The sequence below is a fragment of the Enterococcus sp. DIV2449a genome, from assembly GCF_051711225.1.
In the GTDB taxonomy this organism is placed as follows: domain Bacteria; phylum Bacillota; class Bacilli; order Lactobacillales; family Enterococcaceae; genus Enterococcus_D; species Enterococcus_D casseliflavus.
This window is the reverse complement of record NZ_JBIOME010000001.1, coordinates 1,905,001-1,962,671: the sequence shown is the minus strand read 5'-3', so window position 1 is coordinate 1,962,671 and position 57,671 is coordinate 1,905,001. Positions and strand designations below refer to the sequence as shown.

The window sequence follows — 57,671 nt, the reverse complement described above, 5'->3', positions numbered from 1 at the left end:
GGGTGGCTAGATGTTTCTCTGACCGAAAAAGGCCGACAACAAGCTTGGGCTGCGGGGGAACAGATCAAAGCATTGGGGATTTCCTTTGATTTTGCCTTTGCATCTGTGCTGCAGCGAACGATCATCACTTGCGATGCCGTTCTGGAAGCCAGCGATCAGCTTTGGGTCCCTGTGAAAAAAACATGGCGCCTAAATGAACGTCATTATGGCCAATTAGTAGGGGTCAATAAAGATGAGATGGTGGCAAAGTATGGAAAAGAACAGGTGCAAAAATGGCGACGTGGATATGATGAACCGCATTTATATGTGGAGGAAAATGATTTAGACCGCCGCTATGATTCTTTAGACCCCCGCTTGATACCTAAGGGCGAAAATCTGGGGATGGTGGTGGCGCGAGTAGTCCCATTTTGGCAAGACCAGGTGGTTCCGTTACTTAAAGATCATAAGAATATTCTCATTACTGGTCATGGGAACAGCTTGCGGGCGTTAGTCAAATATTTGGAAGACGTGCCAAAAGATGCCATGGATACGATCGATGTTCCTAACGCACAGCCGATCATTTATGAGTTTGATAGCCAAGCAAACTTGATTGAACGGGCGTAATAACGAACATTTAAAGAATAAACCGCATTTTCGTTTGATGTTACATCGAAAATGTGGTTTTGTTGTGCTATAATAAGAAAAATTTTATGAAAGGCGGGAGGATATGAAAGCCGTATTAACCGTTATTGGAAAAGACAAGGTTGGGATCATTGCTGGTGTTAGCCAGAAATTAGCAGAATTAGAAATCAATATTTTAGATGTGTCCCAAACGATCATGGAAGATTACTTCACGATGATGATGCTTTTAAACATGGATGCCAATCAGGATTTTGATGGTGTTCGTGAGGAGCTTCACCAAATTGGTCGTACATTAGGTGTAAAAATCAGCATTCAAAATCAAGAGATTTTTGATACCATGCACAAATTATAGGAGGCACTATGGAGACAAATCAAATACTTGAAACCATTCGCATGGTGGAAGAAGAAAACTTAGATATTCGTACCATCACAATGGGGATCTCATTATTGGATTGTATTGACGCCGACATTGATCGTACTTGTGAGAAAATTTTTCAAAAAATTACAACAAAAGCGAAAGATCTTGTCAAAGTCGGCGAAGAGATCGAAAGTGAATATGGCATTCCGATTATTAACAAGCGGATTTCGGTTACCCCTGTAGCGATCGTAGTGGCAGCTTGCCAGCCGACACCCGCAGACTGTATCAAAGTTGCGAAGACCTTGGATCGAGCGGCGCAAGAAGTTGGAGTCAATTTCATCGGCGGCTATAGCGCACTAGTAGAAAAAGGCTATCAAGGCGGCGACCTTGCATTGATCGAATCGATTCCAGAAGCCTTGGCTCAAACCAATTTTGTCTGTTCGTCGGTCAATATTGGATCAACGAAAGCTGGGATCAACATGGATGCAGTACGTCTGATGGGAGAAACAGTCAAGAAAACGGCTGAGGCATCAGATATGGGCTGTGCGAAGCTCGTCGTCTTTGCCAATGCAGTGGAAGACAATCCCTTTATGGCAGGGGCTTTTCATGGGGTCGGTGAAGCTGATGTGGAAATCAACGTTGGTGTCAGCGGACCTGGTGTCGTCAAACGTGCCTTGGAAAAAGTCAAAGGCGAGTCCTTTGATGTTGTGGCGGAAACAGTCAAAAAAACAGCTTTCAAGATCACGCGGATGGGGCAATTGGTCGGGCGCGTGGCTTCAGAGCGCTTGGGCGTTCCATTCGGGATCGTCGATCTTTCGCTGGCGCCAACTCCTGCAGTCGGCGATAGTGTGGCATTGATTTTAGAAGAAATGGGTCTAGAATCTGTCGGTACCCACGGAACGACAGCGGCTTTGGCCTTGTTAAATGATGCAGTAAAAAAAGGCGGCGTAATGGCATGTAACCATGTTGGAGGTCTGTCGGGTGCCTTTATCCCCGTTTCTGAAGATGCAGGGATGATCAAAGCAGTAGAAGCTGGTTTATTGAATTTAGAAAAACTTGAAGCCATGACGGCGATCTGTTCTGTCGGTTTGGATATGATTGCGATTCCAGGAGATACTTCTGCTGAGACGATCGCCGCAATGATTGCGGATGAAGCAGCGATCGGTGTCATCAACCACAAGACGACAGCTGTCCGAATCATTCCAGCGAAAGACAAAAAAATCGGCGACCGCATTGAATTTGGTGGATTATTAGGAACGGCGCCAGTGATGAAAACCAATCCTGCGCAGTCTACTGATTTCATTTTACGTGGGGGACGTATTCCTGCTCCGATCCATTCATTCAAAAATTAATTTGTACTCCTTTACTAGGAAAATATGATAAAATGACCTTTAAAAGACCGACCAAAATGCTGTCTTTTAAAGGTTTTTTAGTCATCTAACTATTTTTTTCATGCTTAAGGCGGATGTTTTATCATTTGAAATCGAATACAATGAAAGATAACACGATGAAAAGGGGTGGTAAAATGAAGAAAATCTTCCAACTTGGGATGTTGGTTTTTGTTGGTTTGATGGGATTTTTTGTCCTTCAACCATCAATTGCCTTTGGACAGACATTTGTTCGTGATGATGCCGGGGTCCTTTCACAAGAGACGATCAAACAGATCGATGCTTTGAATAAAGAGGGCTTCCAATCATTGACTGGAGCGCCAGAATATGCTGTGATCACGATCCCTTCTTTAGATGGGCAATCGATTGAAGAGCGTAATTTGGAACTGTTCAATGAGTATGGTTTAGGAAATCCAGAGGACAATAATGGACTATTGTTTCTCTTTGCCATTGACGATCGTGAATTTCGTCTAGGTTATGGCGATGGACTATCCTATGTCTTCAGTGAGCTATCGGAAGATGATTTAGTGGATGAAGATGCCAAAGACGCATTACGAGATGAAGATTATGATACAGCGATATTGGCAGCTTCTAATGAAGTCTATCAGCGAATGAAAGAAGCGGATGAAACGATTGGTTTAGGGACGATCTATCAAGATGGCAAGCAAATGTTAGCAGAAAAACAGGCACAAGAAGCAGAAGCCACTAAGCAGATGTGGTTCACTATTGGTAAAATCGTCAGTGGAGTCGTAGCGGCAGCAGCTGCAGGCCTTGTCGGGTTCATCAGTTTTCGCCATCTTAAAACCAAACGGCGTTTTGAAGAGCACCTGCCATTGCCGAAACATCTGTTAGAAGATAGTCACTTCCAACAGAAAGATTTCTTGAAATGGGCTAGCAATAGAAAGAACTATCAGCGTTACCATCAGTATCAGACAGCAAAAGATTGTCAACAAGCATTTACGCAGTATGTGACGAGTACTTACGTGCCAGCGAAATTGAGCTCGATCACCGGATTGTCGACTGCGGATAAACGAGTTTTCCAACATGCCTTGACGAATCCAGCAATTGGATCTTATTTTTCAAACTTGCTGATGAAGAAACAAACCACGGTCAAACATTTCGGTCAGGTGATCCTTACACAACATGACACCTTAAAAACCTATGAAGCCCAATTAGGCAGGGAAGTGACTGAACGGATGGCAGACTACGATTTGACTGATGCGGTGTTACCCGAAAATCTGCCTTTAGCAGATGCTTATCGAGCAGAAATAGCCAAGCAAGCCAAAGAAGAGATCAGAAGACGCAATGAGCAAGGGCGATACTTAGCTCAACTTGTGACGGAAAAAGCGACCTATCCTGAGATGGTACAAGCCATTCCAAAAGAAGTTTCTGATGTTCTAGCGGAAGTGAAAACAGATGCCTTGTTCCAAGTTGACTTGAAACAGGTTTATCAAAATCACCCAGATTTAGCGAACAAATTATCCTCATTTGATGCTTCTGATCGAGCAGCCGTTTTGAATAATGCTCGCCAAGAGTATGACCCCCATGGTATGAATATGGCGTTGTTCTTTGTGATGATGAATAATCATGTGACCCATCAAGAACAAGTCATTGCCGATACGCAAAGTTCTTCGAATGATTTTGGCGGCTTTAGCGGAGGAAGCAGCAGCGGTGGCGGTGTTTCTGGTAGCTGGTAATTTTTCGTAGTGAGGAACGTTCATTGTTCTGCAATGCATTCGCTTGCATGTTGGTTTGTGCAAGCGGAAGGATTGTATGGTCAATGGCGTTTTTTCTTGTAGAGGAAATCCCTTGATAAATAAGACAAACCAAACAAAGTGTGGTAAACTTTTTAGAGTTACTGAAAATGAATGGAACTTTCATTCATTTGAAAAAGGGAGAAAACGAGGGATATCATGTACCAATCTTACATATGGGATTTTGACGGAACACTTTACGACAGCTACCCAATCATGTTAAAAGCTTTTATCAAGACATTGAAGGAGTATGGCTTTGATCCAGATCCAGCGGAGATTTATTATATACTGAAAGATTCATCTTCCAAAAAAGTTGCTGAAAAATACAACTTAGATTTTCAAGAGTTCACTAAAGCATTCAAAGCAAATGAAGCGCTGGATGATCGTTTGCCGCTTTCCTTTGCAGGAACCAAAGAAACATTAGAAGCCGTGGTTGCTGCTGGTGGCAAGAACTACATTTTGACCCACCGCGATGTCGTCTCAACGAAAGAGTTGTTAGAAAAAGAACAGATGGCAGACCTGATCGTTGAGATCGTTGGCCCAGAAAACAACTTCCCCCGCAAACCGGATCCAACTTCCCTGATTTATCTTGTTGAAAAGTATCAACTAGACAAAGATCAGACTGTCATGATCGGTGATCGCACGATGGATGTTTTTGCAGGACAAGGAGCAGGTGTCAAGACGATATTTTATGATATAGAAGGTCTCTTAAAAGATGTATCTGCCGACCATACCGTCCAATCAATGGCTGAAATACAAGAAATCATTAAGTCTTGAGAAATCAAGGCTTTTTTTGTGGTGAAAATGTTCTTTCCTGTCCATTGATAACGATCATGAAATTACTTGTCACAAAAGGTATGAGAACGTCGACTTTTTTAAAATCGCTGGGTGAAATACCATAATAGGCTTTAAAGACTTGAAAGAATTGACTGCGATCAGAGTAACCTAACAAGATAGCAATTTGATCGATCGAATGATCGGTATGCAACAAGTATTCCTTAGCTTTTTCCATTTTTTGCATCTTGACATAATCAGAAAATTTCATGGATGTATTCTTTTTGAAAAAAGTGGATAGATAAGTGGGATTGTAATGAAAATGACGTGCCAATTTTTTTAGTGTGATCGAATTTAAGTGCAGTTCAATATAATCAATGATTCCTTGAATATCCACCGATTCTTTTTTGAAAAGATTGCAGGAGGTAATCATCTCGTAGGACTGGCTGATGTCTTCAATCATGATTGCCAAAAACAAAGTAATGATTCGAGGGTTTTTGTCTTTTTTTTGCCACTCGTAGTAAAAATTGTTGAAAGAGTTTAACGGTGAGGTGTCTCGGCTTTTAAAATATATGTAAGGTGTTTTCATTGGTGTCTCGTAAACGAATGGAAAGAAAAAAGGACTTACTTGTTCGTTATTTTTTAAGGCTGGAAAAAGATCTTTTTTAATAAATTTAGGTGGTGCTTGAATAATCATGATCACATCATTGTCTGACTGATCGATATGAAAAGGAACGGAAGGCGAGATCATTACGAAGTCATACCGATTGATTTTAATACAAGTATTTTCAATAAATAACGAACCCTGACCACTTCTTACATAAATAAAAATGGCCTCCTCGTAGTATTTTCTTTGAATCACTGTAGGGGAACCCTTCAATTTAGTCATTTTAAAGGACTGTTCGCCTTTAAGGGTTTGTGGCTGATTTTTTTTCTCCTCGTTCATTATATGCACCCCTTTGCTAATCTCTCCCACTCAGTACAGGTGAAATTATAGCAAATTTTAGAAAGGATAATTTTTGTTGAAATCGCTTTGACAATATTGGAACATATGATGCCAAGAAAGTGTCATTTATGCTGATTTTTCGAAAAAAAACACTCACTGAACCAAAGAATTCCCCTCGTTTCCTCACCATATACGGGCTATACTTTTCGTTATAGAAAACGATTTCAAAGGAGGTCATGAAAGAAGATGTCAGAAACGGTTTTAGAGCTTAAAGGTATCACTAAGACATTCCCTGGGGTCAAGGCACTTGATAATGTCCATTTCAAATTAGGCAAAGGCGAGATTCATGCACTGATGGGAGAAAATGGTGCAGGAAAATCAACCTTTATCAAAGTAATTACTGGCGTCCACCAGCCGGATGAAGGTGATATCTATCTTAAAGGCAAGAAAGTATGTTTTAAAAATACCACCGAGTCAAGAGAAGCGGGAATTGCTGCCATTTACCAACACATCGTCGCATATCCTGATTTGACTGCTGCAGAAAATATTTTCTTGGGGCATGAGGTGACGAACGGTTTACTAAAAACACTTAACTGGAAGGCAATGAATGAGCAGGCGGACCGTCTTCTCAAAAGACTGAAAGCTAATTTTTCTGCAAAAGATCGGATGGGAGAGCTCTCAATCGCCCAGCAGCAGATCGTTGAAATAGCAAAAGCGCTCTCGCAGAAGGCCAATATCATTATCATGGATGAGCCTACTGCAGCTTTGACTGCTTCTGAAAGTGAAGAGCTTTATCAATTGGCGGAACGCTTGCGAGATGAAGGTAAGTCGATCATTTTTATCTCTCATCGTTTTGAAGACATGTATCGCCTTGCTTCAAAAGTCACCGTTTTTCGGGATTCACAATATATTGGATGTTGGGATGTGAACGGAATCGCCAACCATGATTTAATCGTGGCGATGGTTGGCAGAGAAATCAACCAACTCTTTCCAAAACAAACGCTGACTCCCAAAGAAGAAGTACTTCGTGTGGAGCAACTGTCGAAGATAGGCTATTACAAAAATATTAATCTCAGTGTTCGAGCAGGAGAAATCGTAGCTCTGACCGGTTTAGTAGGAGCTGGAAGAACTGAAGTAGTGGAATCGATTGTTGGAATCAGCCAAGCGGATCAGGGAACGATTTATCTGGATGGGGAAAAATTCGTTCCGAAAAACCCAAACCATGCGCTCTCTCATGGAATCGGTCTGCTACCGGAAGACCGTCAAAAAGAAGGGCTGATTTTAGATTTTTCGATCGGTGATAATATTACTCTTTCCAACATGCGAAAAATTAGCAATTCAATTTGGCTAGCGCCCAAAAAAGAAAATCAGTTGGCTCAGGAGTTATCGAATAAGCTGGGAATTAAGTGTCGAAGTATCTCAGATAAAGCTTCCACGTTGTCAGGAGGGAATCAGCAGAAAATCGTTGTTGCAAAAATGCTTACCTCTTCTTTGAAGCTGATCATTCTCGATGAACCGACGAAAGGAGTAGATGTCGGAGCTAAAGCGGCTATCTATGAAATTGTCAGCGATCTTGCTTCTAAAGGTTATGCAGTTCTAATGATCTCTTCGGAGATGCCTGAAGTTTTGGGCATGGCTGATCGTATCTATGTCATGAAGGAAGGGAAAATCACTGGCGAGATGTCAGTGGAAGAAGCCACACAGGAACGTATTCTGGCCCTTGCGATGATCGCCCAGGATGTTGAGAAGGTATCCAGCAACTCTGAAAAAGTAAAGGAGGTTTTGTAATGGAACTTAATGAGTTGCAAAAGCAAAACGGATTTGGTATCAAGCGTTTAAAAGATAAACTTCCTAATTCACGGGAACTTGGATTGATCTTATTTATTTTAGTAGCATCAGTATTTATCCAAACTCAAAACAGCAGTTTTCTGACAATGGTCAATTTGACCGATATGTTGACCAACACTTCTATTTTAGCTATTTTGGCTGTGGGAATGATGATGGTTTTGATCACAGGCGGAATCGATCTTTCTGTGGGGGCAGTTGTTGCTTTATCTGGGATGTCCTCAGCGGTTTTTATCCGAGATTTTCCGAACATCCCGGTTATAGTTGCCGTGCTCGTGGGGCTTTTCGTGGGGCTTTTCTCAGGACTGGTCTTAGGCCTTTTGATTGCCAAAGGAAGGATCCTGCCGATTATTGCCTCACTGGGGATGATGAATGTCTATCGCGGTTTAACCTACATCGTTGGTGATAATCAATGGGTCAGTGCTTTTCAAATGACTGATGCTTTTAAAGAGATCGCAACAGGTTCATTTTTAGGTATAAATCATTTGATTTGGGCAGCTTTCATCGTTCTGGCAGTCTTCTATTGTATTTTGAATTTTACTAGAAGTGGTCGTCGCATGTATGCTGTGGGATCCAATGAAGAGGCTACGGCGATCACAGGGATCAGTAAAGAAAGAACGTTGATTCTTGTATACATGCTCAATGGTTTGCTTGCTGGCTTAGCGGGTGTTTTATGGGTCAGTAAGTTTGCTTCTGCACAAGGAGATACTGCTTCTGGGTATGAATTAAACGTGATTGCAGCTTGCGTATTAGGGGGTGTTAGTGTTAATGGAGGCGTAGGGAAAATTTCTGGCTTGATTACGGGGGCATTACTTTTCGGTATCTTGAATAATGCTTTGCCGTTGTTAAATGCGTCAACCTTTTGGGAGGATGCGATTCAAGGGGTGGTCATCGTTGCTGCTATTGTAATGAATGTATTAATGAAACGTCGGTCGGATGCTGCCGCACTGAAAAGGAGAGAATAGTAATGGCTAAAAGAAAAGAGACCGTTCCAGATTATGAAAAATCCCCATGGATGAGATTTCTTTTTTCTTGGGAATTTATTCTGCTTTTGATACTGGTGGGAATCCAGATAATGAACAGTATGATTTCACCAAATTATTTAAACGCAGGTTCCATAAGTACAGCGATGATGAATTTCCTTGATAAATCTTTTATGATTTTTCCTATGACGATGATTTTACTTCTGGGGGAGATCGATATCTCTATCGGTTCAACCGTTGCTTTATCAGCGGTCGGCATGGGACTCGTTTATCAGCAGACCGGATCTATGGTAATAGCCATCGTTGCCTGTCTTATACTGGCATCTGTCTGTGGTTTGCTTAACGGGATCCTCGTCAATTTATTTCCTGAGTTGCCAACGATGATCATCACTTTGGCAACGCTAACGATTTACCGAGGGCTTGCTTATATATTATTGGAGAATCAGTCGATCTCAGGCTTTCCGGATTGGTTCCAACAATTGGGATGGGGAAAATTAGGGGAGATACCGCTGATTGCTCTTGCCTTTGGTTTTACAGCAATTGTTTTTTGTTTGATTATGACGAAGACAGCTTTTGGAAGAGAACTATATGCGATGGGAAGCAACAAAAAAGCAAGTTTGTTTTCAGGAATCAAAACGAAAAAGAATTTTTTAATCGTCTATACACTAATGGGGGCTATGGCTGGAATCACCGCTTTGTTTTTGTCTTCAAGAATGTCTAGCGTTCGGGCAGATATTGCCTCTGGTTACGAGTTGGAAGTGATTTCCATGTGTGTCCTTGGCGGAATCAGTACTAGTGGAGGCAAAGGAAAAGTTTTTGGTCCGATTTTAGGAACCTTTATCATTGGTTTCTTAAGGTATGGTTTGGGAATCATCAATCTGCGAGCGCAGACGATTACGATGATTTTAGGTGTATTGCTGATTATCAGCGTTTTAATTACTAGATTTGATCTATCAAAAATCTCAACTAAATGGATGAAAAGAGGGACAATCAATGAAACTAAGTAAATGGATCGGTTTATCAATCGCCACAGCTGTCATGTTTTTAGCTGCTTGCGGCGATGGGCAGGAAAGTGCTGGAAATGTAGAGAATTCATCAGGAACTTACGCAATCGTGGCTAAAAGTGCTGGCAACCCGTTTAATGAGAAACAGATTGAGGGCTTCAAGAAGGCGATTGAAGAGCAAGGGTATCAAGTCATTGAAAAAACACCAGATCAGCCCACGGCAGAGCAGCAGATCAATATAATTCAAGAGTTGATCACACAAGGCGTGGATGGAATCGCCATCGCAGCAAACGATGAGAACGCATTGCAGCCTGCATTAAAGCAAGCAATGGATCAAGGCATTGCTGTCACGAGCTTTGACTCTGCAGTCAACCAAGAATCAAGACAGGCTCATGTAAATCAAGCCGACCCGAAAGCGATTGCTGTTGCAATGATGGATGCTGTCTTAGATCTGGCAGGAGGAGAGGGACAATTTGCAATTCTTTCCGCCACCAGTACTGCCACGAATCAAAATACTTGGATTGCTGGGATGGAAGAACTGATGGCAGAAGATGAAAAATATGCCGGACTTGAGCTTGTAAAAATTGCTTATGGAGATGACCTGAGAGATAAATCTACTTCTGAAACAGAGGCATTATTGCAATCTTTTCCTGATTTAAGGGTGATCATGTCACCTTCTACCGTCGGTATCGCAGCTGCCGCTAAAGTTGTTCAAGACAAAGGCGTTTCGGACAATATTAAAGTCACAGGACTGGGGCTTCCTTCTGAAATGGCAGCATACATTGACAATGATGTCTGCCCATATATGTATCTTTGGAATCCTATCGATATTGGCTATATGACCGGTTATTTGTTGACCGCATTGGCACAAGAAGACATTAGCGGTTCCGTAGGGGAAACATTTGAAGCAGGAGATTTAGGAACGAAAGAAATCACCGAAGCACCTGATGGCGGCACAGAGTCCTTCCTAGGAGAGCCGTTCCGATTTGATAGCAGCAACATCGACGAATGGAAAGAAGTCTATTAAAAAAAATGGCAAAAAGAGTGCTTGAGGGAAACAAGCACCTTTTTGCATCTTAATCTGATTTACGGTAGTTTAATGGAGTCATACCAGTTCTTTTTTTGAAGAGACGACTGAAGTAAGATGAGTTTTTGATGCCGATTACCTCACTGATTTCTTTCATACTGAGTGAGGTAAATCGCAGCAGTTCTTTTGCATAAGATATTTTAGCTAAGAGATGGTATTCGATTGGCGGTACTCCTTGAAATTTCGTAAATTCTTTGCTGAGATGGAATTTATCACGATTGAAAGCTGTGGCTAGTTCGTCAAGGGTAACGGTTCTAGTGAGATTTGCTTCTAAATATGCACGAATCTCTTTTATATGGTAGGGAATGTCATCCTCAAAATCATTGGAATAATACTTGTTGAGGATAACCTCATTTAAGAGTTCGTGGATCAACAAAGATACTTTGAATTCGCTCTTACCACTTTTTTGTAAGAGCTGGTTTTGTATTTTTTGGATGATGGCTGGAATTTTTGAATTTGCAGACTGACATTTATTTGATCCTGATCGAAGAAAATAGTTGTAAAAAGTTTCTGTACCAAGACCATAAAAGTGAATCCAATCCATCTCCCATGGCTCATTACTGGAGGTGAAATAATGCTGGTATCCTTTGCAATCGATCAAAAAGAAACTATTTTTTTCAAGAGTATAGGTACTTCCTTCATAAAAAAGCGTTCCTTGCCCACTATGGGTAAATTTCAATAGGTAGGAAGGGTAATTTTCTCTTTCAGTAAAATAAGGTTTAGACGCCTTGAAATGACCAGTTTCTTGAACGTAGAAAAGCAGTTCTTTACACATCTGGCTAGGTGTTTCTATTAAATAAAGCGAATCTGGTGACCAATTTCGGTGATCATTTTGCCAGTAGGACATAAGTTTCCTCCTAATTTTTTCTATTTTAAGAGTAAACGGATAATGTAAGGGTTGTCAAGAGACTAAAATCCCCCCAAAAGAAGTATGGTCGAAAAGAATATGAGAATCATATATTATAAAATTGACAGGTAATAGTGAAGGAGTGAAGATGTGATGATCAAAAAAGCGATCCGAATGAAATTGCTTGATGGGTATCAAGAACTTTATAAAAAACGTCATGACGAGTTATGGCCTGAAATGGTAGATATGCTTTCCCAGCATGGTGTTCAAAGCTATGAAATCTACTTAGATCCTAAGACAAATGATTTGTTTGGTATTTTAGAAATAACTGATGAGAAGCTTTGGGCACAAGCATCAAGGACGAAGGTCAATCAAAAATGGTGGGCATTTATGGAGGATATCATGGAAACAAATCCTGATTCTTCTCCCGTTTCTGTGTCATTGTTGAATGTCTTTCGTCTGGAAGAACATAGAAAAAATAAGTAATCAAAAAATCTGTTTAAAAAATTCCAAGAGTTCTGGGAAGCGTTGGATGTCTTTTAATTCTTAACTCTGACCTCTTATTCATGGTTAGGTCCTTGAAACTCAGTGAAAATCAGCGAATCATAAAAACCTCTTACAGGAAATGAGTTGTAAGAGGTTTTTAGATGTGCCTGAAAATATAAGAGCTACATTTATTAAAGAACTGCATGATCTTCTAGTCTCGGCACAACAAACCAAAAACAAGTCACGCCATTTTTCGACTCAGCGCCATATTCGAAGGCATGAGAAGTCAAAATGGTTTTTACGATCGCTAAGCCGATGCCGGTTCCTTCTTTATGTCCTGCTTGATGTTGGACGCGTTGGTATCTTTCCCAAATAAGTTCGAGTTGTTCTGGAGGGATATCTTTTCCAGGATTGATGACAGCAACTTTTGTTCCTGCAGATGTATTCGTTAATTTGATTAAGAGTCGTTCATTTTTAGGTGTATGGTTGATGCCATTGTTTATTAAATTACGCAAAACCTGTTCCATTTTGATGCGATCAAAAACAGCATTTCCATCCGTACGATCTGCTTCAAAATCGACAGTGATGTCATATTGATTGGCGATCCCTCTTGCGTAAGCAACGACGGAGGAAACCACCTCGTATGTATTCCAGATTTCATTTTTAAGTTGTGTGTAGCCAGCTTGCATGATAGAGAAATCCATGATGTCATCGACCATAGCACTCATGCGGTGGGCTTCGCTGATAATTAGGTCCATATGTTCTTTTCGAAGGCGTTCGTCGTTTCCAGATACATCACGTACCATCTCCCCATAGCCAGTGATCAACGCGAGGGGGGAGCGTAGTTCATGAGAAACATTGGCAATGACTTCTTTTCGCAAGACGTCTACTCGCTGAAGTTCTGTGCTTAAGTCCGCAACCGATTCAGAAAGTGTACCTAATTCATCACTACGCTTAAGTTTGGGTACGGAATAAAGCTCGCCGTTGGTTAAGCGGATGATGGCTTCTTTGATGGTTTTGATCGGGCGAATAAAATGCTGTGCTAAAAAAAAGGAGATCGTTGACGCAAAAATAGTTAATATGATGGTGAATAGAAAGAGTTGCTGTCGATTCAAGCTTTGAAGCGCTTCGATTTGAGTGATCGTATTGGAGAGCAAAAGGGCAGCTGGGCGTTGGAAAAGAGTGGTAGGAACGCCAATAAGAATGGCAGAAGACTTTTCAAAGTCTTCTACAGCACTCAGGCTCTCACCATCAAGGACAGTTGGTGCGTGAGATAACAACCAGTTGTATTCGTTGCTCAACCCATCTATGTTTAATTGCTGTCCATTGTTAAATGCCGCCAGAATTTCGCCATCCGCGTCGACTAAGAAAAGAGTCCCAACGATCGTTTTACTGAGGAAAAGTAATGGCTCTTCTGTTAAGTCATCTGGATCTACTGCCATTTCTTCAATAGCGGCAGCTGTTTCCTGAACTGTTTCTAAAAGTGATTCTTTCGTTACATTGATATAATTTGGTTCAAATAGCAAAATTTGAACAGTCCACAAAAAAGCGATGCCAATGATGACCAGCAGCATATTGGCGGACCAAAGCCGCACGAGTAATTTACTTTTGATGTAAGTAAAACCTAACCGACTAGTCTTCATAATCAAATTTATACCCAACTCCCCAAACCGTTTGGATCAACTCTCGGTAATCCCCTAGACGCTCTCGCAAGGACTTGATGTGTGTATCCACTGTTCTGGTATCTCCGAAATAATCAAAGCCCCAGACACCTTCTAAAATTGATTCTCGGCTCAAAGCGATATGATTATTTTTCGTCAAATAGACCAGCAGATCGAATTCTTTTGGTGTAAGCGGCAGAGGTTTCCCTTTGATCGTTACAGTATGAGAAAAAACATTGACTTCGAGATCACCAAAAACGATCTTTTCGAACTGAAACTGACTGCTTCGTTTCAACACAGCTTTGATGCGAGCCATCAGCTCTTTAGGGCTAAATGGCTTGGCAATATAATCATCGGCACCGAGATTGAAGCCAAAGAGTTTGTCATACTCTTCCTTTCGAGCGGTAATCATAATGACTGGCGTGTTACAGCTGCCTCTGATTTCCGAAAGCGTCTGAAAGCCATCTTTTCCCGGCATCATGACATCTAGGAGGATCAAATCGAATGAATGATTGGTTAATTTTTCCAAAGTTTCTTTTCCATCCGCTGCCTCAAAACATAGATACCCTTCGATCTCCGCATAAGTTTTCACTAAGGCACGCATATGAGTATCATCATCAACGATCAATATTTTTTGCAAATTTATTCACATCCTTAAAAATAATTTATATTTTTTAAAGTATATCACAGCATAATCGCTGATTTAATAGGAAAATGACTCTTTGAAAAATAATTGTTCTTTCCCTCACAAGATCATCACAAATACCCAATACTATAGAGGTATATTCAATCGAAAGGAGCGCTTTGGCAATGTATGACTATCATATGGTCAGAAAGAAAAAAGCAAAGAAAAATCGTAAGCTAGTCGGTCATTGGTTATACATAATCAGTCTTGCGCTTTTTATGGGGTTTTCTGCACGTTTGATTTACATTGTTCAAGTCGGCGTGATTGCTGGCGTCTCTTTGTCTGAAAGAATAGAAAATTTGTATTATAGTTCAAGATCGATCGAAACAAGTCGAGGGGCGATTTTTGATCGGCAGGGGACAGTGATCGCACAAGATATTCTTTCCTATACTGTTCGAGCGGTTCTTTCTGAAGATTACATTGATAATGGACGACCCATGTATCTAGACAGAGCGCGCTTTGAAGAGACCGCAGCGATTCTTTCGGAGTATTTACCTATTTCTAACGAGCAAGTTTTGTCAATCTTGTCAGATGGTGCGAATCAAACAGATCCGCCTGTCTTTCAAGTGGAATTTGGCAATGTTGGCAGTGGTCTAAGTGTGACTACTCGAAATCAAATCGAAGCGGCGTTTGATGCAGCTGGAATCAATGGTATCTATTTCGATGCTCGTTCAAGTCGCAGTTATCCGAATGGTATCTTTTCTTCACATTTGATAGGGACAACGTCAGATGATGAAGAGATCCGAGTCGGAGTTTCTGGATTAGAATATGTACTCAACGACTTTTTGAAGAATCAAAATGGGCGAGAGTCCTTTCAAGTCAATGCTTCAGGGAATCCTGTTCCCGCAACCAATCAAACCGTAGAAGAAGGAGTAGATGGGAATGATGTTTGGACGACATTAGATGCTCATCTGCAGTTATTCACTGAATCAGTGATGGATGAAGTTATGGAACAAACACGACCAGAAAATCTAACGGCTTTATTGATGGATGCGAAAACTGGGGAGATTTTAACGATGGCTCAAAGACCTAGTTTTCATCCAGAGACCCAAGAAGGAATTGCGGATGAACACTTTATTTGGCGTAATCTTTTTACGGAAGAGATGTATGAGCCTGGTTCGACCTTGAAGCTGGCAACCGTTGCGGCAGCTATTGATGAAGGTGTTTTTGATCCGACGGAACGCTACAATCCTGTGAGTATGCAGATTGAAGATCGAGTCATTAATGACCACGACTCAGGAGCAAATGGTGAGTTGACGATGCGGCAAGCGTTAGCTTGGTCAAGCAACACTGGGATGGTTCGACTTCAGCAACGGATCGGTTTTGATAATTGGACACAGTATTTAACTGATTTTGGACTAGGGAAAGTTACAGGAAGTGAGCTTCCTGGGGAAGTGCCTGGGATCTTACCTTCAAGAAATCGGGTGGATTATGCCATGAGTTCCTATGGCCATGCGATCGGCGTCAATCAGATGCAGATGATGCAGCTATTTAGTGCATTTGCCAATGGTGGCGAGATGATACGTCCGCAGTTGATTCGGCGAGTAGGGGAAGAGACCCAAGTTTTTCCAGAAGTCGTTTCCCAGCCTATTTCACAAGCAGCAGCTGATGCTGTATTGGAATACATGACCGATGTAGTGACGGATGAACGTTATGGCACCGCTTATGATGTATACCAACTGACGAACCATGAGATTTCTGTCAAAACTGGGACTGCTCAGATCGCCAATGAGAATGGTCAAGGCTACATGACGGGAGAGTTTGATTATATTTATTCGGCGGTCTCCATCTACCCAACGGATGATCCACAGTTTATTCTTTACCTCACTATCAAGCGACCAGAAGAATACGATCGACATACATTAGCTAAAATCGCCAATCCCTTGATGGAGCGTTCGATGGCGCTGCAAAGTTTTCGTGAGTAAAAAAAGTTTCTTAACAGGAGCTTAAAAAGACCTAGATCATCTAAGAAATTTCATGATGCAGCTGGTCAACTTCCCACAGGAATGATAGTCTTTAGAAAAGACAGGAAGGGTGCATCAGCGATCCAATCTAGGGATGAATGAATGGATAAACGATCGCGCTAAAGCTAACACATAAAGATTCATTGACGGAGGTGTCATATGAAAAAAATAAAATTCTTGATCAAAAGCATTTTTCTCATCGGGCTTCTTTATTTTGCAAGCCAGATGATCACATGGCAAGACGGGCGCTTGGCATTTCGTGATGCCCGACTCAACGAGATCACTCAATCTCTCTCGTCCCAATTTTCTCTTTCACAAGACACTTCAGCAAGGCCAGCGGCAGAAACGCCTGCCCAGACATATTTATATAATGAATCACGACAAGTGATCGAAGAAACCTTTGGGGAAGCGATCAATGAATCAGCGAATCGGTATGGACTGAACTGGACTTCCTATCACGATGATTTTCGTAACTTCATGATGGTGATGTACGATGAACATGATATTGCGCAAGGGATCTATACGAATCAAGATACGATTCTTATCGATGACACGCTAGGTATCGGATCTTCAAAAGCAAGCGTTCGTAATCAGATGGGGACGCGTCAAGAAAGTCTACAACGAGGATCACGACGGTATCGCATCGATTCGGATGCCGACTATGATCTGTTCTTGCAAGACGATCAATTGATTACTTTTTTCTATGATGTTCATGCCGAAGATACAGTGACTGCGATCCAAATCATCAATCGCTCCCTAGAAACACGCCATGCGAATGATTTTCGCCAAAATCAAGCCGCCATTTTAAGCGGTTTACGAACACAGTTATTTGAATTAACGAATGCCACCCGAGTGAAATTTGGTTTGTCACCCCTTGGTTTCAGCGAAGCAACCAGTGAGACTGCCGTGAAGCATAGCCAAGATATGGCAGAACATCGATACTTTGACCATATCGGATTAGATGGATCAACTCCATTTGATCGGATGCAAGAAGACGGGATCAGCTTCACTTCTGCAGGGGAAAATTTGGCATTTGGCCAAGCCAGCAGTATTTACGCCCATCAAGGTTTAATGAATTCAGAGGGACATCGGGCAACGATTCTAAATGATGAGTATCAATTTCTCGGGATCGGTATTGCGATCGATACCAGCGAACAGCCATATTATACAACGTTGTATCACCGAGGATCGGCGTCGTAAATTCCTGAATTGCTTGAAACTGATTAGTTAAAAAACACTGCTCATTTGAGATTGCTGCGTTAGCAGCATCAAGTGAGCAGTGTTTTTTTGTCGATAAAATGGTGTGCAGCAGTATTGTTTAGTTTTGACGGTAGGCATGAGGAGAGCACTGATACTTCTTTTGAAACAGCTTATAGAAGAATGAGACATTTTTATAGCCGACTTGGTGTGCGATTTGTTCCACAGGTAGGGAAGAGTTTCTCAACAATAAACTGGCTTGATTGAGTTTTAATTCTTGAAGGATCGTCACAAAGGATCCACCAAGCTGCTGACTGATACGGCGACTCAAATAGCTCGGGTTGTATCCAAATGCCTCCGCAACCGAAGCTAGTGTGCAAGTAGCGAAATGTTTCTCCAGATAGTCCAACACTTCTCCGAGGTACAGTTGGTCACTTTTTTGCGACTCGATCCGTTGTTTTTCTTGGAAATTACGAACGAGTTCGGAAAAAATAATGATCATATAGGAATGGATGACCTCATGAGAACCAAAGGAGGGGTTGAAGAACTGGGCCAAGACCCCGAAAATCGCATCAATCAAATAGTCGTTGTTACTCGTTTCAAACACTAGATATTGATTGTGCTTTTGGCTTTCAGATAACGCATTGATGGCAAAATCGGCGATCATGCTATTGGAGGCCAACCGACTGAGCATCTGCGTGGAAAAGTACTCTTTGCTGATCAAAAAGTTAATAACAATGTCGTCTTGATTTGTTTCGATAATTTGGTGGATCACCCCAGTATCTAGTAAGCAAAAGTCACCTGCCTTTAGGATCACTTTTTTCTCATTGATCATGATCGTGACTGTTCCAGAAAAAACATAATTCATTTCGATAAAATCATGCTGATGTAGTGGTGTAGAAGAAAAGCGTGCATGTTTTAAAATCAAGAGCTGGCTTGTCTTAAGAAATCCGCTATCCTGCGGTCGTTTCCGTATGAGACGAGAAAGGTGTTTTTCGAAGGTATATTGGTAAATTGGCTCATTTTTCTCAGTGTAGACTTTCTTGAAATCCTCATAATTGTATGGAAGGGTTTGCGTCTTTTTAAGGGCTATTTCTTCAGTAGTCGTCAATTGTTGTAACTGCTGCAGAATGTTTTGTTTATCCATCGCTTTCTCCTTAGGTAAAAAATAGTCAATGAAATAGTAGAGTATCGTCATTGAAGACAGGTAGAGATAGTATATAATACTTGTATGGTAGCGTTATCAATTATCATAATCCGGATGATAATAATAGTCAATAGTACCAGCAAATTCGAAAGAAATGGGGAATCACCATGAACCACGACAAACCATCATTAGGGGATAAGATCCAAAGTACCCTTGGTCCATTTGCAAGTAAAGTCAATGGGAATATTTATATTACTTCAGTTAGGGATGCAATGTTAGCTTACATGCCATTCACCTTTATTGCGTCGATTTTTTTAATTATTGCTTTTTTTCCGATCCAACAAGTGACCGATTTTATTACTATGGTGTTGCGAACAGAAGATGCTAGTGTCTGGCAAGAGAAATTGCTCTATGTCAACAATGCCACACTCGCAATCGGTGGTTTGCTAGTTGTTATTTCCCTCGCAAAATCACTGGCAGAAAAACTTGAAACAAATGTTTTGCAATGTGTCTTAACTGCTTTTGTTTCCTTTTTACTATTAACACCGTTGGATGCAATGGAAGCAGGGACTTTTTTAGATATCACCCGCGTTAGCGCGCAATCGATGTTTTTAGCGATTATTGTCGGTATTTTTAGTACAGTTCTTTATAAAAAAATTGAGGGCAAAGGAATCAAAATCAAAATGCCAGCAGCGGTACCACCAGCTGTTTCTGGTCCATTCGAATCGGTGATTCCATCTTTTCTTGTGATCATGACGATTTGGGTCATCCGAATCATCATCGAAGCCTTATTTAACAGTGATGCCATGACGTTGATCAATGGGACCCTTGGGATTCCATTAACTATGTTAGGTGGCTCCCTAGTTGGAATGGTCGTTGTGAAAATTTTCGAGCAATTCTTGTGGTTTTTTGGCCTTCATGGAACTTCGATCATTCAAGCAGTGATGGACCCAATCCATCAAGTCCTTGAAGATCAAAATCGTGTGGCATCAGTGGCGGGAGAGATTCCAACGAATATTATCAGTATGAGCTTTCGGAATCATTTTGCCTCGATTGGGGTCGTCGGTGCGATCATTGCTATTTTGATCGTAGCAAAAAGCAAACAGTACAAAGAGGTTGGAAAAATTGCTAGTGTTCCTTATATTTTCAATATCGGTGAACCAGCGTTGTTCGGGATACCGTTAATGTTGAATTTCAGTTTTCTCATTCCCTTTGTTTTTGCGAATGCCGTCACAACGATCGTCGCTTACTTTGCCTTTTATTTCGGGTTAGTCCCGATCCCAACAGGGCTTGCACAAATTCCTTGGACGACTCCGCCGATCATTAGCGGCTATTTTGTCACTGGTAGTATCATGGGCGCATTGCTACAAATCGTCTTGATCGTGATCGCAACGCTGATTTGGTTGCCATTTATCAAAGTTGCTGATAAGCAGATCTGTATTGAAGAAGCACAATAACCCACGAAAGGAGCAGCTTATGAAAGAAACGATAACCATCAACGGGAAGACAAAGCCATTAACAGTGGATTTAAATGATCCGATCCTTATTGAATGGTCAATGACCAATCACCAAGGCTATCGATTGCAACTCTTCAATGAACAGCAGCAAGCAGTGTATGACGTTTCCAACATAGCCGCTTCTGAGAATAAAATGGCGGTCCATTTACCACAGCATCCACAGCGAAAAAAATATCAAGTCAAATTGACAGCAGGAGCAGGCAACGATGTCACCATTTACAGCAGTGTGTTTTTCACGATAGAAAAGCGTGAGCAACCTAAAGAAACCATGGGCAAGTGGATCACTCGCTTAGATGATCCAATTAAAAAAGAACGGTTTTATTTTTCAGAAGAGAAAAATAGCTGCTTGTCCCGCTCCTTCACACTGGAAAAGTGTCCTTCCTATGCAGTGATCGATTGCTGCGGGCTTGGTTTTTATCGCTTGTCTGTTAATGGAAAAACGGTATCAGATGTTTATTTAAACAGTGATGTAACGAACTATGATCGAGTCGTCTACTATGATACTTATGAGTTAACTGATTTTTTACAGGAGGGAGACAATCGGATCGAAGTTGAACTTGCGAATGGCTGGTACAACCCTGCTCCGATTGAGATTTTAGGTCGGTATAACATCCGCAAACAACTAGCGATCGGTAAACCCTGTTTCTGGGGGGAGCTTCAGTTAAATGACGGAGGAAAGAATCGCTACATTTACTCAGACAATCAGTGGCAAAGTAGTTTTGGGCCTTATTTGCAAAACAATCTTTATATAGGAGAAATCGTTACCGATGTACCTGATCCTCGTCCAGAAGGAAAAACGGTACAAATTGCTGGTCCCGCGGGACGTTTTAAGCCAAGCTTTATTCCTAAAATCAAGCGCACACAATCGATCGTTCCCCAAAAAATGACCGAAACTGCAGCGGGACTGCTTATTGACTTCGGTCAAATCATCAGCGGTCAATTTGCTTGTACACTTGAGAAAGATTTCATTGGTCAGATCAGAATCAGCTATGCAGAAACATTAGATGAGCAAGGCAACCCAGATTATACGTCTACGATCAGTGGAACTTATGGCATATACGATCCCTTTGAAGGGAAGCAGCCAGATGATCCCATCGTTCAACGAGACATCATTGAGAAAACGGCAGCGAGGACGTTCGTTTTTGAAAACCGCTACACGTATCATTCCTTTCGCTATGCGTTGATCGAGACGAAACCTGCTAACAACCTTCAAGCGAATGTAGGCGCAATCAAAGCCTATCGCCTGCATACGGATGTGAAATCGTTGGTAACCCTTGAAACCTCCGATCCCTTCTTAAATGAGTTATGGGCGGTTGGCCAAGCCACGCGGTTGAACAACATCCACTCGTATTTTGAGGACTGCACCCGTGAGCGGTTCGGATATGGCGGAGACATCGTCGCTTTATTGCCAACACAGATGGCAGATCTGGCGATTGAGCCGTTGTTGGAAAAAGTGTTGTGGGATTTTGCCAACGACCAACGACCGGATGGTGCAATGACTGCAACTGCGCCATTTGTAGGAATCATGACAAATGGTCCATCAAATGGTGGTGGTGCGTTAGGGTGGCAATTGGTAGTTCCAGAGCTTGCTTTGGCATTGGTCAAGACCTATGGGAAACAAGCAGCGGTTGCCAAGCTGCGTCCACAGTTGGAACGGCATCTCAACTATTTACTCGCTTTTGATTTTGATTATATCGCCCAGTGCTGCCTCGGTGATTGGGGAGCAATTGATGAAACTCAGCAAAACGGGGTCATTACTTCGCCAGATCAGTCCTTTTGCTCTGCCTGCATGTATCTGCATTTACTACAGCGTTACCAAGAATTGATCGACTTGAGGATCATTGGTAACGAGGACTATTGTCAGCGAGTGACAGCAGCGATCCAGTACACGACACAGCAAATCAAACAGCAGTTTTCTAAAGGAAATGAGCAATACGGTGCGGGCACCTTGTCTAGCATGATCTTTGCAATGAAAACAGGACTCAGTGAAAAAAAACAAATCTTGCCAAAATTAGTACAACGGATCAAGCAGCAAGAGGGGATTTTCTCTTTCGGCATCTTCGGGATGGCATGGAGTTATCAGTTGCTGGCTGAAGCTGGCTATAATGATATTATTTTTAATTGGTTAACGAGGAAATCTGCACCTAGTTATGCAGCAATGCTGGCAAGCGGAAACGGCACTTTGATGGAACATTTTCCAACGCCGCAACATTCAGCCACTTACGAGGGTTCGTTGAATCATGCCATGTTTGCTTCTTATGGGTATTGGTTTGTCCGTCATTTATTAGGCATTCAGATGACAAGCGCTGGGATACTGATACAACCAGCCTTCGATGTACCTGTAGCCCATGTCAAAGGCTCCTTACAAAGTACGTTTGGATTAGTAACTTTAAGCTGGGAAAAGACTGATCGTACCGTTCGCTTAACGGTGGAGTTGCCACGAACATGTGGCTATGAAATCAGTCAGATGAAAGGTTTTAGAATAGTCAGTGAGAAAATAGAGGATGAGGGGGGGCATCAGCGGATCTGCTGTTTGTTTGAAAAAGAATAGACAACTAAAAGCAACCAGACAATCTTTATGAAAGTTTGTCTGGTTGCTTTATACACTTTTTTTAATCAAAAGTGACGTTGATTGTGACGATCTCACTGGTTGTACCTAGTCTTAGAAGCGGTCCCTAGGTACCAACACCAGAAGAGACGATGATTTGTTCACCGGATGCTGCTTGTAAGTGACCATAATCGATCTCGTAAAAAGCCTTGGTCACTAAATTAAAAGGGAATAGCTGTCCATGATGTGTATGTCTAGATAAGATGAGATCCACATCTTGATAGTCAGACAGAGGCGAAGGTTGATGATCCGTGAGGATCCCAGGATAGGAAGTCATCTCTGGTGCGACTAAAGCTGACAAGTCTGCTCTTAGCATCGTTCCTTGATAACCAATAGGTGAAAGATCTTTGCGACCAATAAGATAGAAGGCTTCGTCGAGCAAAATTGCTTCATCAGAGAGTATTTCGATTCCTGCTTCCTGGATAAACGATAGCATTTGCAAGAAAGTGGCTCCAGCATCATGATTCCCCAAAATCAAGCAATTGCCATAAGTTGATCATAATTGTTGAAGTGATTCGATGAGTTGATTTGGGTTTGAAATTGCCTGAAGATTGCCATCGGAAAAGTCACCAACAACTAATACGATATCGGGATGAAGCTGGTTGATTCGAGCAACTCTTTCTTGACCATTCACATATCCTAAGTGTAAATCGCTAAACATCACGATCTTTAGTGATTCTAAAGGACTTTTTTGTCAATCTTTACTTTATACGTCGTATGGACAATACGATTTGTCGACGCAATCCCATAAATCAAGCAGCTTATGATTAAAACGATCGACCCTATACCAATCAGCAGCTTTCCTTTTTCAGAAATGTTGATCGTTCCTATATTCCCAGATATCCGAATGAGACTGTCAATGACGAAAAAAATTAGTGATGAGTCACAAATTAGTCCGAGCCTGTACATACCGAAAGTACCAAAGAGACCCCAATTCACTTTTTCGATTAAAAAAGCAGCAATCGTGGTCAATGAACAGAGAAGAAAAAAGAGATGCAGAAAACTGAAGTGCTATAAATACCGATACCTCCAAAAAAAAGTTTAAATAGGTTAGAAAGACGGTGTAATCGTAGAAACCAATCATAGATGTGCCTCCTTTTGCAGAGAATCAATCAACATTTTTCAATGCAGAAACCAAGTCTAGTTTTTTAAGCCGTTGGCTGACAAGAAATGTTGTACTTAACGAACTAAGCCAAACAATCATAGAGGCGATTGCGACATTAATCCAGGTGAAGTGGGCGGTGTATTCAATCGTAATGGTTGAAAAGGTGCTTACATACTGTGAAAGGAACCAACTTCCTGCAGGAATTCCAATCAGCCAGCCAACCATCGTTGTTGCAGCATTTTCAATCATGGTGATTCGGCGAAGTTCTTTTTTTCTAAAGCCAAGGACGCTTAATGTCGTATAGTCACGAGTTCGTTCAACAAAATTTAGCGTCCCTAAATTGTATAGGACAACGATGACTAACAAAACTGCAAAAGCAATGATCATTGTAAAGATCCCTCCTAGACTATCAACAAATTCATACGCATTGTCCATTTGATCTTGTCGCGCAATCGTTGATGTGATTGCAGGATTGCCGGACAATGCTTCAGCAGTTTCCTCGTCTACTAAAAGCGTCTGAGGCAGAAAAGTCCCACCAGCTTCCAGCCAAGTTTTTTTTAACAAATAAGCACCTTGGTTCGTTTCACTAGTTATGATCCCAGATACTTCAAAGCGAAATGAGCTTTCATGAAATGCAGGAAAGACTTCTATTTGATCGCCTTTTTGAATGCCCGCTCTGTTAGCAAAACCTTCTGTTAGATAAATACCGCCAGGAGTGATCAACTCATTGTCAGTTGTTTTCATATGAACAAAATCCCCTTGATCAATGATCATCAGTAAGCGATTGTAGCCGTCATCAGGTGCAAAACGGGTAGGCAAAATTTGCACCTCTTGTCCAAAGGATTCTTCCAAAAATGCTGAATCACTAGTATTTATTCGTTGATGATAAGTAAAATCCTCTGTATAAGCTTTGTTAACTAAGTGGTTGATGGATTGGGGCATGCCTAGTCCGGCTGTGATCAGCATCATACCACCAGCAACTCCGATGATCCCCATTAAAACTCTCATTTTGTTAGAAGCAGCATCGCGAAACCCCCATTTGGCTTCATAACTTAACGGGTTCCAGAAGAACGAAAGCTTTTCTAGTAACAAATGGGCACTCTTGCCTTTTGTATTCCCTCTAAGGAAGTCCGCTGGCAGGCCAGTACATGCTTGATCAGAAGCAAAATAAGCAGAAGCCATACAAATGATTAACACGAGCAGACAAATGATTAATGAAAGGGAATTGTAAGAAACTGTCCTGTGTGGGAGAGATAGAATATTCTTTTGCGTTTCTAAAACAAAATGCGAAAGCAAGGGCGCTGCTGCCAAGCCAGCGGCGATGCCAAAGCTGCCGATGATCAAGCCGAAGCTAGTGAAATGAAACCCGATTGTTCTATTTGAAAACCCCAATGCTTGAAGGACTGCGATTTCTTTTGTTTGGGTATCAATCAACCGTTTGATCGTTGTATACATTGCAAGAATTGCTAGTAAGATAAACAAGAACGAAAACATAAAGGATAGATTTCGAATTTGAGTGACGCGGCCCAAGGCTTCAGAAACTTCCGTCAAGGTTACTTGATCATAGTACGCAATATGGCGTTCCCCCATAATCGATTCAATTTCGGTTCTTAAGCGAGAGTTAGTCCCAGAGACTTCGACGACGTTAGGTAAAACGGATGTCTCCAGCATCATTTCTAAAGTCGCTTCTGATAAAATCCCGTACCATAGCGTTTCGGGTCGGGGGCAATATACTCTTGTGTACCAGTGAAGAAAAGCTTGTCAGTTGTTAAAATCATCCCTGCTATGGTCAATTCAATTTCGCGACCGTCAACCATAATCCTCAGTGATTGATTTAAGGTAAGATCATTCGCCTGTGCGTAGTCGTGATTGATCCAAACAAAGCCAGGGGATTCATGGAATGTAGTACCTTGAACGAAATAAGGCTCTGCGATAGGTTTTCCAAGTGGTGCACTAAGAGTCAAAGTGCGTTCTGATGATGAGGAAGGCGCTTGATTAGTCAAATCAGAAACTGTAAATTCGTACTGAGAGAATGTCTTTTCTATCCCATCTAGTGCTTGGATTGATTGGATATCGTTTTCAGTAAAGCCAGTACCATAAACCCAAGCATCTGCCAGACCATTTGCATCAATAAAGTTGTCCAGGCTTTTTTTCAAACCGCCCCAAACACCTTGTAACCCAACAAATACAAGGACACTTAGAAACGCCATTAAGAAGACGGAGAAGAATTGCGTCCAATTTCTTCTAAGATCTCTAACCAGTTTTATAGACAGAAATTTCATATCAAGACTCCTTTGTTTTTGCCTTCAGAGGCTTATTTTGTTCAATCGACTTGATTTTTCCGTCATGCAAATGAATAATTTTATCCGCATATTGAGCGAACTCTGCATTATGTGTGACCATCACCACAGCAGTATCCACATTCACCGCAGCTTTTTTTAATAAAAATAATATTTTTTTCCCTGTATGTGAATCTAAAGCGCCAGTTGGTTCGTCGCAAAGTAAGAGTTTTGGGGCTTTTGCCAAAGCACGTGCAATCGATACTCGCTGCATTTCTCCGCCAGATAATTGGTTAGGGAAGTTATTTTTTCTATGGGATAACCCTACAGATTCAAGGTAGTGAGAGGCTGGTTCATTATTTGTACTCAGTTGTTGTGCAATGCCGACATTTTCTAAAGCGGTTAAGCTAGGAATTAAGTTGTAGAACTGGAAGACAAAACCGACGACGTCACGCCGATAATCTGAAAGCTGTTCATCAGAAAGATGAGAGATTTCTTTTTCTCCCATGCGAAACTCTCCTTGGCTTGGACGATCCATACCGCCTAATAGGTTTAAAAGAGTGCTTTTTCCTGAGCCTGATGGCCCTAAAATGATGGTGAATTCACCCTTATTGATCGTGAGGCTCACATCATTTAATGCAATGATTTTACGATTATTTTCACCATAAAATTTATTGATATGTTTCAATTCGATCATTTTGATCCTCCTAAAGTTTTCTTGTATGTACTGTTATCTTAATAAAGCAAAAACAAAAAAACATCCGTATTATCCGAATGTTTTTTTGCGGAGTTCATCATTTGATTAAATTCAGTTTGATTCCTTCTCGAACAGCACCGATCCTTGTTTGTACGTTCAACTTATTGCAGATAGATGAAACGTGGTTTTCGACGGTTCTGCGACTGATAAATAGTTTTTTTGCGATTTTTTCATTGGTTTGTTCCTGCGAAATCAATTCTAATACTTGCCGTTCTATCTCACTTAAGAGACGCATGTCTTTTTCAAGAAAAAGGTGTTCAGGGGAAACTTTATTGCCATGGTAGACCGTTTTTATCGTTGTGATCAATTCATCATACGAAGCTTCTTTTCTCAAAAAAGCCCATATACCAAGTTCAAAGGCACGCTTATGAAGAAGTGGTTCATAAAAACCCGACAGCATAATTATTTTTGGCAAAGTATCATCAGTTAAGGTATGAATACGAGGAATCAGCTCAAAGGCATGCGTGCCCTTTAGCATCATATCGAGGAGGACAATATCAATTGACTGGTTTGCCATAGCTTGAAAAAAATCTGTTGGTTTTGTAAATGCGCCTATAATCGAAAATGAGGGCTCTTTTTGCAGCGTATTTTTGATTCCTTCAAGGACGAGTTCGTGGTCGTCTAACAATGCAAGTTTAATCGGCATAGTTTGCTCCTTCGAAAATATTTTTTGGAATTCTAAGCTGAATGGTTGTAGGTGAGTAGTGAATGACAAATCTACCCGACAATAACGAAAGCTTTTCTTTAATTACATTTAATCCGAAATGAGGACCTTTACTAAGAGAGTCTTGTCCAAAAGTTCCGTTATCACTAATTTCGAATACTACTGTATCATCCTCAACTGCATTTGTGATTATCAGTTCTGTTGCATGTCCATGCAAAATACTGTTATTGAGCAATTCTTTGACTGAGCGCAAGATGAAGTTGTTGATTTCAGGTGAATCTGAATGGATGGTTCGGTCATAGGCAAAATGTATGAGCACAGGGTGGTTTTGCTGTATTTGAACGAAAAGAGAAGCCAATGTTTTTTCTAATCCTATTTCTTGCAGAAGCAGAGGATATATATCTGAGCAAAGTTCTCTTAAATCATAAATCAATTCATCAAGCTGCTGGATGATTTTTTCTTTTGGCACTGTTTGTCTATCATTTTCAATTTGACGTAACAAGTGGATGATCTCTTGAATGATCCCATCGTGAATATAGCTTGAAATTGTCTCTCGTTCTTTTTCAACTGCTAAAAATACATCTAGTGAATTCATTGGTTCATTATGGCGACTTGCTAAATAGAATAATTCTTGTAGAAGCGGCAAAAGAGTATATATTAAAAGGAAGAGATAAAGAATAATTAGTAGATTAGGAACGTAAGCGTTAAGTTGGCTGATAAAAATGACGATTACCGTTAAAAATAGTGAGAGTATCAGATAGATCGATCTGGTTGTGATACGGTACCGAAATTTCAAGACGCGATCAATTGCTAAGCGATGGAAAATTCCTATAAAAGGCAGAAAGATAAAAAATACCAGCATATAGTAAGGTGCACTCCATCCAATAGGGAATGCATATAAATAAAGAAAAGGGGCAATACTTACAAATAGAATTACTGGAAGGTTGACTTTGGTAGCTGTTCTATGTTTTTTGTGACTTTTATTAAAAAAAGAGAAGCAATATTCGCCAAGCATCAGTAGCATCAAGCTGTAAACAAAACCGACTGCTAAATATTCAGCGAGTACATAGCCAATCTGAAAAAAAGCGGCATAACAGGTTGCTGCTAGATTTAATAGGAGGAGCAGTGCTGGAAAGATTCCTATATTGCTTATTTTATATGAGCTGTTGATCTTCAAAAATGAATTCAAGAAAAATGGAAAAGTGGATAAGGAGATAATCAAAATCACTCTACCTAACGTATTCCCAATACTTGAAGGAAACGCCGCTAAAAAAATAAACGCAAATACAAAGAGCCATAAATGAAAAAGCCGTGATCTTTTTGAAAGAAGCTGTTTTCGATAAAAAAAGAGCAAGAATAAAACTAACGATCCACTAAAAGTTAAAAGTGTAAAAAATATCGGCAGAAATGTTTTGGGCGAATCAAAGCGATAAGTGATTCGTTGCTGCTCTCTTTGGATCGTGAGTGAATTGATTTGCTCGACAACTAGCCAATTTGTTAATTGTTTATTCTCTTTTGGCAAATTTCCATCGAGCTCTACTAGCTGATCATTGATTTGCAGCGAAGTATCCGCTCCCAGACCACCATCATAAATACGTTTTATAAACCATTCGTCATTTATTTGGTAAGCCCGAATGCCTAAATATGTAGTTTGATAAATAGTGTGAGTGAAATAAATCATCAAGATTAGGTAGAAACTCCCCAGTAAGATATGCATCATTTGCCATCTATACGATTTAATCAAGTCGGCCTCCTTTTTTTTGTGAAAAATTTCAAATGAAATGTTCAATTTATCACAAGGGTGATTATCATTGGCAGCATTCTTATCCATGGACTTTGAGACGCTGGGTTACTTTAGACATCCAACATTTCCCTGTGATTTTTTATCAAATAGTGTATCAATAGTTTCAATCTGATTCAAGCGCTTTTTGAAGATTTTCCTTAACAGCACCCTAATTCTGCAATACATTGTCATTTTGTCTAAGAATTTGCATTCTATTAAAATGGCACTATGATTGGTTCCGTCATTTTTTTGCTGCAAAAAGATCGTCTTTATTTTTCCGTTTTCCAAATAATACTGAATTATCTGCGTATTTCATCTATGAGGTGGTGAAAATGGATCGATGGAAGCTGTTCAAAGACTATTGGCGATTTGCAGTTGGTGGTGCTGTTTTGATGGTGTTGCTGATCATCTGGTTTGTACCGTTCTCGCAAAAAAAAGAAACAAACTGGCATTCAATGGCAGATGCAGCAGGTCAATCGTCTGAAATGGGGAAAGGTGGAGCCCTTCAAGAAGATAGTCTTCACGATGAAGAGTATGAGATCGTTATAGATGTCAAAGGGGAAGTGCACCAACCGGGAATTTATCGCTTGAAATCAGGTGCGCGGATGTATGAATTGATCGAACAAGCAGGTGGTCTGACAGAAGAGGCGTTAGAAACAGCCATAAACTTAGCACAAGTGCTGCAAGATCAACAGATGGTGATCGTCCCTCATAAAGAGGATCAAGCGTTTATGGAGATGAATGCTTCAGGAGTAGGTGGCAGCCAAACAGCAGTGACACAAATCAATCTGAATCAAGCCAATGCGCAGCAACTGCAAGAACTGCCAGGTGTGGGTGCCAAAAAAGCAGAAGCAATCATCGCTTACCGAGAAGAATATGGCTTTTTTAAACAGATTGATGACCTAAAAAAGATCACAGGCATCGGAGAGAAGACCTTTGAGTCCTTGAAAGAGATGATTACAGTGGCGGACTGAACCAAATAAATGTAAGAAATACTAAGAAATGACGGTTGAAAATTCAAGAAATTCGATTAGAATAGAACTAATCAATGACAAAGGAGCAAACGAATGAGCAATACGAGAATTCCATGGGACCAGTATTTTATGGCACAAGCTGTATTACTGTCTTTACGCAGTACGTGTTCCCGACTTGAAGTCGGCGCTACATTAGTCAAAGATCGCCGAATCATCGCTGGAGGCTACAACGGGTCCGTCAGTGGCGATGTACACTGCATTGACGATGGCTGTTATGTTGTCGATGACCATTGTATTCGGACGATTCATGCAGAAATGAATGCCTTATTGCAATGTGCAAAATTAGGGGTGTCAACAGACAATGCGGAAATCTATGTGACGCATTTTCCCTGTCTTCCCTGTACGAAAGCAATTTTGCAAGCAGGGGTCAAAAAGATCCATTATTTGAATGACTATCGCAACAATCAGTATGCAATGGAACTGATTCAACAAGTAGGTGCTTCCGTCCACCAAGTTGAACTCGATCCGGTGTATTTTGAAAAACTTTCGTTTGGTGTGCTGAATGATGCACAACCAACAAAAAAGAACTGATTCATTTTTATTTCTTAGTATTATTTTTGCTTGTTCGGTGACTGCTTACTATCGGCAGTCCATCTTACTGGGACTCATTGCACTTTATTATTTCGGGATGCTTGTCTTAAAACGACAAGCATTTTTGTGCATGATTTGTTTTGTCGGACTGTTGCTGTTAAGTGTCCGCGTTTCTCTTTCTCGGACTGGGAACATACAAGAAGGTGAGTATCAAGGGGTAGTCAATGTGCTGCCAGACACGATCAAAATCAATGGCGATCTACTTACATTTGAAGCAAAATCCTCTGCAGGTAAAGTGATTGGCCGTTACACAATTTCTTCAGAGACTGAAAAACAGCAATGGCAGGATCGATCCGATTGGGGGAGAAAGCTGCTGGTGAAAGGATTTTTTTCTCTTCCTGAAAAACCACGAAACCGCCATGGATTTGACTATTCTGCCTATCTGGCTAGTCGATCAATTATTGGCACAGTCCATATCGAGCAAATGGTAGGTATGGAAGAAGCAGATGCAGGCTTTTCACTTGCAAAAGTTCGAGCAGATGTTATTTCTTCTGTTCAACGAATCTTTCCTGAACGCTCAGCTGCCTATATCAATGCATTGCTCTTTGGTTTTAAAGACCATGGCTTTCAAGAAGTACGTCAAATGTATCATGCTAGTGGCTTATTGCATTTCTTTACGATCTCAGGAATGCATGTCGTCTTATTTTTCAAATGGTTTCGCGGATGCTTCTGCCGATTGGGGTTTACGCAAAAAGAGATGCTGTTGCCAATGGGGGTCTTTTTCTTAGCCGTAATTGGTCTTTGTGGCGGCGGCACTAGTGTCTGGCGTGCTGTCTTGGCATTATCGGTTACTCAAGTAACAACTCTTTATCAACAACGGCTATCGGCAAGTGATCATTTTGGGATCGTCTTAACGACTCTTTTATTCGTTGATCCCAAAGTATTGCTTCAAACATCGGGGCAACTAAGTCTTTTGATGACCTTCCTGATAGTAATGCAGCAACCGATCAAATTGACGTGGTTTTGGCGTAGTCAGTTCCTCACGGTGCTGGCTGCGCCTGTCATTGCCTCGATCTTTTATGAATTCCCATTATTTGGGGGCTTTTTGACGTTTGTCTTTTTACCATTTTTTCAAATGGTTTTGCTGCCAGCCTGTTTCGTAATTTTCATTGCTGGGACACTTTTCCCAACCATCAGTGGGCTGATTGCCCTTTTTGAAGGGCTTTTGCTGCTTATGGAAGTTGTCGTGGGCGCTGTAGGAGGCGTGTCGATAACGGTGGGTGCCGTTCCTGCAGGATTGGCTGCTAGTTGTTGTTTGCTCAGCTTGCTCTGTTACCAAAAGAAACGGTGGCTGCTGGTGATCTGTTTTTCGCTTGTTGTACCAATCGTCTTTCAGAAGAATCGCGTTTTACCCACCATTAGTTATGTCGACGTTGGTCAAGGCGATAGTATCGTTTTACAGGCAGAAAAAAATCGCGAAGTTTATGTGATCGATACTGGAGGTTCTCTGTCTTTTCCGAAAGAAAACTGGCAAGAGCGCAAACGACAAGCTGCCGCGGAATCTACATTGATTCCTTTTTTGAAAGGGGAGGGAGTCAGGAAGATTACTGGTTTGTTTCTAACTCATGGGGACACGGACCATATGGGGGACGCACTAGCCTTGATGAAGGTGATCCCCGTTGAAACGTTATATCTCGTACCAGGAAGTGAACAAGATCACCGCATCGCCAAGCTATTAAACGAACTGCCTAAGCAGACAAACGTTGTTTGGACGACGATTGACCAAGTGGTGGGGGATTCCCTTCAGTTGCAAGTATTGGCACCAGAATCAGGTGCAGGACAAAACGAAGATTCGATGGTGATTAAAACCAAGGTAGGGGATAAAACATTTTTGTTTACTGGCGATCTCGAACAAGCAGGGGAAAAAAAGTTGATTCATGATTATCCGAATCTTAAAGTTGATGTATTGAAACTAGGGCATCATGGCAGTCGAACCTCGACGGCACCTGAGTTTGTTGCGGCAATCGATCCCCAATTCGGGATCGTTTCAAGTGGACGGAACAATCGGTACGGGCATCCTCATGAAGAGGTGCTTGAAACGTTGGTAAATCAGACCGTTTTGCGAACGGATCAGCAGGGCATGATCCAATTTATTTGGTCTGAAAAACAACAAACATTTTTGATAAAAACGCTGCTAGACTATCCGATAGACTAATGGTAGGATAAGAATGAAAGCGGGGGGGACGATGGAATTACAAAAAGCGTTGCAATCAATTCGAACCAAGGAGCTGCAATCGATTTATCTAGTCATCGGTAGTGAAATGTTTTTACAAGAGCAAGTTCGTGCGGCCTTTTTAGAACGGTTTTCTGTTGGGAAAGATGACCTGAATTTTGCTTCCTTTGATATGGAGAAAGATCCCCTTGATATGGTGATCCAAGAAGCCCAATCGTTGCCTTTTTTTGGCGATCAGCGATTACTTTTCGTTGAGCGGCCATTTTTCTTAACGGCTGAAAAAAAGAGCAATGTACCTGAGCATGACCTAGATGATTTTTTGACTTATATTAAAGACCCATTGGAATCATCGGTAATGGTGATTTTTGCAGATGTCGATAAATTAGATGAACGGAAAAAAATTACTAAGCAGCTGAAGAAAGCCGCAGTTGTGATTGATGTCGCACCTATGAAAGAAGCCGACGTGCGTCAGTATCTCCAACAGTCGTTGGCAAATGATGGCATCGAAATGAGCCGAGAGGCGTTTGATTTGTTTTTACGGTTAACGGATCTGCAACTATCAAAAGCGATGCAGGAGTTACAGAAACTACGGCTGTATGCAGGAAATGGCAATAAAATTACGAAAGAGATCGTCTTGCAGTTGATCCCTAAGACGTTGGAACACAATGTCTTTGAATTAACCAGCGATGTCTTAAAGGGGAACGTATCGGATGCGTTGCGCTTGTATGACGATCTATTATTGCAAGGGGAAGAGACGATCAAGATCAATGCTATCTTGATCAGCCAAGTCCGTCTGCTGTTACAGGCGGCGATTTTGATGAAAATTGGCTACCAGCAAGCCAATATCGCAGAAACGTTGGGGATTCATCCGTACCGAGTGAAGTTAGCGATGCAGCAAGCTCGGGGGTTTGGAGAAAAGCAATTAGCGGCACTATATAGTGAATTGATCGAAAATGATTACTTAGTGAAAAGTGGTCAGATGGACAAAGAGTATTTGTTCCAGCTATTTGTTTTAAAACATGGCAAACAGTAAGTCAAAAAGAAAGGCGCAGCAATCATCGATTGCTGCGCCTTTCTTAATTTGCTTATTTTGCAATTTTTTTACTTAAACGAGATTTGTCGCGACTAGCTTTGTTCTTGTGGATCAATCCTTTAGTCTCAGCCATATCGATTGCTTTAACAGCATCTTTATATAACGCATCTACGTTATCAGCACCAGCTTCAACAGCTTGATCAAATTTTTTGATTGCTGTACGCATTGTGCTTACTTGAGATGAATTCTTAGCATTAGCCGCTTCGCTTGTGCGAACACGTTTGATTGCAGATTCAATGTTTGGCATGTATTTCACCTCCGAAAAAAAAGTTCAATTACGTTTAGAAAACGTATAAATCAACACTAGTCATTATACCTAATGCCAAGAGTGATTGCAATAAAAGTTGTAAAGAAATTTTACTTAACACAAAAATTTGTTTTTTGACCGTGCTATTTTTTGCTTTATGGTTTTGAAAAATGCTTCTTTACACATTTTTTACTGAATAGTTATAAAAAGTTTACACAGAAAGAGCTTTCTATGCTATGATTACTTCGGAATTTTTAAATGGGGGAATCTATGTGAATATCGCTTTGTTTCTAACGATTGTCTTGTCATTAGGGGTGATTTTCGTCAACGGGTGGACGGATGCGCCGAATGCTATTGCAACCGCTGTCTCCACGAGAGTCTTACGCCCGAATATCGCCATTGGCATGGCAGTCGTCATGAATTTCTTAGGTGTGCTGGTGATGACGTATTTTAATGCGCAAGTTGCAGAAACCATCAGTAATATTGTGACTTTTGACTCAGGCGGGAGTTTTCGGGTCTCACAGATCGCATTAGCCGCTGCCTTGTTTTCAATTGTTGTTTGGACGGTCGCAGCTTGGTATTTTGGGATCCCAACCAGTGAATCTCACGCATTGATTGCGGGATTGACAGGGGCTGCCATGGCTCTGGGTGGTTTACATGCAGTCAACGGTGAAGAATGGATGAAAGTCTTAATCGGTCTCGTTGTGTCTACGTTAATGGGGTTTATTGGTGGATTTTTGATCACGAAACTGATCGTATGGCTCTTTCGCGATACCCAACGGCGAAAAGCCAACAAAATTTTTACGGTTGGTCAAGCCATCGCGGCTGGTGCCAATGCCTTCTTGCATGGTGCCCAAGATGGACAAAAATTCATGGGTGTGTTCATGTTAGGCCTTTTTTACAACAATCTTGCTGAAAAGACCGGCAATGGCTTTGCCATCCCACTGTGGGTGATGGTTCTTTGTTCCTTGACCATGGGGATCGGTACATCGGTCGGTGGGATGAAGATCATTAAATCAGTGGGGATGGATATGGTAAAACTGGAAAAATACCAAGGCTTTTCTGCAGATGTTACTGCAGCAATCTGTTTGTTCTTGTCTTCCGTATTTGGTATCCCAGTTTCAACAACGCACACGAAAACGACCGCTATCATGGGCGTTGGAGCGTCTCGGCGTTTTTCTAGCGTTGATTGGCGCATTGTAAAAGAAATGATCTATGCTTGGATTTTAACCTTTCCTGGCTGTGGATTGATTGCGTTTCTAATGGTCAAATTTTTATTGCTAATTTTGTGAGGAGAGAAAGTAATGGCACGAAAAAAAGGATTCGATTATTTTGCAGCAATGGAGCAGTTGGCGACGAACGGCCATTTAGCTGCCAAACGTTTTTCGCTTTTGATCAACGATTATTCTGAACGAGCATTGACCGAAGCAGCAGCTGAGATTCATGCTTTGGAAAAAGAAGGTGATAAAGTGATCGCTGAGCTAACCAATGAGTTATATGATTCATTTATCACCCCTATCGATCGCGAGGACATCCTAGTCATTTCAGAGCGTCTAGATGATATTTTGGATGGCATTATGGGACTGACTTATTTATTTGAGAATTTGGTCATTACGAAGATCCGCCCTGAAACCAACTTATTTGCTGGAATGATCGTTCAAGCGACACAAGGCGTTGAAACGGCCTTAAAAGAATTTCCTAAGTTCAAAAATTCAAAAACATTGCGTCAAATGATTAATGATGTGAATACGATTGAATCAGAAGCAGACCGTTTGTATTCAAAAATGAAAAAAGCGTTATTCACAGACGAAACGGACGTTCTTGAAATCATTAAATGGAAAGATGTTTATGATCGTTTTGAATCAATTATCAACGACACCGAAAGTGCGGTGGATATTATTGACGGTATGGTAATCAAAAACACGTGAGGAACTAGAGAGCATTCAAACGAAAAAAAAGAGCAACTATTGCGGCAGTTACCTGCCCAAGAGTTGCTCTTTTTGCTTATAATTGGATCAGCCAATAGCCGATCAAAATGATTCCTAAAACGATACGATACCATCCAAATACGGTAAAATCGTTACGCTTGATGTAGTTCATCAAGAAACGGATCGCGATGATCGAAACGATGAATGAGACGATGGTTCCTGTTAATAAGATGACGGTTCCTTGGAAATCAAAGGCATTGCCATCTTTCAAAAACTTGAAGATTTTCAAGGCACTGGCACCAAACATGGTGGGAATACCTAAGAAAAATGAAAATTCAGCAGCAACATAACGAGAAGCGCCGATCATGATAGCACCTAAGATAGTAGCACCAGAACGAGAAGTTCCTGGGATCAATGCCAATACCTGGAACATGCCGACAATCAAGGCCGCTTTGTAGGTGAATTTGTTCAAATCGGTACATTTCGGTGCTTTATTCTTGTTTCGTTTTTCAACTACGATAAAGCCGATCCCATAAACGATCAAGACGATCGAAACGGAGAAAAAGTTGTAGAAGTGCGCATCTAACCAATCATCTAACGGTAATCCGATAATAACCGATGGCAAGACCGCCACGACGACTTTAAACCATAACGTCCATGTATCTTTTTTCTCTAACTCATTTTTCTGCGGTGAAAAAGGGTTTAGTTTATGGAAATATAAGTAGACGACTGCTAAAATCGCACCCAGTTGTATGACAACATTGAACATCGTCATAAACTCGGGAGTTACATTCAATCCGATAAATTCGTCGGCTAGAATCAAGTGACCCGTGCTGCTGATTGGCAGCCATTCCGTGATCCCTTCAATGATCCCAAATAAAATCGCTTTTATGAAATTTGTAAAAAACATTGGTTCAGTCCTTTCTATGACAAAATACAACTCTTAGTATACCGTTTCCTGATTCGAATACCAATCTTTTTCCTAAAAAAAGGGGGCAGTTTTTAAAACAAAAACTGCTCCTTTCTTAAAGAAATTGATCAACTGCCAAAGGTTTCTCTTAGGATAAAAGTTCTTGAGAGAGTGCTAAGCCTTTTTTGATGTAATCGGTATTGCCCACTTCAGCAATCGTAAAGCTGCCATCTTCGTAGATCAGTCGAGTGACCGAGCCATTTTCAATATCCATGCGAACATTGTTCTCATCATTGATCAGATGCAAAAGAAAAGCGATCGTTAAGCCGTGAGACACAACTAGCGCATTGCCGCCGCCTTTTTTCTCAACGCGGTAGGCGATATCTTCAAACCCTGTTTTGACACGTTCGGTCAAAACATCAAAGGTTTCCGCCCAATTGGCTGTATCTGCGTGGTAGATCGCATTGGCGATCGCCTCAAACGAGACATGATTGGCAATCATATCATCGTAATCAGGAAAGTCAAGAATCCGTGGCAGAACGCCCCACATTTCTGCATCATAGGCACCTTCAAGTGAGCCAAAGCACCATTCACGAATCCGTTTGTCGATATGATAAGGGATCTCTGGTCCTCTGACATGTTCACCCAGTATCAGACGCATCGTTTCGATCGCGCGGCCGCTGTCACTGGATACTGCTTCCACAAAATCCACATCTCGTAACCCGAGTCCTAAATAATGGATGCCTTGTTCACCAGTACGAGTCAATGGGGTGTCGCACCAGCCTTGCACACGCTGCAATGTGTTGAACATGGTTTTCCCGTGACGCACGACATACAATTCCGTTTTTGCCATAAGTAGTAATTCCTCCTTTGGTTCGTAATTCGTTTATGCGTTAAAAAACGGATTGGTCCGTTTCTCAATCTCGATTGTTGTTGGTTCCCCGTGGCCAGGATAAACGGCCATCTGATTCGGTAAAACAAAAAGTTGCGTTTGGATGCTGGTCAGCAATTGCTCAAGGTTGCCAGTTGGTAGATCGGTCCGACCGATGCTGCCTTTAAATAAGGCGTCTCCAGAAACGACAAACTTGTCAAAAATAAAACTGACGCTGCCGATGGAATGACCTGGGGTTGCAACAACCTTAAAGGACATGCCAGCTATCTCGTACTCTTTCAATTCTAGCTCGAATTCTGCTGGACGTGCGGTGATGGTTCCTAATTCAGGATGACGACCAGAAAGGTTTTTCATAGGATCACTTAGCCATTCTTGCTCAAGTGGACTAACGTAAACGGGGATCTGATAATAATCCCGCAAATGGTCAACTGCGCCGATATGGTCATAATGAGTGTGGGTCAATAAAATCGCTGCTGGTTTTGCGCCTGTTTTTTCGATCTCAGCGATCAATCTCGCTGCTTCTGCTCCAGGATCAATAATCAACAAAAAATCTTCTTTCCAAATAAGGTAACAATTTTCTTGAACGGGTCCTGTCACTAAACCAATGATTTTCATGCTAAAACCTCCTAGGATCACAAATACTTGTGTCTGACTATAAGTATAGCTTAAAGTATAAGAGGAAACAAAGAAAGGTTTTTAGGAGTGAAAAATTAATGATAAAAACGATGAACACAGAAGACAATCGTCAGGCGATCTGTCAATGGCTCAATTATTCAACGAAAAAAACAGAGGCAGTGAGTGCCTTTTCCGATCAAGAGCAGCTTTCATTTGCATTTTTTGACAATCACGATCAACTTGGTGGGTTGATTGGGAAACGGACAGGTAATACGATTCATATTCAATTGTTTGCAGTTGATCCAAACCATCAGAATCAAGGGGTGGGGAAACAATTGATGGAAGCACTTTTCGATCACGGTAAAAAAGCGGGGTGTCGTTCCGTGACAGTTACCACCCAAGACTACCAAGCGCCACAGTTCTATCAAGCAGTCGGCTTCGAACAATTTGCTGTGCTTTATGACACACCTGTACTTGGCACGGATAGGCTTTATTTCGTGAAGATGCTGTGACCACCCTATGGCAGGCAGGTGATAAGGCTAACCAATAGTTTGATGAGAGAAAAGCTCAGAATTATTGTGGGAATTCGAAAATTTTTCTAAGAAACCGCATTAGCAAAAAACTGCTGTTATACTAATTAAAATAAGAAAGCGCGTGTTTCGTTTGAAACTGGTCTAATTTTTTCCTGCAGCAGAAACATTCGTCGTGACTAAGTTCGGGGAAAGTAAGTGTTCAGGACCTTGTGTTCGTTTTGATTGGTATACATCAACTTTTTGTAAGAAGGTGTTTTTTATGAAAAAATCGCTCCAATTCTTTTTCACTGTATGCTTTGCTGTGCTTCTTTTAGCGAGCTGTGGTGAGGAAGAGCTATCCATCGATGATTCGAAAGAAGTTTCTGAAACCGTTACTTCCGCCTCCAAAGCAGTTGAAAATGGCGACCTTGATTTGATGTTGATCCAAGATGAGAGTGTCATCTTTCCGCAAAGCCAAGGGGTTTATGATTTCCATGAGAATGAGTTGACGATCGTTAAGCAGTATTTGCCGATGGCAGACTTAGAAGATAGTTCAGCCAGCTCTAGTGATGTTGCCTTGTATAAAGGACAAATCGAAAGTGATTTTCAGCGTCATTTTTCCCATTCAGAGGTACAGTTGTCCAACGATCCTTATCAAATTTATGAGATCACCTATCAAGATGCCTCATACATCGTCGAAGGAAAACGTTTGACGATCATGGCAGATGGGCGAACCTTTGAGTTCACCTTAGATCCCAATAATCAGAAGGCCTATGATCAAAATGGCGTTAGCTATGACATTCAGGTCGATCAATAAATTTTCTTAAAAAAATATTCCTGCTTTACTTGCTTAGGTGAGTAGAGTAGGTTTTTTTGGTGACCTTTCGTCAAACCCATTTTCTGGAAGTGGAAATGGCGTTGATTACCTGATGAGAAGGCATTTTGCCGCAAGTGATTTTTTTAGAGATCAAACCTGTTTGGATAGGATACTCTCCGCAGAGGATGAAAAGCTGTTTCTGTTCGCTTTTCCAAAAGTGATCTATCCGCTATAATGGCAAACGAGAAGGTGAACACGTGTATAAAGGAAAAGTTGCGGTTAGAAAAATCGTAGAATTTATTTTGCGCAGAGGCGATATTGATAGCCGCAAAGTCAGTAATCATACCGCACAAGAAGGCGCCCGTATCCATCGCCAACTACAAAAAGAGGCTGGGGATGCGTATCAAAAAGAAGTCTTTTTCAAACGAGAAAGCCAAATTGAGAAAGATTCGATCACTGTCGAAGGACGTGCCGATGGTCTCTTTTTTGATGCAGCTGTTAATTCTTGGGTGATCGATGAGATCAAAACTTCAGAACCAGCTTTCGAAGATATCCCTGAAGATCAAATCGATTTGTTTTTTGCCCAGGGAATGGTTTATGCTTATTTGTTTTTACTACAAGAAAATGAACAAGCAGCGCTTAATGACAGTGAAAAACAAGAGAAACCAGAAGCAGAAGCTACTGCTGATGGAGAAAATGATCCGAGGAGACCCATCGATCGGATCGCCGTACAATTGACTTATTATCAAACCACTGAAAAGCTGACCACCCGTACGAGAAGAACATTTCAGTTCTCAGAATTAGCTGTTTTTTATGAAGAATTACTTCAGGAATATCATAAATGGTTAGTTTTTCAAGAGAATTGGCGCCGTGTCCGCAATACGTCTTTGCAGCTGCTGTCTTTTCCCTTTGAAACCTTTCGCAAAGGGCAGCGAGAGTTAGCAGCAGCGGCGTATAAAACACTAAAAAATGACAAGCGACTTTTTGCGGAAGCGCCAACGGGAACTGGAAAAACCATGTCAACGCTGTTTCCCGCATTAAAAGTTCTCGGGGAAGAAGGGGCAGATCGGGTCTTTTATCTGACGGCGAAGACGATCACCAGACAAGTGGCTGAAGATGCGTTGAGCAAGTTAGCAGACAACGGTAGTGAAACCAAGAGTGTCACGATCACTGCCAAAGATAAAATTTGCTTTCTGGATGAACGAAATTGTACGCCAGAGCATTGTCCTTATGCACAAGGTTATTACAATCGAATCAACGAAGCATTGTGGGATCTGTTGCATCACGAAAACCAAATAACCCGAGAAGTGATCGAGACTTATGGAATGAAGCATACGGTTTGTCCCTTTGAGCTTTCACTGGATGTCAGTGTCTTTTGCGATGTCATTATTGGTGATTATAATTATTTGTTTGATCCAACCGTTTATTTACGGAGATTTTTTGAAGAGCCAGACGAAGAGTATTTCTTTTTAGTGGATGAAGCCCATAACTTAGTTAATCGTTCGAAAGAAATGTATTCCGCAACGATCTTACGACAGCCATTTAAGGAATTAAAGAAGAAGCTGCCGAAGGATCAACAGAAATTAAAACGCGCACTAAACAGAGTTGATAAAGAATTTGCGGCTTTAGCCCAATTAGCAAAAGAGGAAGGATGGTCATACCACCATCAAGCAGCTCCCCATGAAACAATGGTCAATCAGCTATACAAATTAGCTGAATTGATGAAGGAATGGTTGCCGGCAAATCCTGAGCATGAATTGCAAGAAGAAGTGCTGCAAGTGTATTTTGAAGCTAACCATTATTTGAAGATCAGTGAATTTTATGATGATCACTACGAAACGACGGTGGAGATCGACCGCTATGATATCAAACTACGGCAATTTTGCATCGAACCAGCGCCGTTTTTGGAATCTGTGTTAGATAAGGGCAAGGCCAGCCTGTTGTTTTCTGCGAGCTTTACCCCTTTGTCGTATTATCAAGAAGTATTAGGTGGCGGCGATGAAGCTTTGCGCTATCGCTTGCCAAGTCCTTTTGATCCGAAAAATCAGGGGATTTTTATTGCGGACTATATCCAAACGACATATCGCCAACGTGAAGCCAGCATTCCTGCGATCGTTGATGCGATCCAGCAAATGACGGCAGCGAAAGCGGGAAACTATATGGTCTTTTTCCCATCTTATCGTTATTTGGATGAGGTGGCGGCAGCATTTTCTCAACAGGCGCCAGAGGTGGAGGTCTTGATTCAGGGGACTGCTATGAACGAAGCAGAGCGCGAGGCGTTTCTTGCGCAGTTTCAATCTTTTGACTCGCAACAATCATCCTTGCTGGATAAAAGTCAAGACGAACCAAAGAGTCAACCAAAAACTTTGGTGGCATTTTGTGTCCTTGGAGGAATTTTTTCTGAAGGGATCGACCTAAAAGGCGATCGCTTGATCGGTGCCGCAGTGGTAGGAGTCGGACTGCCGCAAATCAATCACGAGCAAGAATTGATTCGGGAATATTACGATGAGAAAAAGGCAGCTGGCTTTGCGTATGCCTATCAGCTGCCAGGGATGAATAAAGTCCTGCAAGCAGCCGGTCGAGTGATTCGGGATGTCAGCGATCGTGGCGTGGTGTTATTGCTGGATCAGCGCTTTCGGACACCGCGTTACCAAGAACTTTTCCCACTGCATTGGCAGCATGCCTTGCAGATTCGTCGGCCGCAAGAGTTATCAAAGGCATTGACTCATTTTTGGCAAGAAAAAAACTAGAAGCAGAGCTTTCAAGAGCGGTTGCGCAAAATCAGTAGATAAAGCTGATTTTGCCTAACCATCACGTTAGGCTCTGTTCTAGTTTTTTTGATTAGCGATAATTTGTAAATTGTAAATCGATCGTCAGGGGCAGTTTACGCAACAATTGGATCACCTCTTGCAGATCGTCACGACTTTTGCCTGTTACCCGAATTTGATTGTCTTGAATTTGGGTTTTAACTTTTAGCTTGGCGTTTTTGATCGCTGTCGTTATTTTTTTGGCGTTTTCTTTATCGATGCCATTGATCAATTCTGCCGTTTGACGAGCTTTTGCCCCCAAGGCATGCTCCGTTTCGCCAAATTGAATATTTTTCGTTGGTACATTCCGTTTGATCAGCTTCGCAAAGAGCACATCTTTGATTTGCTCCAACTTAAATTCGTCATCTCCAACGATCGTCAGTTTGCCCTCAGTCATCTTGATTTCTACCGTGGAGCCTTTAAAATCAAATCGGTTTTTCAATTCTTTTTCCGCCTGTTGAATGGCGTTTTTCACTTCTTCTGTTTTGATCTCAGATACGACATCAAAACTTGCTTCTTTTGCCAAAATCAATCACTCCTCTCATCTCTTACCTATGATTTTAACATGGAGGCGAACGATGCGGGAATGAAAAGTAAATTTTTGCAAATAATTGTTTCATTTTTTCACACAAACTGCTATTCTTTGGAAGGAGATTTTTAGTGAAGGAGCTAGATCATTGTGAGTAAGTTATTAACGAAGCACGAACAATCAGAACGATTGAAAAAAATAGGGGTTATTTTGCTGTCAGGTATCACTGCAGCCATTGCTTTAAATTTCTTTTTGATTCCCGCAAACGTTCTTTCTGCTGGGATGAACGGGGTCGCCCAATTGATCGTGGCACTTGCCTTGGAACATTTTGGCGTTCACCTTAGTACAGGGCTGTTTATTTTCCTCTTAAACTTGCCTATCTTTGTTCTCGGGTTCATCAAACTCGGGAAATCATCGACACTATTGAGCTTTATCAATGTCGTTGTCGTTTCCGTCTTAACGATGATCCTTCCGCAAGGAGCGATCACTGACAATATTTTGGTTAACGCTTTGCTAGGTGGCGTACTGTTGGGCGTCGGCGTTGCGTTTTCACTGAAAATGGGTTTTACCACCGGCGGAATGGATATCCTTTCGTTGATATTATCAAAAACGACTGGAAAAACAGTCGGTAAATATATGTTTATTTTAAACGGCATCATTGTCATGGTCTCAGGTTTCGTCTTTTCTTGGGAAAGTGCGCTGTACACGATCATTTCGATTTTCGCAATGAGCTACGTTGTGGACATGCTGCACACAAGTCATCAAAAGGTAACGGCAATGATTATTACGACCAATGCGGAAGCTGTTGGGAAAAATATTTCTAAGCATGTGTTTCGCGGCATGACTTTGTTCCCCTCAGTCGGAGGGTATTCAGGCGTACCTGGTAATATGATCATGATGGTCGTGACCCGCTACGAGATCTACGATTTAGAACAAGCCGTTTTAGAAGCTGACGGCAATGCGTTTATTAATTTTGTGCCGACCCAATCGATTACAGGCCGTTTTGCGACAGATGATGAACAACGGACCTTTAAAACGACAGGGGTCTTCCCAGAACTGAAAATACACAAGAAAAGCCGGCCATAATCAAGGATCGTCCATTTACAAATCTTGCAAAAGAAGGTATTATTTGAAACAAGAATTAAAGGAGGTCTTCAACCGTGGCATATACTGAAGTAGAAGCAGAAGCAATCAAAGAGCGTGTCTTGGCTGCCTTGGAAACCGTGATTGACCCTGAGTTGGGGATTGATATAGTGAATCTAGGCTTAGTTTATGAAGTCGAATTTGATGCAGAAACAGGCAATACCGTAATCAAAATGACCTTAACAACAATGGGCTGTCCCTTAGCCGACGTATTGACTGAATCGATACACGAAGCACTAAGCGATATTCCAGAAGTCAAAAATCCAGAGGTGAAATTAGTCTGGTATCCCGCTTGGACGACCGATAAAATGAGTCGTTATGCAAGGATTGCTTTGGGGATTCGTTAAGGATTTTCAATCATAGAAAGTTGTTTCATATTTGTTAACTAGATGGAACAAGCTGTTTTCTTAGGTGTCGGACAGTTGGCAAAATGAGGATATAAACACAGAACTCTTTTATTAACTTTGAAAAAGTTGGTAGAAGAGTTTTTTTATAGAATACTTTCTTAAATAAACAGTTACTTGGTGAAAAAGTTATGCTTTTTTACTAAAAGCATTAAAGAAAATCATATATTTTAAAACTTGAAAGCTCAACGTATTTTCCATTCATATAACAACTCAAAGTGAGTTAGTATTTAACTTTGCCGAAATAGTAATACTTTCTATAAACCTTCGATCACTTTGACAAAAAGAGAGCATAGATTAAATTCTTATTCATCCACATTGATAACCTTAAGGTGCATCCCAGAAAACATGTCTAAATAAAAGTTACTGAATTTAGTCAGAGATTTTGGGATACGATGAATTTTCCTTAAGGAGTCAATGTAGAATGAAGAAGGATGATTCTAGGAATGCTTTTTCAAAGGTCATGTGATTTCATCCTATCAACTGACTCTTGGTTAACAAATATACAAATGTGTTCTATGCAACCATACATATAGGAAAACGATAGCCAAACTACAGTTTCGGTCAATCATTTAGCGAGTTACATATTTTTATTAGAGATTCGAGATTAATTAATTGTATTAATGTATAATTATAGTTAAGTTGTAAAAATGATTTGGTTGATTCCCTTGATCATAAAAACAAAAAGGAGTGTGTTTTGTGGATTTTCTATTTACTTTATTTGCTTTTATTTTCGTCGCAGTTATCTTATATCATATTGTCGAATTCTTAAAGGATCAATCTACGCCAGAAGTGGCAGTACTTGCCACGCTAGTAGACAAACGAATGACTAGTAGCACGAATATTGCTGCAAACGGCTTTACGAATCAATCCATTACCTATTATCTTTTATTTGAAATCGCAAGTGGCGAAAGATTAGAATTTAAAGTAGGGTATGGAAAATACAAATTATACGTCATCGGAGATAATGGAGTGTTGAGGTATCAAAGAAAAAGGTTTAATTCACTTGATAGGTAAAAAATTTGTATGTATATAGTATGTGTTTATTCGTTTTCAATTTAAAAAAAAGTTGAACAGTCAATTAAAAAACTCCTATTCAAGTGTCTTATCATTTGAAATGATTTGAATTGTACGCTTTCGATGGAAAACGCAAGTATTATCGAGTAACACTTGAGAATTTCTACTTATGAGGTCGCATAAATAAAACCAAAACCGAAGGAAATTTCCTGCGACGAATGGCTTAATTTAGTTTACCCATCCGTTTTATTGGCGGAAGTGATGAGCTACAGATAGTTTTTAAATACTCATAAATAGAATAGATTGCTTCACCAAAACCTCGTGACTCATTGTTACGAGGTTTTTTGTTTTTTACGTGACTTCAGAAATAATTGCAAAAAGGAAAAATCGTTCTTGGTTTTTCACAAACATTTTCTCTTTCAAGTAACAAATATGGAACTTGAAATACTAAAAGTGTTACTTGTGAGGTACATCCGACGCACCTTACAATGAACATGTAAAATAAGAAAGAATGAATGGAGTTGAACGTTTGTGAAAAAAATGAAGGCTGCGTTGATGTATGGACCAGGAGATATTCGCTATGAACAAGTAGAGCGACCCTGCTGTCCAGAAGGAGGTTTTCTATTGAAGGTTAAGGCAGTTGGTCTGTGCGGATCTGATATTCGCAATTTGCTGACTGATTCAAAAGCGGGGCGCTACCCTCATATTTATGGACACGAAATCGTTGGTGAGATCGTCGAAATTGATGAAAATGTGACGAAGTATCAAAGAGGGCAGATGGTTTATGTATACCCTATGGCTCATTGCCTACGTTGCGAAAATTGTCGTAATGGGAAGCACGAATGTTGTACGGAAGCTGAAAGTTACACCGATCTTCAAGGCGGTTTTGCAGAGTATATAGCATATAGTGCTACAAGAGTAGAACGAGGAGCGATTTTTGAAGTGCCAGAAGGACGAGAGCCTATCGCGGCAACATTAGCTGAACCCTTATCCTCCACTTATGCATGCATGGAGAATATTCAGGTTTCGTTAGGTGATTCGGTCGTCATTATTGGTGCAGGTCCAATTGGGGTCTTTTTAGCGATTCTAGCAAGGATTCGTGGAGCAAGAAAGGTGATCGTGATTGATAAAAATGCTGACAGACTAGCTCTTATGGAAGCGTTTGATGTAGATCATAGGATCGATTCTTCAAAAGAAAATCCTGTTGAAAAGGTGAAAGAGTATACGAATGGACATGGCGCACATAAAGTGATTTCAGCCAATCCATCAATAGAAGCACAGCAACAAAGTATTTTTATGGCTAGAAAATGTGGGACTGTCGTCTTTTTTGGTGGTGTAGCAAAGAATCAACTAACGCCTATAGATACGAATGCAGTTCATTATAACAATCTCTGGATTTATGGTCATTATGGTGCAAATAGTATTCAAGTCGAAAAAGCTTTCCATTTATCCTTATCAGATCAGTTGCCTGCTGAAAAAATTATCTCTCATGTGTTGCCTTTAACTGACATCAATCAGGCCATCGAATTGACAAGAGAAGGGAAGGCGTTAAAAGTCGTTTTACTACCAGAAGAAGAGTATAAAATTCATTCTATATTGAAATCTCAAAAATAGAGTAAGGAAAGGAGGAGAAAGAAAATGAATAAAAAAATTGAGATCTATATTGCCTGTGGTAGTGGGATCGCCACGTCCACAGTTGTTCAAGAGAAAGTCAAACAAATCTTGGCTCAGAGCAACATTCAGGCTTCCATCACCAAAGGGAATATTAGTCAAATTCCCTCAAAAGCAGAAACGGTGGATTTAATCTTGGTGACTACTCGATATGTCAAGCCAGTAAAAGTACCGATTCTTCCTGTTTTCAGTTTGATCTCTGGAATCAACGAAGAGCAGACCGCGCAGAAAATCGTTGAAGAGTGCCATCGAATTATTAAAGGGGGATAAAAATGGAAGCTGTATTATCAGTTATTCAGAACATCATGGATATGGGGGCATCGGTTATGCTACCCGTTGTCATTTTTATTTTGAGCTGTGTCTTTAGGATGAAAATTGGCAAAGCGCTAAAAACAGGGCTTTTAGTCGGCATCGGCTTTCAAGGGTTGGGACTTGTTGTAGGACTCCTTGGTACTTCCTTGCAACCAGCCATCGATTATTATCAGGAAATGGGATCAGGATATACCACGATGGATGTTGGCTGGGCTGCTGTTGGAGCGGCTTCGTGGTCAGTACCTTTTGCAGCGATTGCTATTTTGATGATCGTGGGGTTGAATGTATTGTTTATTCTTTTGAAATGGACAACGGTCATGAATGTCGACATTTGGAACTATATTCATTTTTTGATTCCTGGAGCATTAGCGTATGCCTTGTTTGATAGTTTTTGGCTAGGTTTGACTGTTACGGTTGGCTTATCAATTGTCACTTTATTCGTGGCTCAGTGGTTTGCTCCTAGATGGGAGGCGTATTACGGACTGGAAGGCACGACTTGTACGACATTTTCATTTATTACATTCGCTTATCCTTTTGGACTATTAGTAAATAAACTGATCGATCTGATTCCTGGTCTTAACAAAATCGATATCAGTTTGGAAAAAGTGGAAAGTAAAATTGGTTTTTTTGGAGATCCAGCAGTTATCGGTTTGTTGGTGGGAACTTTTCTAGGCGTATTGACACGCCAAGAATTTACGGTAGCGATTTCTATGGGGGTTGGAGTTTCGGCGGTGCTAGTACTGATACCCAAAATGGTCTCTGTTATGATGGAAGGCTTGACTGCGATCGGAGAAGCTGCCAAAGAATTTATGAAGAAACATATTGGCGAAGGGAAAAAATTATATATCGGAATGGACATTGCTCTTGGTCTTGGAGATCCGACAGCGATCACAACGACAGTGATTCTGATTCCGATAGCAATATTCTTAGCATTTATTATCCCTGGTATGCATTATTTTCCAGTAGGTGTTTTAACAGTAATCGTATATATGATTCCACTGCTAGCATTAGCATCAAATGGCAATCTTTTTCGAACACTCGTCACTGGCTTTTTCTTCTTAGTCATCGTTCTAATTGGAACAAACACCTTTGCACCTGAAGCAACCGAAATGATGAATGCGACCGGTGTGCCTGTGGAAGGTGTTGTGACAGATAGTTTCTGGGGCTACAATTTAGCAAATATTATAATCAGCTTATTTCATCGAATCGTTGGGTAATTGACCGAATGAATAAACGAATTATTGACAAAATAAATGGCTTAGTGGGAGAGAAATAGTGTATGAAATTTAAAGCAATCGAATTGAATGAGCGCTCAAATATAGAAGTGATTAAACAATGCGGACTTGAGCTGCTTAACGAAGGGATCGTCGGGAATAGTTTTATTGAGTCTTGTATCGAACGCGAACATCATTTTCCTACTGGTTTGCCAGTTGACCCGCCAGTTGCGATTCCGCATACCTTTGATCCCTCTGTGAAAGAATCTTCTGTTTGTTATGCAAGACTAAAAAAGCCTGTGACTTTTAAACAGATGGATACTCAAGTAGACGACTTAGCAGTCGAACATGTATTTTGCATGGCACTAAAAGATGAGCATACCTATATTGATTTTCTTCAAAAATTGATTTTAAGCATCCAGTCTCAAAATTTTATTGTTCAATTAAGCAAGTGTGAACCTGAAAACCTTGTTGATTTTTTAAGAGAGAATTTGTCTATTCATTAAGGAGGAGTGCTGTGAGGAAAATTACTGCTGAAATCATCTATCTCCTACTATATAACAAAATAACGAAAATTAGATTGGAGCAACTTTATAAAAACTTGAATCTCTCGCCAAAGAAATTCACGAGTGAAATCAAAGTCATGAACTCGTTTCTAAATACTCACGATATGCCGCAAGTGAAAATTGAAAGCGGATACTTACGGGTTCCTGATGAACTAGATTTGTCAGAAGCTTATCAGCTTGTTTTAGAATTGTCCCCTTACGACTATTCCTTGAATCCTGATGAAAGACGCACATTACTTCTGATCAATTTATTGATAACAGAAGATGTTCTTACGATGGATCATTTTGCTGATTTGTTTTACGTCAGTCGATTAACAATCATCCGCGATATCAATACGTTGAAAAAACAAGAAGTGATCATGAGTAAATATATCGAAACGCTTAGGGGTGAAGGGGTTATCCTTAAGATGAATCAATCGGAGAAAAGAGAGTATTTGTTTACATTGTTTTTAGAAAATATAGACGCAAAAGGATACATCAATTATGTCGGAATGCAAATCCTTCGGGCATTTGACGGGTCAATGGAGTATTTAGACTTTTTGGGATTCATTTTTAACGAGTTAAAGTATGCAGAAAAGTATCAGCAGTTTGATCTTTTCGTCTATATTTTTATCGTTATCAATATGCCTCGCAAAGAACAAGGTGAATCTCCCAAATTTGTCGTTATGTCGGAAAACCTGAGCATACTCATCGATCAAATTGAAAAAAGATTTGATCGAACGATCTCTTTCGAAGACAAACAGGCAATAGCAGAATTTTGTCATTTGAAAAAGCGAAAAAATGCGAAGGATGCTGAATTGTATAATTTGGTCATCTATTTTCTGAATAAAATTGATGAAGATTTAAGGACGACTCTAAAGTACGAATTTGACTTAATTTCTGATCTATACAATCACTTACAAATTATTGAAGAAGAGAACATTATTTTGGATATTGAAAATATCGGTCTTTTGCGGCATCAGTTTATGGATATTATCGTAGCTGTAAGGGCTAATAGTGGTGTCAGTGAAAACTACCTGTCCCGATCCTTCAATGAATCATTTATTACTACGATCGCTATTCATATCGCAACTGCCTTAACCCGACAAGAATATAAGATGAGCAAAATCGATATCTGGATCGTGTGTGAAAATTTATCGATAGCGAAAATGATTGCTATGAAAATTAGTCGATACAAGCAGTTCAAAATTATGGATGTGCTAACATTTGGTACTTATCGTAAGATGTGCTTCCGTCAAAAAGCCAATCGTTTAATCTTAACTGCTGATTCTTTGCCTTTTTTGGAAGAGGATGTTTTAAGAATAACACCTTTTGTGACCCAAGAAGATATCCAAAAAATAGTAAAGATGGTTGACCGTTTGTTTACGATTAATGAAGAAGAGACTGAAGAAAAATTTGTTCAATTTGTCCAACAACCACAAAGGAGATTGCATGATTACTTGTTAAATTCGCATGTTATCAGAATCGACCAAAAATGTTCTTGGGAGCGTTCTTTACGCTTAGCAGGGGAAGTATTGACACAAAATGAGTGTATCGAGCAGAGCTATGTAGAAGAAGTCGTTGAAAACGTGAAACAAAATGGACCTTATATCGTAATAAGTGAAGGTGTTGCTTTAGCTCATGCGAACAATCGGGGAAATGTCCACCGTAGCACGATTAGCCTTTTGACGAATAAACAAAAAATCTCTTACGGATCTGAGGATTATTTTCAAGTGACTTATGTTTTCTTCGTCGCTCTTGTAAGAAGTGAAGAATACTTAGAAATTGTTGAAGATATAATGTTTCTTGGGAAATATGGATTAATTGAAAAATATTTACGTTTTAGACAGGAGGAAGCCGATGGATTATTTAGAAGAACGGAAATTCATATGTAAGATCGCCAAATCTTTATTTGACAGGAAGCTAACGGATGCTGCTGGTGGCAATATCTCTATAAAAGTTTCAGAAGATCATTTCTTGATGACGCCTACTTTGGCATCTGTTCAGTATCTTTGGGAATTAGAGGCAGCGCAAATTATTTTGGTAGATAAGAAACTATCCCTCATCGAAGGTACTGGTCGCTTGACCAGGGAAATCAATATGCATATGAGTTTTTATCACTCAGATCCACGGATAAAAGCAGTGATTCATGCTCATCCATTAAATTTGATGGTTTACAGTTGTATAGGGACTGATATGCCCATCGTCTGTGAAAACCTTCGTTTCGGACCGGATGCGATCCGTTGTTTGGATTATGCACCTGCAACAACTGAAAAGTTAGCAAACTTTGTTGGTGACTACTCTCAAAACATGGTGACAAATAAAGAAAGACTACCATATGGAATGTTACTGCGAGAACATGGGGTAATTGTTGGAGCCACTAATTTGGCTTTTGCAAATGATTATCTGTAGAGACTAGAAACAAATGCTTATGTGCATTTACATTCGCAAGCGCTTCTCCAGCAGGGCTATGAATATTATACTGATAAAACAAACGTTACCTATGAATCCCATGAATGAAGATTGGAGGAGAGTAGATGAGGGCTGGTTTCTTAATTGGACTGAATGAATTTGAGATTCGAGAAATGGATGTTCCACAATGCCATCAGAATGAAGTGATTGTAAAAGTTGAAGCTTCAGGAATCTGTGGGTCAGATATCCACAAAATGAGTAAAGGTTGGAAATACCAGTTACCTATGATCATGGGGCACGAGATGGCTGGGACTATTGTAAAAGTTGGTCGTTCTGTTCATCATTTAAAAAAAGACGATCGAGTTGCTGTTGTCCCATTTATTCCTTGTCATAACTGTGCATATTGTGCTATCGGGAAGTATCAATTATGCACGGACTATATCATGATGGGCTCGCAACGGTTTGGAGGATTTGCTGAATACGTCTCCGTGCCAGCGAGCAATATCGTGAAAATAGGAACTAAGTTGACGTTTGAAGAAGCGTCCATGATTGAGCCTCTTGCTGTCTCAGCGCATGGTGTTTATGGAATCGAACCTAGAGTGGGCGATGTCGTTGCCGTTTTTGGGTTAGGAACGATTGGGTTGCTGACGATCCAATGGTTAAAAATTGCGGGTGTGAAAACGATCATTGGCATTGATATTCAATCAGAGAAACTGGAACAAGCATTAGATTTAGGTGTCACCGATACGATCGATCCTAGTGTTCAAGACCTTGAAAAAGAGATTTCTCGGATAACGGATGGTTTAGGCGTAGATATTGCAATGGAATGTGCAGGTACTAAAATAACTGAAGAACAATGTCTCTTAGTGACAAAAAAAGGCGGGAAAATTGGATTTCAAGGGATCGCTTATTCTGATGTTTTGATTAAGCAACGGGCATTTGAAAAAATCTTTCGCAGTGAATTAACCATTAAGGGTTTTTGGAATAGCTATTCTGCACCTTTCCCAGGTAAAGAATGGTTTGATTCGATCACCTTTTTAGAAAGCGGACGCTTAAGTGTCAGTCATATGATTTCCCATCGCTTTCCGTTAGAGGATCTTCAAAGAGCATTTGATTTAGCGGTAAATAGAAGTGAAAGCTTTAATAAAATCATGATCATGCTCTAAAAAACCAACATATGATTACAGAACAAACAGATTGTTTTCAAAAACCATATTTATTCAGCAAGCTTTAATAAGCTGTATGGATATGGTTTTTTTATTTGCTACAGTGATTAAAGAGGTTGCTCCTTCTAAAACCTGTCCCACTCAAAGACACCGTTGCATTTTCAGAAATGAAACGGTAAACTAGTTGAAAAGATTGGAGGAATGAATCAATGTTAGCTACGAATTTTGGGAAATATACATACGAAAATCCGTTTATGAACGCCTCAGGAGTCCATTGTATGACGATCGAGGAATTAGATGAATTAGCGGTATCAGCAGCTGGATCATTTGTCACAAAGAGTGCAACGCTAGAAGCACGTGCCGGAAATCCAGAACCACGTTATACCGATTTACCGTTAGGAAGCATCAATTCGATGGGATTACCAAATCTAGGGGTGGACTACTACTTAGATTATGCCATCAAAAAACAGCAGGAAATGAATCAGCAAGCGCCTTTCTTTTTCTCTGTCGCTGGTATGAGCATGGCTGAAAACATTGAGTTATTGAAGAAGATCCAAGAAAGTGATTTTGAAGGAATCACTGAGTTGAATCTTTCTTGTCCAAACGTGCCAGGAAAACCACAAGTTGCCTATGATTTTCCTTTGACCGATCAAATTCTTGAAACAGTCTTTGGTTTTTTCACAAAACCTTTAGGTGTCAAATTGCCGCCATACTTTGATTTGGCTCACTTTGATGAGATGGCTAAGATATTAAACAAGTATCCGTTAACCTACATCAATTCAATCAATAGTATTGGGAATGCTTTATTCATCGATCCTGCTACTGACTCGGTAGTCATCAAACCAAAAGGTGGTTTTGGTGGTCTCGGAGGCGAATATGTGAAACCAACGGCATTAGCCAATGTGCGGGCTTTCTATACACGTCTCAAGCCAGAAATCAAAATTATTGGTACAGGTGGGATTCGTAATGGTCAAGACGCGTATGAGCATTTGTTGTGTGGTGCCTCTATGTTGCAGATCGGCACAGAGTTGCAAAAAGAAGGGCCGGCGATCTTTGAACGATTGACAAAAGAATTAGAAACGATCATGAAAGAAAAAGGATATCAATCAATCAGTGAATTTCAAGGCAAACTAAAAACGATTGATTAAAACGACTTTCTATCATCCTCTGTTTCTTTTTATAGAAGAAAGTCATAGAAGAAAGGTGGGGTTAAATGGAGAAATTTCGTAAAACAACTGAGGGCGATTTAACGGAGTTAATGGCGCTGATTGAGGAAGGAATTGCTTTTTTAAAAGCTCAAGGATCACCACAATGGCAAAATGGCTATGGCCCAAAAGAAACTCAAATCAAAGAAGATATTGCAAAAGGCGAAAGCTATGTGTTAGTGAAAGATGGGAAAATCTCAGCGTCTGCGGCACTGGTTTCTGGTGATGATCCTGTCTACAACGCAATTACCGGCGCAGGGTGGGATGGGAACGGTCCGTATCTATCCATTCATCGCGTCGTTGTCAGTTCTCATTTTAAAGGGCAAAAGTTAAGTGCCAAATTGCTGCAAGCTCTTGAAGTGGTTGCATTAGAGCAAGGAATCGTTGATATGCGTATCGATACGTATAAAGCCAATATTGGGATGCAAAAGAATATCCAAGCAGCTGGCTATCAATATAAAGGAGAGGTAACATTTCCTTTTCCGAATGGAGAGCGATTGGCTTTTCAAAAACGTTTGATCACAAACTAAACATTCTTTTTCCATTCTTGTCACTTGGCTGAAAGAATGGAAAAGTTGTGTCAAAGTGAATTTTTGGTATGAAAATGCGGATAATGGTTGTCAGAATCCTTTCGGCTTGCTAAGATAAGCACGTAAAGGACGGTGCCAAATGAAGAAAAGAATCAAAAAGAAAAAAGCTTATAAAAAATACATCCATGATATTTTTGCAGGGTATGAAGAAATGCTTGAAAATCCAGCGATCGATGAGAAGAAGTTCTCTTATTTGAAAGAAGAAACAACCTTAAAACGAGACGATCAAAATCAAATCCGTTTCCGTACGATCGATATTGATTAAACTACCTTTTGGTAGTTTTTTTCTTTATTTTTGTTAATTGGAAAAATTTCAGAAAAAAAGCTTGCTCTTTCATTCATAGAATGATAAAGTATTCAACGTTGGCAATTGAGCCAGCGGGTCAAAACAACAGTTGAAAAAACTTCAAAAAAAGACTTGACCAAAAATAAAACAGATGATATTATAACGAAGTCGCAATAATAAAACAGTTAATCAATGTTGATACATCAACAAAATTAATTGAAAAAAGTTGTTGACAAATAACAAATCATTTGTTATTCTAATTAAGTCGCTGAGACAGCCGCTACGAAGTTGAAAAACAACGAGCGAAAAAAACTTTTAAAAAAGAGTTGACAATCGAATGTCGCTCTGATATGATATAAAAGTTGCTAACACAGCATGGTAGACCTTTGAAAACTGAACAAAGCAAGCAAACGAACCAATGTGTAGGACGTTTCAATTTATTGAAACAAATACATGCAAGCAATAGCTAGCAAAGTTAATTTTTATGAGCTTAATGACCGTATGGTCATTCAAACAAATCATTATGAGAGTTTGATCCTGGCTCAGGACGAACGCTGGCGGCGTGCCTAATACATGCAAGTCGAACGCTTTTTCTTTCACCGGAGCTTGCTCCACCGAAAGAAAAAGAGTGGCGAACGGGTGAGTAACACGTGGGTAACCTGCCCATCAGAAGGGGATAACACTTGGAAACAGGTGCTAATACCGTATAACACTATTTTCCGCATGGAAGAAAGTTGAAAGGCGCTTTTGCGTCACTGATGGATGGACCCGCGGTGCATTAGCTAGTTGGTGAGGTAACGGCTCACCAAGGCAACGATGCATAGCCGACCTGAGAGGGTGATCGGCCACACTGGGACTGAGACACGGCCCAGACTCCTACGGGAGGCAGCAGTAGGGAATCTTCGGCAATGGACGAAAGTCTGACCGAGCAACGCCGCGTGAGTGAAGAAGGTTTTCGGATCGTAAAACTCTGTTGTTAGAGAAGAACAAGGATGAGAGTAAAATGTTCATCCCTTGACGGTATCTAACCAGAAAGCCACGGCTAACTACGTGCCAGCAGCCGCGGTAATACGTAGGTGGCAAGCGTTGTCCGGATTTATTGGGCGTAAAGCGAGCGCAGGCGGTTTCTTAAGTCTGATGTGAAAGCCCCCGGCTCAACCGGGGAGGGTCATTGGAAACTGGGAGACTTGAGTGCAGAAGAGGAGAGTGGAATTCCATGTGTAGCGGTGAAATGCGTAGATATATGGAGGAACACCAGTGGCGAAGGCGGCTCTCTGGTCTGTAACTGACGCTGAGGCTCGAAAGCGTGGGGAGCGAACAGGATTAGATACCCTGGTAGTCCACGCCGTAAACGATGAGTGCTAAGTGTTGGAGGGTTTCCGCCCTTCAGTGCTGCAGCAAACGCATTAAGCACTCCGCCTGGGGAGTACGACCGCAAGGTTGAAACTCAAAGGAATTGACGGGGGCCCGCACAAGCGGTGGAGCATGTGGTTTAATTCGAAGCAACGCGAAGAACCTTACCAGGTCTTGACATCCTTTGACCACTCTAGAGATAGAGCTTCCCCTTCGGGGGCAAAGTGACAGGTGGTGCATGGTTGTCGTCAGCTCGTGTCGTGAGATGTTGGGTTAAGTCCCGCAACGAGCGCAACCCTTATTGTTAGTTGCCATCATTTAGTTGGGCACTCTAGCGAGACTGCCGGTGACAAACCGGAGGAAGGTGGGGATGACGTCAAATCATCATGCCCCTTATGACCTGGGCTACACACGTGCTACAATGGGAAGTACAACGAGTTGCGAAGTCGCGAGGCTAAGCTAATCTCTTAAAGCTTCTCTCAGTTCGGATTGTAGGCTGCAACTCGCCTACATGAAGCCGGAATCGCTAGTAATCGCGGATCAGCACGCCGCGGTGAATACGTTCCCGGGCCTTGTACACACCGCCCGTCACACCACGAGAGTTTGTAACACCCGAAGTCGGTGAGGTAACCTTTTTGGAGCCAGCCGCCTAAGGTGGGATAGATGATTGGGGTGAAGTCGTAACAAGGTAGCCGTATCGGAAGGTGCGGCTGGATCACCTCCTTTCTAAGGAATATTTCGGAAG

At 40.9% G+C, this 57,671-nt stretch carries 53 protein-coding genes and 1 rRNA gene (1 of these 54 running past the window's edge); 37 read left to right on the top strand and 17 right to left on the bottom strand.

All coding sequences use genetic code 11. The features are described 5' to 3' along the window. The 5 genes from IGI76_RS09255 to IGI76_RS09235 all read left to right on the top strand — a co-directional run. Positions 1 to 603: the 3' portion of a 2,3-bisphosphoglycerate-dependent phosphoglycerate mutase gene (locus IGI76_RS09255; RefSeq protein ID WP_438781429.1), read on the top strand. 60 nt of this gene lie to the left of the window's left edge; the window shows 603 of its 663 coding nt (coding positions 61–663); the start codon falls outside the window, past its left edge; the stop codon is at positions 601 to 603. A gap of 103 nt (positions 604 to 706) precedes the next feature. After that, positions 707 to 973 carry an ACT domain-containing protein gene (locus IGI76_RS09250; RefSeq protein WP_005230142.1) on the top strand — a complete coding sequence of 89 codons (267 nt, stop codon included), beginning with the start codon at positions 707 to 709 and terminating at the stop codon, positions 971 to 973. Between the two features lie 8 nt (positions 974 to 981). Then, a complete protein-coding gene (locus IGI76_RS09245; protein ID WP_005230144.1) occupies positions 982 to 2,331 on the top strand; it encodes a PFL family protein in 1,350 nt (449 codons plus the stop codon). 140 nt (positions 2,332 to 2,471) lie between these two features. Then, positions 2,472 to 4,064, top strand: coding sequence for a TPM domain-containing protein (locus tag IGI76_RS09240; RefSeq protein ID WP_333719321.1), 1,593 nt, complete (start codon positions 2,472 to 2,474; stop codon positions 4,062 to 4,064). 216 nt (positions 4,065 to 4,280) lie between these two features. Further along, positions 4,281 to 4,898: an HAD-IA family hydrolase gene (locus IGI76_RS09235; RefSeq protein ID WP_005230151.1), complete on the top strand. Its 618-nt coding sequence runs from the start codon at positions 4,281 to 4,283 to the stop codon at positions 4,896 to 4,898. Positions 4,899 to 4,902: 4 nt separating this feature from the next. Here IGI76_RS09235 and IGI76_RS09230 read toward each other — a convergent pair whose 3' ends face one another. Next, on the bottom strand, positions 4,903 to 5,841 hold the full coding sequence (locus IGI76_RS09230; protein ID WP_438781426.1) for a helix-turn-helix transcriptional regulator: 939 nt from the start codon (positions 5,839 to 5,841) through the stop codon (positions 4,903 to 4,905). Positions 5,842 to 6,087: 246 nt separating this feature from the next. Here IGI76_RS09230 and IGI76_RS09225 point away from each other — a divergent pair, with 246 nt between their 5' ends. Genes IGI76_RS09225 through IGI76_RS09210 form a run of 4 tightly spaced genes read left to right on the top strand, consistent with a single transcriptional unit; the run spans position 6,088 to position 10,700 of the window. Then, positions 6,088 to 7,629 (top strand): sugar ABC transporter ATP-binding protein, encoded by a 1,542-nt coding sequence (locus IGI76_RS09225; protein ID WP_142973290.1) that lies wholly within the window; start codon positions 6,088 to 6,090, stop codon positions 7,627 to 7,629. Beyond that, positions 7,629 to 8,651, top strand: a complete 1,023-nt coding sequence (locus IGI76_RS09220) for an ABC transporter permease (RefSeq protein ID WP_333719224.1) — start codon at positions 7,629 to 7,631, stop codon at positions 8,649 to 8,651. The genes IGI76_RS09225 and IGI76_RS09220 overlap by 1 nt, the downstream gene beginning before the upstream one ends. Positions 8,652 to 8,653: 2 nt before the next feature. Then, positions 8,654 to 9,676 (top strand): ABC transporter permease, encoded by a 1,023-nt coding sequence (locus IGI76_RS09215; protein WP_333719223.1) that lies wholly within the window; start codon positions 8,654 to 8,656, stop codon positions 9,674 to 9,676. Next, positions 9,663 to 10,700, top strand: a complete 1,038-nt coding sequence (locus IGI76_RS09210) for a rhamnose ABC transporter substrate-binding protein (protein WP_333719222.1) — start codon at positions 9,663 to 9,665, stop codon at positions 10,698 to 10,700. Before IGI76_RS09215 ends, IGI76_RS09210 begins: the two co-directional genes overlap by 14 nt. A 49-nt stretch (positions 10,701 to 10,749) precedes the next feature. Here IGI76_RS09210 and IGI76_RS09205 read toward each other — a convergent pair whose 3' ends face one another. Then, on the bottom strand, positions 10,750 to 11,607 hold the full coding sequence (locus tag IGI76_RS09205) for an AraC family transcriptional regulator (RefSeq protein ID WP_438781422.1): 858 nt from the start codon (positions 11,605 to 11,607) through the stop codon (positions 10,750 to 10,752). Between the two features lie 153 nt (positions 11,608 to 11,760). On the opposite strand from IGI76_RS09205, the gene rhaM reads away from it, so the two are divergent. Further along, complete coding sequence (rhaM, locus tag IGI76_RS09200) at positions 11,761 to 12,093, top strand: L-rhamnose mutarotase (protein WP_074535264.1); 333 nt, start codon at positions 11,761 to 11,763, stop codon at positions 12,091 to 12,093. Between the two features lie 191 nt (positions 12,094 to 12,284). Here rhaM and IGI76_RS09195 read toward each other — a convergent pair whose 3' ends face one another. Both IGI76_RS09195 and IGI76_RS09190 read right to left on the bottom strand, forming a co-directional pair. Beyond that, positions 12,285 to 13,736, bottom strand: a complete 1,452-nt coding sequence (locus IGI76_RS09195) for an ATP-binding protein (protein ID WP_430599458.1) — start codon at positions 13,734 to 13,736, stop codon at positions 12,285 to 12,287. Continuing rightward, positions 13,726 to 14,394, bottom strand: coding sequence for a response regulator transcription factor (locus IGI76_RS09190; RefSeq protein ID WP_074932592.1), 669 nt, complete (start codon positions 14,392 to 14,394; stop codon positions 13,726 to 13,728). Before IGI76_RS09190 ends, IGI76_RS09195 begins: the two co-directional genes overlap by 11 nt. 170 nt (positions 14,395 to 14,564) lie before the next feature. Between IGI76_RS09190 and IGI76_RS09185 the strand changes: the two genes are divergently transcribed. Further along, positions 14,565 to 16,364: a penicillin-binding transpeptidase domain-containing protein gene (locus IGI76_RS09185; protein WP_333719220.1), complete on the top strand. Its 1,800-nt coding sequence runs from the start codon at positions 14,565 to 14,567 to the stop codon at positions 16,362 to 16,364. Between the two features lie 198 nt (positions 16,365 to 16,562). Further along, positions 16,563 to 17,603 carry a CAP domain-containing protein gene (locus tag IGI76_RS09180; protein WP_311957269.1) on the top strand — a complete coding sequence of 347 codons (1,041 nt, stop codon included), beginning with the start codon at positions 16,563 to 16,565 and terminating at the stop codon, positions 17,601 to 17,603. A 118-nt stretch (positions 17,604 to 17,721) separates the two neighbouring features. Here the strand turns inward: IGI76_RS09180 and IGI76_RS09175 are convergent, their stop codons facing one another. Continuing rightward, entirely contained in the window at positions 17,722 to 18,747 is a 1,026-nt protein-coding gene (locus IGI76_RS09175; protein WP_185933025.1) for an AraC family transcriptional regulator, read from the bottom strand. Positions 18,748 to 18,914: 167 nt separating this feature from the next. Here IGI76_RS09175 and IGI76_RS09170 point away from each other — a divergent pair, with 167 nt between their 5' ends. Together IGI76_RS09170 and IGI76_RS09165 are read left to right on the top strand one after the other, a co-directional pair. After that, the gene (locus IGI76_RS09170; RefSeq protein WP_333719219.1) at positions 18,915 to 20,204 is read left to right on the top strand and encodes a PTS sugar transporter subunit IIC; all 1,290 of its coding nucleotides are present in this window, start codon (positions 18,915 to 18,917) and stop codon (positions 20,202 to 20,204) included. Between the two features lie 19 nt (positions 20,205 to 20,223). Then, entirely contained in the window at positions 20,224 to 22,815 is a 2,592-nt protein-coding gene (locus IGI76_RS09165; RefSeq protein WP_430599401.1) for a family 78 glycoside hydrolase catalytic domain, read from the top strand. A 124-nt stretch (positions 22,816 to 22,939) separates the two neighbouring features. On the opposite strand, the gene IGI76_RS09160 is transcribed toward IGI76_RS09165, so the two are convergent. From IGI76_RS09160 to IGI76_RS09130, 7 genes are all read right to left on the bottom strand, one after another. Beyond that, a complete protein-coding gene (locus IGI76_RS09160) occupies positions 22,940 to 23,344 on the bottom strand; it encodes a hypothetical protein (RefSeq protein WP_438792259.1) in 405 nt (134 codons plus the stop codon). A gap of 24 nt (positions 23,345 to 23,368) precedes the next feature. Then, positions 23,369 to 23,533 (bottom strand): hypothetical protein, encoded by a 165-nt coding sequence (locus IGI76_RS09155; RefSeq protein ID WP_005236285.1) that lies wholly within the window; start codon positions 23,531 to 23,533, stop codon positions 23,369 to 23,371. Between the two features lie 447 nt (positions 23,534 to 23,980). After that, the gene (locus tag IGI76_RS09150; protein WP_438792258.1) at positions 23,981 to 25,648 is read right to left on the bottom strand and encodes an FtsX-like permease family protein; all 1,668 of its coding nucleotides are present in this window, start codon (positions 25,646 to 25,648) and stop codon (positions 23,981 to 23,983) included. Positions 25,649 to 25,653: 5 nt separating this feature from the next. After that, positions 25,654 to 26,259, bottom strand: a complete 606-nt coding sequence (locus IGI76_RS09145; protein WP_438781414.1) for a hypothetical protein — start codon at positions 26,257 to 26,259, stop codon at positions 25,654 to 25,656. Between the two features lies 1 nt (position 26,260). After that, entirely contained in the window at positions 26,261 to 26,953 is a 693-nt protein-coding gene (locus IGI76_RS09140) for an ABC transporter ATP-binding protein (RefSeq protein WP_086299492.1), read from the bottom strand. Between the two features lie 97 nt (positions 26,954 to 27,050). Then, complete coding sequence (locus IGI76_RS09135) at positions 27,051 to 27,659, bottom strand: response regulator transcription factor (protein ID WP_005236276.1); 609 nt, start codon at positions 27,657 to 27,659, stop codon at positions 27,051 to 27,053. Then, positions 27,649 to 29,421 carry a sensor histidine kinase gene (locus IGI76_RS09130; RefSeq protein WP_430599404.1) on the bottom strand — a complete coding sequence of 591 codons (1,773 nt, stop codon included), beginning with the start codon at positions 29,419 to 29,421 and terminating at the stop codon, positions 27,649 to 27,651. Before IGI76_RS09130 ends, IGI76_RS09135 begins: the two co-directional genes overlap by 11 nt. Positions 29,422 to 29,792: 371 nt before the next feature. On the opposite strand from IGI76_RS09130, the gene IGI76_RS09125 reads away from it, so the two are divergent. From IGI76_RS09125 to holA, 4 genes are all read left to right on the top strand, one after another. Beyond that, positions 29,793 to 30,434, top strand: a complete 642-nt coding sequence (locus tag IGI76_RS09125; protein ID WP_333719215.1) for a helix-hairpin-helix domain-containing protein — start codon at positions 29,793 to 29,795, stop codon at positions 30,432 to 30,434. A gap of 93 nt (positions 30,435 to 30,527) precedes the next feature. After that, a complete protein-coding gene (locus IGI76_RS09120) occupies positions 30,528 to 31,025 on the top strand; it encodes a ComE operon protein 2 (RefSeq protein WP_005236270.1) in 498 nt (165 codons plus the stop codon). Next, the gene (locus IGI76_RS09115; protein WP_333719214.1) at positions 30,997 to 33,240 is read left to right on the top strand and encodes a DNA internalization-related competence protein ComEC/Rec2; all 2,244 of its coding nucleotides are present in this window, start codon (positions 30,997 to 30,999) and stop codon (positions 33,238 to 33,240) included. Before IGI76_RS09120 ends, IGI76_RS09115 begins: the two co-directional genes overlap by 29 nt. Positions 33,241 to 33,271: 31 nt before the next feature. After that, a complete protein-coding gene (gene holA / locus IGI76_RS09110; protein WP_333719213.1) occupies positions 33,272 to 34,291 on the top strand; it encodes a DNA polymerase III subunit delta in 1,020 nt (339 codons plus the stop codon). Positions 34,292 to 34,343: 52 nt separating this feature from the next. On the opposite strand, the gene rpsT is transcribed toward holA, so the two are convergent. Then, positions 34,344 to 34,598: a 30S ribosomal protein S20 gene (gene rpsT, locus IGI76_RS09105; protein WP_005230162.1), complete on the bottom strand. Its 255-nt coding sequence runs from the start codon at positions 34,596 to 34,598 to the stop codon at positions 34,344 to 34,346. Between the two features lie 236 nt (positions 34,599 to 34,834). Here rpsT and IGI76_RS09100 point away from each other — a divergent pair, with 236 nt between their 5' ends. Together IGI76_RS09100 and IGI76_RS09095 are read left to right on the top strand one after the other, a co-directional pair. Further along, the gene (locus tag IGI76_RS09100) at positions 34,835 to 35,890 is read left to right on the top strand and encodes an inorganic phosphate transporter (RefSeq protein ID WP_005236263.1); all 1,056 of its coding nucleotides are present in this window, start codon (positions 34,835 to 34,837) and stop codon (positions 35,888 to 35,890) included. Between the two features lie 12 nt (positions 35,891 to 35,902). Beyond that, positions 35,903 to 36,526 (top strand): DUF47 domain-containing protein, encoded by a 624-nt coding sequence (locus tag IGI76_RS09095; protein ID WP_008381351.1) that lies wholly within the window; start codon positions 35,903 to 35,905, stop codon positions 36,524 to 36,526. 76 nt (positions 36,527 to 36,602) lie between these two features. Here the strand turns inward: IGI76_RS09095 and IGI76_RS09090 are convergent, their stop codons facing one another. From IGI76_RS09090 to IGI76_RS09080, 3 genes are all read right to left on the bottom strand, one after another. Continuing rightward, entirely contained in the window at positions 36,603 to 37,436 is an 834-nt protein-coding gene (locus IGI76_RS09090; protein ID WP_005230172.1) for an undecaprenyl-diphosphate phosphatase, read from the bottom strand. A gap of 148 nt (positions 37,437 to 37,584) precedes the next feature. Further along, positions 37,585 to 38,289 carry a histidine phosphatase family protein gene (locus tag IGI76_RS09085; RefSeq protein ID WP_005230175.1) on the bottom strand — a complete coding sequence of 235 codons (705 nt, stop codon included), beginning with the start codon at positions 38,287 to 38,289 and terminating at the stop codon, positions 37,585 to 37,587. A 33-nt stretch (positions 38,290 to 38,322) separates the two neighbouring features. Then, positions 38,323 to 38,943, bottom strand: a complete 621-nt coding sequence (locus IGI76_RS09080) for an MBL fold metallo-hydrolase (RefSeq protein WP_005230178.1) — start codon at positions 38,941 to 38,943, stop codon at positions 38,323 to 38,325. Positions 38,944 to 39,041: 98 nt separating this feature from the next. On the opposite strand from IGI76_RS09080, the gene IGI76_RS09075 reads away from it, so the two are divergent. The 3 genes from IGI76_RS09075 (at position 39,042) to IGI76_RS09065 (ending at position 43,022) form a co-directional block, all read left to right on the top strand. Beyond that, positions 39,042 to 39,455 (top strand): GNAT family N-acetyltransferase, encoded by a 414-nt coding sequence (locus IGI76_RS09075; protein WP_438781407.1) that lies wholly within the window; start codon positions 39,042 to 39,044, stop codon positions 39,453 to 39,455. Positions 39,456 to 39,735: 280 nt separating this feature from the next. After that, the gene (locus IGI76_RS09070; RefSeq protein ID WP_016611127.1) at positions 39,736 to 40,272 is read left to right on the top strand and encodes a hypothetical protein; all 537 of its coding nucleotides are present in this window, start codon (positions 39,736 to 39,738) and stop codon (positions 40,270 to 40,272) included. A 257-nt stretch (positions 40,273 to 40,529) separates the two neighbouring features. Beyond that, positions 40,530 to 43,022 (top strand): ATP-dependent DNA helicase, encoded by a 2,493-nt coding sequence (locus IGI76_RS09065; RefSeq protein WP_333719211.1) that lies wholly within the window; start codon positions 40,530 to 40,532, stop codon positions 43,020 to 43,022. A gap of 91 nt (positions 43,023 to 43,113) precedes the next feature. Here IGI76_RS09065 and IGI76_RS09060 read toward each other — a convergent pair whose 3' ends face one another. Beyond that, positions 43,114 to 43,605: a YajQ family cyclic di-GMP-binding protein gene (locus tag IGI76_RS09060; RefSeq protein WP_438781403.1), complete on the bottom strand. Its 492-nt coding sequence runs from the start codon at positions 43,603 to 43,605 to the stop codon at positions 43,114 to 43,116. Between the two features lie 153 nt (positions 43,606 to 43,758). On the opposite strand from IGI76_RS09060, the gene IGI76_RS09055 reads away from it, so the two are divergent. The 14 genes from IGI76_RS09055 (at position 43,759) to IGI76_RS08990 (ending at position 57,652) form a co-directional block, all read left to right on the top strand. Beyond that, positions 43,759 to 44,694: a YitT family protein gene (locus IGI76_RS09055; RefSeq protein ID WP_005230189.1), complete on the top strand. Its 936-nt coding sequence runs from the start codon at positions 43,759 to 43,761 to the stop codon at positions 44,692 to 44,694. Between the two features lie 74 nt (positions 44,695 to 44,768). Then, a complete protein-coding gene (locus IGI76_RS09050) occupies positions 44,769 to 45,098 on the top strand; it encodes a metal-sulfur cluster assembly factor (protein ID WP_005231940.1) in 330 nt (109 codons plus the stop codon). Between the two features lie 756 nt (positions 45,099 to 45,854). After that, the gene (locus tag IGI76_RS09045) at positions 45,855 to 46,172 is read left to right on the top strand and encodes a DUF2500 domain-containing protein (protein ID WP_081117258.1); all 318 of its coding nucleotides are present in this window, start codon (positions 45,855 to 45,857) and stop codon (positions 46,170 to 46,172) included. A gap of 540 nt (positions 46,173 to 46,712) precedes the next feature. Then, entirely contained in the window at positions 46,713 to 47,786 is a 1,074-nt protein-coding gene (locus IGI76_RS09040; RefSeq protein WP_333719209.1) for an alcohol dehydrogenase catalytic domain-containing protein, read from the top strand. Between the two features lie 24 nt (positions 47,787 to 47,810). Further along, complete coding sequence (locus tag IGI76_RS09035) at positions 47,811 to 48,113, top strand: PTS sugar transporter subunit IIB (protein ID WP_015509814.1); 303 nt, start codon at positions 47,811 to 47,813, stop codon at positions 48,111 to 48,113. A gap of 2 nt (positions 48,114 to 48,115) precedes the next feature. Next, positions 48,116 to 49,372 carry a PTS transporter subunit IIC gene (locus IGI76_RS09030; RefSeq protein ID WP_005236230.1) on the top strand — a complete coding sequence of 419 codons (1,257 nt, stop codon included), beginning with the start codon at positions 48,116 to 48,118 and terminating at the stop codon, positions 49,370 to 49,372. A gap of 62 nt (positions 49,373 to 49,434) precedes the next feature. Beyond that, on the top strand, positions 49,435 to 49,875 hold the full coding sequence (locus tag IGI76_RS09025; protein ID WP_081117255.1) for a PTS sugar transporter subunit IIA: 441 nt from the start codon (positions 49,435 to 49,437) through the stop codon (positions 49,873 to 49,875). 335 nt (positions 49,876 to 50,210) lie between these two features. Continuing rightward, positions 50,211 to 51,809 (top strand): PTS sugar transporter subunit IIA, encoded by a 1,599-nt coding sequence (locus IGI76_RS09020; RefSeq protein ID WP_438781401.1) that lies wholly within the window; start codon positions 50,211 to 50,213, stop codon positions 51,807 to 51,809. Next, positions 51,775 to 52,326 (top strand): class II aldolase/adducin family protein, encoded by a 552-nt coding sequence (locus tag IGI76_RS09015; protein ID WP_333719207.1) that lies wholly within the window; start codon positions 51,775 to 51,777, stop codon positions 52,324 to 52,326. The genes IGI76_RS09020 and IGI76_RS09015 overlap by 35 nt, the downstream gene beginning before the upstream one ends. A 125-nt stretch (positions 52,327 to 52,451) precedes the next feature. After that, complete coding sequence (locus tag IGI76_RS09010) at positions 52,452 to 53,492, top strand: galactitol-1-phosphate 5-dehydrogenase (protein WP_333719206.1); 1,041 nt, start codon at positions 52,452 to 52,454, stop codon at positions 53,490 to 53,492. 209 nt (positions 53,493 to 53,701) lie between these two features. Beyond that, positions 53,702 to 54,640: a dihydroorotate oxidase gene (locus IGI76_RS09005; RefSeq protein WP_333719205.1), complete on the top strand. Its 939-nt coding sequence runs from the start codon at positions 53,702 to 53,704 to the stop codon at positions 54,638 to 54,640. 65 nt (positions 54,641 to 54,705) lie between these two features. Then, the gene (locus tag IGI76_RS09000) at positions 54,706 to 55,227 is read left to right on the top strand and encodes a GNAT family N-acetyltransferase (protein ID WP_430599408.1); all 522 of its coding nucleotides are present in this window, start codon (positions 54,706 to 54,708) and stop codon (positions 55,225 to 55,227) included. A 139-nt stretch (positions 55,228 to 55,366) separates the two neighbouring features. Beyond that, positions 55,367 to 55,552 carry a hypothetical protein gene (locus IGI76_RS08995; RefSeq protein WP_005230211.1) on the top strand — a complete coding sequence of 62 codons (186 nt, stop codon included), beginning with the start codon at positions 55,367 to 55,369 and terminating at the stop codon, positions 55,550 to 55,552. A gap of 540 nt (positions 55,553 to 56,092) precedes the next feature. Next, a 16S ribosomal RNA gene (locus IGI76_RS08990) occupies positions 56,093 to 57,652 on the top strand. Positions 57,653 to 57,671: the final 19 nt, after the last annotated feature.

Excerpts from the sequence above, each read along its gene's own strand:
- IGI76_RS09250 (WP_005230142.1), top strand. The coding sequence starts at position 707 with ATGAAAGCCGTATTAACCGTTATTGGAAAAGACAAGGTTGGGATCATT.
- IGI76_RS09245 (WP_005230144.1), top strand. The coding sequence starts at position 982 with ATGGAGACAAATCAAATACTTGAAACCATTCGCATGGTGGAAGAAGAA.
- IGI76_RS09240 (WP_333719321.1), top strand. The coding sequence starts at position 2,472 with ATGAAAGATAACACGATGAAAAGGGGTGGTAAAATGAAGAAAATCTTC.
- IGI76_RS09235 (WP_005230151.1), top strand. The coding sequence starts at position 4,281 with ATGTACCAATCTTACATATGGGATTTTGACGGAACACTTTACGACAGC.
- IGI76_RS09230 (WP_438781426.1), bottom strand. The coding sequence starts at position 5,841 with ATGAACGAGGAGAAAAAAAATCAGCCACAAACCCTTAAAGGCGAACAG.
- IGI76_RS09225 (WP_142973290.1), top strand. The coding sequence starts at position 6,088 with ATGTCAGAAACGGTTTTAGAGCTTAAAGGTATCACTAAGACATTCCCT.
- IGI76_RS09220 (WP_333719224.1), top strand. The coding sequence starts at position 7,629 with ATGGAACTTAATGAGTTGCAAAAGCAAAACGGATTTGGTATCAAGCGT.
- IGI76_RS09215 (WP_333719223.1), top strand. The coding sequence starts at position 8,654 with ATGGCTAAAAGAAAAGAGACCGTTCCAGATTATGAAAAATCCCCATGG.
- IGI76_RS09210 (WP_333719222.1), top strand. The coding sequence starts at position 9,663 with ATGAAACTAAGTAAATGGATCGGTTTATCAATCGCCACAGCTGTCATG.
- IGI76_RS09205 (WP_438781422.1), bottom strand. The coding sequence starts at position 11,607 with ATGTCCTACTGGCAAAATGATCACCGAAATTGGTCACCAGATTCGCTT.
- rhaM (WP_074535264.1), top strand. The coding sequence starts at position 11,761 with ATGATCAAAAAAGCGATCCGAATGAAATTGCTTGATGGGTATCAAGAA.
- IGI76_RS09195 (WP_430599458.1), bottom strand. The coding sequence starts at position 13,736 with ATGAAGACTAGTCGGTTAGGTTTTACTTACATCAAAAGTAAATTACTC.
- IGI76_RS09185 (WP_333719220.1), top strand. The coding sequence starts at position 14,565 with ATGTATGACTATCATATGGTCAGAAAGAAAAAAGCAAAGAAAAATCGT.
- IGI76_RS09180 (WP_311957269.1), top strand. The coding sequence starts at position 16,563 with ATGAAAAAAATAAAATTCTTGATCAAAAGCATTTTTCTCATCGGGCTT.
- IGI76_RS09175 (WP_185933025.1), bottom strand. The coding sequence starts at position 18,747 with ATGGATAAACAAAACATTCTGCAGCAGTTACAACAATTGACGACTACT.
- IGI76_RS09170 (WP_333719219.1), top strand. The coding sequence starts at position 18,915 with ATGAACCACGACAAACCATCATTAGGGGATAAGATCCAAAGTACCCTT.
- IGI76_RS09165 (WP_430599401.1), top strand. The coding sequence starts at position 20,224 with ATGAAAGAAACGATAACCATCAACGGGAAGACAAAGCCATTAACAGTG.
- IGI76_RS09155 (WP_005236285.1), bottom strand. The coding sequence starts at position 23,533 with ATGTTTAGCGATTTACACTTAGGATATGTGAATGGTCAAGAAAGAGTT.
- IGI76_RS09150 (WP_438792258.1), bottom strand. The coding sequence starts at position 25,648 with ATGCTGGAGACATCCGTTTTACCTAACGTCGTCGAAGTCTCTGGGACT.
- IGI76_RS09145 (WP_438781414.1), bottom strand. The coding sequence starts at position 26,259 with ATGAAATTTCTGTCTATAAAACTGGTTAGAGATCTTAGAAGAAATTGG.
- IGI76_RS09140 (WP_086299492.1), bottom strand. The coding sequence starts at position 26,953 with ATGATCGAATTGAAACATATCAATAAATTTTATGGTGAAAATAATCGT.
- IGI76_RS09135 (WP_005236276.1), bottom strand. The coding sequence starts at position 27,659 with ATGCCGATTAAACTTGCATTGTTAGACGACCACGAACTCGTCCTTGAA.
- IGI76_RS09125 (WP_333719215.1), top strand. The coding sequence starts at position 29,793 with ATGGATCGATGGAAGCTGTTCAAAGACTATTGGCGATTTGCAGTTGGT.
- IGI76_RS09120 (WP_005236270.1), top strand. The coding sequence starts at position 30,528 with ATGAGCAATACGAGAATTCCATGGGACCAGTATTTTATGGCACAAGCT.
- IGI76_RS09115 (WP_333719214.1), top strand. The coding sequence starts at position 30,997 with ATGATGCACAACCAACAAAAAAGAACTGATTCATTTTTATTTCTTAGT.
- holA (WP_333719213.1), top strand. The coding sequence starts at position 33,272 with ATGGAATTACAAAAAGCGTTGCAATCAATTCGAACCAAGGAGCTGCAA.
- rpsT (WP_005230162.1), bottom strand. The coding sequence starts at position 34,598 with ATGCCAAACATTGAATCTGCAATCAAACGTGTTCGCACAAGCGAAGCG.
- IGI76_RS09100 (WP_005236263.1), top strand. The coding sequence starts at position 34,835 with ATGATTACTTCGGAATTTTTAAATGGGGGAATCTATGTGAATATCGCT.
- IGI76_RS09095 (WP_008381351.1), top strand. The coding sequence starts at position 35,903 with ATGGCACGAAAAAAAGGATTCGATTATTTTGCAGCAATGGAGCAGTTG.
- IGI76_RS09090 (WP_005230172.1), bottom strand. The coding sequence starts at position 37,436 with ATGTTTTTTACAAATTTCATAAAAGCGATTTTATTTGGGATCATTGAA.
- IGI76_RS09085 (WP_005230175.1), bottom strand. The coding sequence starts at position 38,289 with ATGGCAAAAACGGAATTGTATGTCGTGCGTCACGGGAAAACCATGTTC.
- IGI76_RS09080 (WP_005230178.1), bottom strand. The coding sequence starts at position 38,943 with ATGAAAATCATTGGTTTAGTGACAGGACCCGTTCAAGAAAATTGTTAC.
- IGI76_RS09075 (WP_438781407.1), top strand. The coding sequence starts at position 39,042 with ATGATAAAAACGATGAACACAGAAGACAATCGTCAGGCGATCTGTCAA.
- IGI76_RS09070 (WP_016611127.1), top strand. The coding sequence starts at position 39,736 with ATGAAAAAATCGCTCCAATTCTTTTTCACTGTATGCTTTGCTGTGCTT.
- IGI76_RS09040 (WP_333719209.1), top strand. The coding sequence starts at position 46,713 with ATGAAGGCTGCGTTGATGTATGGACCAGGAGATATTCGCTATGAACAA.
- IGI76_RS09035 (WP_015509814.1), top strand. The coding sequence starts at position 47,811 with ATGAATAAAAAAATTGAGATCTATATTGCCTGTGGTAGTGGGATCGCC.
- IGI76_RS09030 (WP_005236230.1), top strand. The coding sequence starts at position 48,116 with ATGGAAGCTGTATTATCAGTTATTCAGAACATCATGGATATGGGGGCA.
- IGI76_RS09025 (WP_081117255.1), top strand. The coding sequence starts at position 49,435 with ATGAAATTTAAAGCAATCGAATTGAATGAGCGCTCAAATATAGAAGTG.
- IGI76_RS09020 (WP_438781401.1), top strand. The coding sequence starts at position 50,211 with ATGGATCATTTTGCTGATTTGTTTTACGTCAGTCGATTAACAATCATC.
- IGI76_RS09015 (WP_333719207.1), top strand. The coding sequence starts at position 51,775 with ATGGATTATTTAGAAGAACGGAAATTCATATGTAAGATCGCCAAATCT.
- IGI76_RS09010 (WP_333719206.1), top strand. The coding sequence starts at position 52,452 with ATGAGGGCTGGTTTCTTAATTGGACTGAATGAATTTGAGATTCGAGAA.
- IGI76_RS09005 (WP_333719205.1), top strand. The coding sequence starts at position 53,702 with ATGTTAGCTACGAATTTTGGGAAATATACATACGAAAATCCGTTTATG.
- IGI76_RS09000 (WP_430599408.1), top strand. The coding sequence starts at position 54,706 with ATGGAGAAATTTCGTAAAACAACTGAGGGCGATTTAACGGAGTTAATG.
- IGI76_RS08995 (WP_005230211.1), top strand. The coding sequence starts at position 55,367 with ATGAAGAAAAGAATCAAAAAGAAAAAAGCTTATAAAAAATACATCCAT.